This window comes from Micromonospora sp. NPDC049903, assembly GCF_044460945.1.
GTDB lineage: Bacteria > Actinomycetota > Actinomycetes > Mycobacteriales > Micromonosporaceae > Micromonospora.
Window position 1 is genome coordinate 217350 of sequence record NZ_JBITKL010000002.1, and the last position, 57347, is coordinate 274696.

At 72.5% G+C, this 57347-nt stretch carries 54 protein-coding genes and 1 pseudogene (2 of these 55 cut by a window edge); 17 read left to right on the forward strand and 38 right to left on the reverse strand.

Going from position 1 to position 57347, the window contains the following annotated elements; genetic code table 11:
- The 3 genes from ACIBO1_RS05785 to ACIBO1_RS05795 all read right to left on the reverse strand — a co-directional run.
- Positions 1-573: the start of an LPXTG cell wall anchor domain-containing protein gene (locus ACIBO1_RS05785; RefSeq protein ID WP_396741799.1), read on the reverse strand. The gene continues 702 nt to the left of window position 1, outside the view; the window shows 573 of its 1275 coding nt (coding positions 1-573); the start codon lies at positions 571-573; its stop codon lies off the left edge, out of view.
- A gap of 226 nt (positions 574-799) precedes the next feature.
- Entirely contained in the window at positions 800-1051 is a 252-nt protein-coding gene (locus ACIBO1_RS05790; RefSeq protein ID WP_396741801.1) for a hypothetical protein, read from the reverse strand.
- The gene (locus ACIBO1_RS05795) at positions 1048-1341 is read right to left on the reverse strand and encodes a DivIVA domain-containing protein (protein ID WP_396741803.1); all 294 of its coding nucleotides are present in this window, start codon (positions 1339-1341) and stop codon (positions 1048-1050) included. Before ACIBO1_RS05795 ends, ACIBO1_RS05790 begins: the two co-directional genes overlap by 4 nt.
- 307 nt (positions 1342-1648) lie before the next feature.
- Here ACIBO1_RS05795 and ACIBO1_RS05800 point away from each other — a divergent pair, with 307 nt between their 5' ends.
- The 3 genes from ACIBO1_RS05800 to ACIBO1_RS05810 all read left to right on the forward strand — a co-directional run bounded on the left by ACIBO1_RS05800 (position 1649) and on the right by ACIBO1_RS05810 (position 4614).
- Positions 1649-1879 (forward strand): winged helix-turn-helix domain-containing protein, encoded by a 231-nt coding sequence (locus ACIBO1_RS05800; protein WP_396741805.1) that lies wholly within the window; start codon positions 1649-1651, stop codon positions 1877-1879.
- A gap of 739 nt (positions 1880-2618) precedes the next feature.
- Complete coding sequence (locus tag ACIBO1_RS05805) at positions 2619-3953, forward strand: TrkH family potassium uptake protein (RefSeq protein WP_396741807.1); 1335 nt, start codon at positions 2619-2621, stop codon at positions 3951-3953.
- The gene (locus ACIBO1_RS05810) at positions 3943-4614 is read left to right on the forward strand and encodes a potassium channel family protein (protein ID WP_396741809.1); all 672 of its coding nucleotides are present in this window, start codon (positions 3943-3945) and stop codon (positions 4612-4614) included. Before ACIBO1_RS05805 ends, ACIBO1_RS05810 begins: the two co-directional genes overlap by 11 nt.
- A gap of 2 nt (positions 4615-4616) precedes the next feature.
- Here the strand turns inward: ACIBO1_RS05810 and ACIBO1_RS05815 are convergent, their stop codons facing one another.
- The 7 genes from ACIBO1_RS05815 to ACIBO1_RS05845 form a co-directional block, all read right to left on the reverse strand.
- Positions 4617-6317 carry a protein kinase gene (locus ACIBO1_RS05815; protein ID WP_396741812.1) on the reverse strand — a complete coding sequence of 567 codons (1701 nt, stop codon included), beginning with the start codon at positions 6315-6317 and terminating at the stop codon, positions 4617-4619.
- A 70-nt stretch (positions 6318-6387) separates the two neighbouring features.
- A complete protein-coding gene (locus ACIBO1_RS05820; RefSeq protein ID WP_350692982.1) occupies positions 6388-7941 on the reverse strand; it encodes a fused MFS/spermidine synthase in 1554 nt (517 codons plus the stop codon).
- Between the two features lie 36 nt (positions 7942-7977).
- A complete protein-coding gene (locus tag ACIBO1_RS05825) occupies positions 7978-8994 on the reverse strand; it encodes a coiled-coil domain-containing protein (RefSeq protein ID WP_396741814.1) in 1017 nt (338 codons plus the stop codon).
- A gap of 239 nt (positions 8995-9233) precedes the next feature.
- A complete protein-coding gene (locus tag ACIBO1_RS05830) occupies positions 9234-10043 on the reverse strand; it encodes an inositol monophosphatase family protein (RefSeq protein WP_396741816.1) in 810 nt (269 codons plus the stop codon).
- Positions 10036-10488: a response regulator gene (locus ACIBO1_RS05835; protein WP_396741818.1), complete on the reverse strand. Its 453-nt coding sequence runs from the start codon at positions 10486-10488 to the stop codon at positions 10036-10038. The genes ACIBO1_RS05830 and ACIBO1_RS05835 overlap by 8 nt, the downstream gene beginning before the upstream one ends.
- Positions 10485-12284, reverse strand: coding sequence for an ATP-binding protein (locus tag ACIBO1_RS05840; RefSeq protein WP_396741820.1), 1800 nt, complete (start codon positions 12282-12284; stop codon positions 10485-10487). Before ACIBO1_RS05840 ends, ACIBO1_RS05835 begins: the two co-directional genes overlap by 4 nt.
- Positions 12281-13531 (reverse strand): PP2C family protein-serine/threonine phosphatase, encoded by a 1251-nt coding sequence (locus ACIBO1_RS05845; protein WP_396741822.1) that lies wholly within the window; start codon positions 13529-13531, stop codon positions 12281-12283. Before ACIBO1_RS05845 ends, ACIBO1_RS05840 begins: the two co-directional genes overlap by 4 nt.
- Positions 13532-13689: 158 nt before the next feature.
- Between ACIBO1_RS05845 and ACIBO1_RS05850 the strand changes: the two genes are divergently transcribed.
- On the forward strand, positions 13690-16068 hold the full coding sequence (locus tag ACIBO1_RS05850) for a M28 family peptidase (protein ID WP_396741824.1): 2379 nt from the start codon (positions 13690-13692) through the stop codon (positions 16066-16068).
- 67 nt (positions 16069-16135) lie between these two features.
- Here the strand turns inward: ACIBO1_RS05850 and ACIBO1_RS05855 are convergent, their stop codons facing one another.
- From ACIBO1_RS05855 to ACIBO1_RS05865, 3 genes are all read right to left on the reverse strand, one after another.
- Complete coding sequence (locus ACIBO1_RS05855; RefSeq protein ID WP_013736060.1) at positions 16136-16390, reverse strand: Smr/MutS family protein; 255 nt, start codon at positions 16388-16390, stop codon at positions 16136-16138.
- Positions 16391-16512: 122 nt separating this feature from the next.
- A complete protein-coding gene (locus ACIBO1_RS05860; protein WP_350692992.1) occupies positions 16513-16881 on the reverse strand; it encodes a tetratricopeptide repeat protein in 369 nt (122 codons plus the stop codon).
- A gap of 195 nt (positions 16882-17076) precedes the next feature.
- Positions 17077-17829 carry an ROK family protein gene (locus ACIBO1_RS05865; protein WP_350692994.1) on the reverse strand — a complete coding sequence of 251 codons (753 nt, stop codon included), beginning with the start codon at positions 17827-17829 and terminating at the stop codon, positions 17077-17079.
- 79 nt (positions 17830-17908) lie between these two features.
- Here ACIBO1_RS05865 and ACIBO1_RS05870 point away from each other — a divergent pair, with 79 nt between their 5' ends.
- The 4 genes from ACIBO1_RS05870 (at position 17909) to ACIBO1_RS05885 (ending at position 21490) form a co-directional block, all read left to right on the forward strand.
- Positions 17909-19546, forward strand: coding sequence for an ABC-F family ATP-binding cassette domain-containing protein (locus tag ACIBO1_RS05870; RefSeq protein ID WP_396741827.1), 1638 nt, complete (start codon positions 17909-17911; stop codon positions 19544-19546).
- A 38-nt stretch (positions 19547-19584) separates the two neighbouring features.
- On the forward strand, positions 19585-19896 hold the full coding sequence (locus ACIBO1_RS05875) for a hypothetical protein (protein WP_396741829.1): 312 nt from the start codon (positions 19585-19587) through the stop codon (positions 19894-19896).
- 110 nt (positions 19897-20006) lie between these two features.
- On the forward strand, positions 20007-20732 hold the full coding sequence (locus ACIBO1_RS05880) for a methyltransferase domain-containing protein (RefSeq protein ID WP_396741831.1): 726 nt from the start codon (positions 20007-20009) through the stop codon (positions 20730-20732).
- Between the two features lie 221 nt (positions 20733-20953).
- Positions 20954-21490 (forward strand): phospholipase, encoded by a 537-nt coding sequence (locus ACIBO1_RS05885; protein WP_350693000.1) that lies wholly within the window; start codon positions 20954-20956, stop codon positions 21488-21490.
- A 41-nt stretch (positions 21491-21531) separates the two neighbouring features.
- Here the strand turns inward: ACIBO1_RS05885 and ACIBO1_RS05890 are convergent, their stop codons facing one another.
- Complete coding sequence (locus ACIBO1_RS05890) at positions 21532-24363, reverse strand: ATP-binding protein (protein WP_396741833.1); 2832 nt, start codon at positions 24361-24363, stop codon at positions 21532-21534.
- A gap of 202 nt (positions 24364-24565) precedes the next feature.
- Complete coding sequence (locus ACIBO1_RS05895; RefSeq protein WP_396741835.1) at positions 24566-24784, reverse strand: zinc ribbon domain-containing protein; 219 nt, start codon at positions 24782-24784, stop codon at positions 24566-24568.
- Between the two features lie 423 nt (positions 24785-25207).
- On the opposite strand from ACIBO1_RS05895, the pseudogene ACIBO1_RS05900 reads away from it, so the two are divergent.
- Both ACIBO1_RS05900 and ACIBO1_RS05905 read left to right on the forward strand, forming a co-directional pair.
- Positions 25208-26499, forward strand: a pseudogene (locus ACIBO1_RS05900) (lytic transglycosylase domain-containing protein).
- 72 nt (positions 26500-26571) lie between these two features.
- A complete protein-coding gene (locus ACIBO1_RS05905; RefSeq protein WP_396742451.1) occupies positions 26572-27588 on the forward strand; it encodes a GNAT family N-acetyltransferase in 1017 nt (338 codons plus the stop codon).
- A gap of 89 nt (positions 27589-27677) precedes the next feature.
- On the opposite strand, the gene hemB is transcribed toward ACIBO1_RS05905, so the two are convergent.
- The 8 genes from hemB to ACIBO1_RS05945 form a co-directional block, all read right to left on the reverse strand.
- The gene (hemB, locus tag ACIBO1_RS05910; protein WP_350693007.1) at positions 27678-28661 is read right to left on the reverse strand and encodes a porphobilinogen synthase; all 984 of its coding nucleotides are present in this window, start codon (positions 28659-28661) and stop codon (positions 27678-27680) included.
- 17 nt (positions 28662-28678) lie between these two features.
- On the reverse strand, positions 28679-30259 hold the full coding sequence (locus ACIBO1_RS05915) for a uroporphyrinogen-III synthase (RefSeq protein ID WP_396741837.1): 1581 nt from the start codon (positions 30257-30259) through the stop codon (positions 28679-28681).
- Positions 30256-31245, reverse strand: coding sequence for a hydroxymethylbilane synthase (hemC, locus tag ACIBO1_RS05920; RefSeq protein WP_396741839.1), 990 nt, complete (start codon positions 31243-31245; stop codon positions 30256-30258). Before hemC ends, ACIBO1_RS05915 begins: the two co-directional genes overlap by 4 nt.
- Positions 31242-32567 carry a glutamyl-tRNA reductase gene (locus tag ACIBO1_RS05925; RefSeq protein WP_350693013.1) on the reverse strand — a complete coding sequence of 442 codons (1326 nt, stop codon included), beginning with the start codon at positions 32565-32567 and terminating at the stop codon, positions 31242-31244. Before ACIBO1_RS05925 ends, hemC begins: the two co-directional genes overlap by 4 nt.
- Positions 32564-33334 (reverse strand): redox-sensing transcriptional repressor Rex, encoded by a 771-nt coding sequence (locus ACIBO1_RS05930; protein WP_350693015.1) that lies wholly within the window; start codon positions 33332-33334, stop codon positions 32564-32566. Before ACIBO1_RS05930 ends, ACIBO1_RS05925 begins: the two co-directional genes overlap by 4 nt.
- A gap of 332 nt (positions 33335-33666) precedes the next feature.
- A complete protein-coding gene (locus ACIBO1_RS05935; RefSeq protein ID WP_396741842.1) occupies positions 33667-34344 on the reverse strand; it encodes an HAD family hydrolase in 678 nt (225 codons plus the stop codon).
- Between the two features lie 21 nt (positions 34345-34365).
- Complete coding sequence (locus ACIBO1_RS05940) at positions 34366-34617, reverse strand: glutaredoxin family protein (RefSeq protein ID WP_131051867.1); 252 nt, start codon at positions 34615-34617, stop codon at positions 34366-34368.
- Complete coding sequence (locus tag ACIBO1_RS05945; RefSeq protein ID WP_396741844.1) at positions 34610-36268, reverse strand: AMP-binding protein; 1659 nt, start codon at positions 36266-36268, stop codon at positions 34610-34612. Before ACIBO1_RS05945 ends, ACIBO1_RS05940 begins: the two co-directional genes overlap by 8 nt.
- A gap of 637 nt (positions 36269-36905) precedes the next feature.
- Between ACIBO1_RS05945 and ACIBO1_RS05950 the strand changes: the two genes are divergently transcribed.
- From ACIBO1_RS05950 to ACIBO1_RS05960, 3 genes are all read left to right on the forward strand, one after another.
- The gene (locus ACIBO1_RS05950) at positions 36906-37850 is read left to right on the forward strand and encodes an ECF subfamily RNA polymerase sigma factor, BldN family (protein ID WP_396741846.1); all 945 of its coding nucleotides are present in this window, start codon (positions 36906-36908) and stop codon (positions 37848-37850) included.
- Positions 37851-38062: 212 nt separating this feature from the next.
- Positions 38063-38920 carry a DUF5667 domain-containing protein gene (locus ACIBO1_RS05955; protein ID WP_396741848.1) on the forward strand — a complete coding sequence of 286 codons (858 nt, stop codon included), beginning with the start codon at positions 38063-38065 and terminating at the stop codon, positions 38918-38920.
- Positions 38921-39024: 104 nt separating this feature from the next.
- The gene (locus ACIBO1_RS05960; protein WP_396741850.1) at positions 39025-39933 is read left to right on the forward strand and encodes an HAD family hydrolase; all 909 of its coding nucleotides are present in this window, start codon (positions 39025-39027) and stop codon (positions 39931-39933) included.
- A 79-nt stretch (positions 39934-40012) separates the two neighbouring features.
- Here the strand turns inward: ACIBO1_RS05960 and ACIBO1_RS05965 are convergent, their stop codons facing one another.
- From ACIBO1_RS05965 to ACIBO1_RS06015, 11 genes are all read right to left on the reverse strand, one after another.
- Positions 40013-40870, reverse strand: a complete 858-nt coding sequence (locus ACIBO1_RS05965; RefSeq protein WP_350693190.1) for a lysophospholipid acyltransferase family protein — start codon at positions 40868-40870, stop codon at positions 40013-40015.
- A 119-nt stretch (positions 40871-40989) separates the two neighbouring features.
- Positions 40990-42063: an NAD-dependent epimerase/dehydratase family protein gene (locus ACIBO1_RS05970; protein ID WP_396741852.1), complete on the reverse strand. Its 1074-nt coding sequence runs from the start codon at positions 42061-42063 to the stop codon at positions 40990-40992.
- Positions 42064-42181: 118 nt separating this feature from the next.
- Positions 42182-42283 (reverse strand): 30S ribosomal protein bS22, encoded by a 102-nt coding sequence (locus ACIBO1_RS05975; RefSeq protein WP_007465623.1) that lies wholly within the window; start codon positions 42281-42283, stop codon positions 42182-42184.
- A gap of 225 nt (positions 42284-42508) precedes the next feature.
- On the reverse strand, positions 42509-42718 hold the full coding sequence (locus ACIBO1_RS05980; RefSeq protein WP_091079691.1) for a helix-turn-helix domain-containing protein: 210 nt from the start codon (positions 42716-42718) through the stop codon (positions 42509-42511).
- Positions 42719-42942: 224 nt separating this feature from the next.
- Positions 42943-44127, reverse strand: coding sequence for an ABC transporter permease (locus tag ACIBO1_RS05985; RefSeq protein WP_396741854.1), 1185 nt, complete (start codon positions 44125-44127; stop codon positions 42943-42945).
- Positions 44124-44897 carry an ABC transporter ATP-binding protein gene (locus ACIBO1_RS05990; RefSeq protein ID WP_396741856.1) on the reverse strand — a complete coding sequence of 258 codons (774 nt, stop codon included), beginning with the start codon at positions 44895-44897 and terminating at the stop codon, positions 44124-44126. The genes ACIBO1_RS05985 and ACIBO1_RS05990 overlap by 4 nt, the downstream gene beginning before the upstream one ends.
- Positions 44894-46279 carry an efflux RND transporter periplasmic adaptor subunit gene (locus tag ACIBO1_RS05995; RefSeq protein ID WP_396741858.1) on the reverse strand — a complete coding sequence of 462 codons (1386 nt, stop codon included), beginning with the start codon at positions 46277-46279 and terminating at the stop codon, positions 44894-44896. Before ACIBO1_RS05995 ends, ACIBO1_RS05990 begins: the two co-directional genes overlap by 4 nt.
- Before the next feature lie 50 nt (positions 46280-46329).
- On the reverse strand, positions 46330-47709 hold the full coding sequence (locus tag ACIBO1_RS06000) for a hypothetical protein (protein ID WP_396741860.1): 1380 nt from the start codon (positions 47707-47709) through the stop codon (positions 46330-46332).
- A 306-nt stretch (positions 47710-48015) separates the two neighbouring features.
- Entirely contained in the window at positions 48016-48603 is a 588-nt protein-coding gene (locus ACIBO1_RS06005; RefSeq protein ID WP_396741862.1) for a TetR/AcrR family transcriptional regulator, read from the reverse strand.
- Complete coding sequence (locus ACIBO1_RS06010) at positions 48596-49396, reverse strand: alpha/beta fold hydrolase (RefSeq protein WP_396741864.1); 801 nt, start codon at positions 49394-49396, stop codon at positions 48596-48598. The genes ACIBO1_RS06005 and ACIBO1_RS06010 overlap by 8 nt, the downstream gene beginning before the upstream one ends.
- A gap of 141 nt (positions 49397-49537) precedes the next feature.
- Complete coding sequence (locus ACIBO1_RS06015; RefSeq protein ID WP_396741866.1) at positions 49538-50458, reverse strand: proline dehydrogenase family protein; 921 nt, start codon at positions 50456-50458, stop codon at positions 49538-49540.
- A 267-nt stretch (positions 50459-50725) separates the two neighbouring features.
- Here ACIBO1_RS06015 and ACIBO1_RS06020 point away from each other — a divergent pair, with 267 nt between their 5' ends.
- Genes ACIBO1_RS06020 through ACIBO1_RS06030 form a run of 3 tightly spaced genes read left to right on the forward strand, consistent with a single transcriptional unit; the run spans position 50726 to position 52767 of the window.
- A complete protein-coding gene (locus tag ACIBO1_RS06020; protein ID WP_396741868.1) occupies positions 50726-51022 on the forward strand; it encodes a hypothetical protein in 297 nt (98 codons plus the stop codon).
- A 2-nt stretch (positions 51023-51024) separates the two neighbouring features.
- Positions 51025-52191, forward strand: a complete 1167-nt coding sequence (locus tag ACIBO1_RS06025) for a glutathionylspermidine synthase family protein (protein WP_396741870.1) — start codon at positions 51025-51027, stop codon at positions 52189-52191.
- Between the two features lie 18 nt (positions 52192-52209).
- Positions 52210-52767 (forward strand): CGNR zinc finger domain-containing protein, encoded by a 558-nt coding sequence (locus ACIBO1_RS06030; protein WP_350693045.1) that lies wholly within the window; start codon positions 52210-52212, stop codon positions 52765-52767.
- A gap of 117 nt (positions 52768-52884) precedes the next feature.
- Here ACIBO1_RS06030 and ACIBO1_RS06035 read toward each other — a convergent pair whose 3' ends face one another.
- Both ACIBO1_RS06035 and ACIBO1_RS06040 read right to left on the reverse strand, forming a co-directional pair.
- Entirely contained in the window at positions 52885-53694 is an 810-nt protein-coding gene (locus ACIBO1_RS06035) for a sugar phosphate isomerase/epimerase family protein (RefSeq protein ID WP_396741872.1), read from the reverse strand.
- A gap of 98 nt (positions 53695-53792) precedes the next feature.
- Entirely contained in the window at positions 53793-54737 is a 945-nt protein-coding gene (locus tag ACIBO1_RS06040) for a Ppx/GppA phosphatase family protein (protein ID WP_396741874.1), read from the reverse strand.
- 73 nt (positions 54738-54810) lie between these two features.
- Here ACIBO1_RS06040 and ACIBO1_RS06045 point away from each other — a divergent pair, with 73 nt between their 5' ends.
- The gene (locus ACIBO1_RS06045; RefSeq protein WP_396741876.1) at positions 54811-55620 is read left to right on the forward strand and encodes a hypothetical protein; all 810 of its coding nucleotides are present in this window, start codon (positions 54811-54813) and stop codon (positions 55618-55620) included.
- Between the two features lie 22 nt (positions 55621-55642).
- Here the strand turns inward: ACIBO1_RS06045 and ACIBO1_RS06050 are convergent, their stop codons facing one another.
- Together ACIBO1_RS06050 and ACIBO1_RS06055 are read right to left on the reverse strand one after the other, a co-directional pair.
- Positions 55643-56326, reverse strand: coding sequence for a response regulator (locus ACIBO1_RS06050; RefSeq protein ID WP_396741878.1), 684 nt, complete (start codon positions 56324-56326; stop codon positions 55643-55645).
- 60 nt (positions 56327-56386) lie between these two features.
- On the reverse strand, positions 56387-57347 hold the 3' portion of the coding sequence (locus ACIBO1_RS06055) for an ATP-binding protein (RefSeq protein ID WP_396741880.1). Its footprint extends 329 nt past the window's final position; the window shows 961 of its 1290 coding nt (coding positions 330-1290); its start codon lies off the right edge, out of view; it ends in the stop codon at positions 56387-56389.

The window sequence follows — 57347 nt, forward strand, 5'->3', positions numbered from 1 at the left end:
CGTCGCCACACAGGTGATGCCCGTGACCACGTCGTCGGAGACGGTGATCCCCGTGATCGGGTCGGTGGTGCCCGTGCTCTGGTTCGTCACCGTGTACGTGTAGGTGACCACGTCACCGACCTGCAACCCGCTGGCCGGCTTGCCGGTCTTGGTCAGCCCCAGGCTCGGGTGCACCTCGGGGTTCGACGCGGCGCAGGTGTGGGTGAGGGTGAAGAACCTCTCGTCACCCGTGACCACCGCCGTCGCCCCGGTCAGCGTCCAGCCGGCCGGCAGCCGGATCCACGCCTTGCTGGTGCCCTGGTTGTTGACCAGCGCACTGTTGGGGTCGGTGGGAATCGTCCGGGTGACGGTGCCGCTGGGCGTGCTCCAGGTGCCGGTGACCGACACGAACGCGTCAGCCGGCGGGTTGCTGCCCGGCAGGTTGAAAACCCAGACGTCCTCGTTCGGGTACGGCCCGCCGCCCAGGTTCGGGTCGCAGTTCTGGGTGAAGTGCGCCGCCGTCGTCGGAACGTTCCCCGGGTTGATGCTGATGACCGTGTCGGCCGCAGCGGGCGCGGCACCGATCAACGACAAGGCGCCGGCCAGCAGCGCGCCCGCGGTCAGACGCGCCCAGGAGCCGGCCCCGTCTGGAAGGTGCAGAAATGCTCATCTCATCCCCGTGTGGTGAAAGCCAACTGACGCCGGGAGCAACGATCACCGGGAAAGAGTCGTGATGTCGGTAGGTGACATTTACCTCTAAAAGGTGTATTGACTGTATTTCGGGCGCAGGTCGCGGCGGTGCCGTTCCTCAGGGGCGGGGTCACGACCTGGGCGGCAGGCAGGGCCCGTCGTGATCGGCCAGGCGCGAGCACCGGACACCACCGTCGAGTGGTTGATCGCAGAACACCCAGTGCCGGATGAACTGGGTGTCCTCCTCGGAGACCGTCGCACCGACCGCCTCGACGTTCGGAAAGAAGCTCAACGCCCGGGTGACCGTCCGGGCGAACCGCTTCGCCGCAGCCAGGTCCCTGACCCGCACCGGCAGGTGCACCACGAACCGCTGCGCACTCACCGCCGCACCCCCGGCGCGAACCGCGCCTGCCAACTCCGCAGCGCCCGCTTGATCCGTACGTTCTCCTCGGCCACCATCGCCAGATCCCGGCGCGCCACGGCCAACTCGGCCGCGACACGACTCAGGAAGGCATGCACCTCGGCCGGATCACAACCCCGGCGTACGGAACGAAAGCGCTGGTCACGGACCTGCCCGGCGGTCAGTGGCCGGCGCGAGTCCGACCGGTGCCACCCGCCGCCGGGTGACGGCACCGCCGCCTTGGGACGGAACAGTCTGAGTACCGCACGCATGGGCCGTCTCCTCCTCGTCGACACAGCACCCGTCCGGAGGGTGAAGCTGGAGACGGCCCGGTCGCCGGACGGAGACGCCGACCGGGCCGCCGGCTCCGCGATCGCAGCCCTGATCGGCGGTACGACCCCGGAGCCCACCTGAGGTCCGACCCGGAGGCTTGCCGAACCAACCGGAGCCGGACGACAGCAACCTACACCAGTATCTAGAAGTAGTCGAGCGGCGCATGGCGGGGACGTGACAGCTTGTTGCAGTTACTTGTGTAGGTGCGGCAGGATCGGAGACGCCGAACCAACCGGAGTCCTCGCCATGCCCACAGCACCAGCGCCCTACAAAGTGATCGCCAACGACTTCACCGCAAAGATCAAGAGCGGCGAGTTGAAGCCTGGCGACAAGCTGCCCTCGACCAGCCAGATCGCCGACATGTACAAGGTCAGCGTGAACACCGCCTACCGTGCGATGTCGCTTCTGCACGATCGGGATCTCATCATCGGCCAGCCCGGCCGAGGCACTTTCGTCGCCGGAGAACCCGAGCGGTAAGGAGGCCTCCTACCGAGGGCCGGCCCGATCGACGACACAGCAACTTCATTGTTATTGCTGTCTCAGGTGGCGACGAGGCAGCAGTATCAATGAAGTTGCGCGGATCTTGAAGCCTCGCGAGCACATCGCCCGCCCGACACATCCGCCCACCCGGCAACGGCCGCCCACTCCGCGACCCGCCCGGCAGTCCGGCCACCATCCCGCAGACCTTCCCGCAGTCCGGCCACTGCCCCCCGGACCTTCCCGCAGTCCGGCCACTACCCCGCCGACCCTCCCCGCAGTCCGGCCACTGCCCCGGACCTTCCCGCAGTCCGGCCACTACCCCGCCGACCCTCCCCGCAGTCCGGCCACTGCCCCGGACCTTCCCGCAGTCCGGCCACTGCCCCTAACCTTCCCGCAGTCCGCCCTGGCGCCCTCCCCGCAGTCCTCCCGCAGCCCCTCCACCATCCCGCGATCATGGAGTTGTGGTCGTCACGAAACGGATATACATCCGCGATTCCACCGCCACAACTCCATGATCGGCGCGACGGGCGACGGGCGACGGGCGACGGGCGACGGGCGACGGGCGACGGGCGACGGGCGACGGGCGACGGACAGCGGACAGCGGACAGCGGACAGCGGACAGCGGACAGCGGCATGCTGCCGCACGTTGACCGGTGGTTGGTGCGCCTGAGTGTCGGCGCTCGCTCGGGATCTCGATTCCCGCACCGGGGACCAGACGGAATCAGAAGATTGTCTGGTGCGCCGGTTCCTTCGTCACCCCGTACGGCTGGTGCCGGTCGGATTCCTGGTGACGATCCTGCTCAGCACCGGTCTGCTGATGCTGGAGCCGATGACCATCCAGCACCAGCATCCTCCGTTTCCGGTCGCCCTGTTCACCGCCACCTCGGCGGTCTCGGTCACCGGGCTGGCCATCACCGACACGCCGAACTACTGGTCCGAGACCGGGCTGGTGGTGATCACGGTGCTGACCCAGATCGGCGGCATCGGCATCCTGACGCTGGCCGCACTGGTCATCCTGACCGTGTCCCGGCGGCTCGGTCTGCACAACCGGATGCTGGTGCAGGCCGAGACCTTGGAGTACGGGCTCGGTGACGTACGCCGGCTGTTGATGCACATCGCCGCCACGGTGCTGGCGTGCGAGGCGGTGATGACGGTGCTGGTCGCCGCCCGGCTCTGGCTCGGTTACGAGTACCCCCTCGGGCGGGCGCTCTGGTCGGCGTCCTTCCACTCCATCCAGGCGTTCAACAACTCCGGCTTCTCGCTCTACTCCGACGGGCTGCTGGCCTTCGCCCGGGACCCCTGGGTGACCCTGCCGCTGGCCCTCGGCTCGATCGTCGGCGGGATGGGCTTCCCGGCGTTGTTCGAGGCGGTCCGCGAGTGGCGGCGGCCGGTGCGCTGGGCGGTGGCCACCAAGTTGACCATCTGGGGCAGCGTCGTGCTGGTGACCCTCGGTTTCGTGATGCTGCTGGCCAGCGAGTGGTCCAACCCGTGGACCATCGGGCAGTACGACATGCCGGGCAAGGTGAACGCCGCGTTCACCCAGATCACCCTCTCCCGGACCGGCGGCTTCGAGGTGATGCCGATCGACCGGTTGCGGGAGGAGAGCTACCCGCTGCTGACCGCGTTGATGTTCATCGGCGGCGGCAGCGCCAGCACCGCCGGTGGCATCAAGGTGTCCACGTTCTTCCTGCTCGCCTTCATCATGTGGGCGGAGATCCGGGGCGAGCCGGACGTCACGGTCGGGCACCGGCGGATCGCCACGTCGAGCCAGCGGCAGGCGTTGACCGTCACCCTGCTCAGCGTCGCGATGGTGGCCGCCGGCACCTTCGTGTTGATCCTGCTCACCGACGGGGTGCCGCTCACCAACGCGCTGTTCGAGATCACCTCGGCGTTCAGCACCACCGGGCTCACGGTCGGGTTGGCGTCGTCGCTGCACGACGGGGGCGTGTTCCTGCTGACCGTCCTGATGTACATCGGCCGGGTGGGTCCGCTCACCCTCGGCTCGGCCATCGCCCTGAACACCCGCCGCCGGCTCTACCGCTATCCAGAGGAGCAACCCATTGTCGGCTAAGAGATCCGACGACGAGACCATCGCCGTGATCGGGCTGGGCCGTTTCGGCTGTCACCTGGCCGAGTCGCTCAGCGCCCTCGGGCACGACGTGCTGGCCATCGACCGCAACGCCCAGCAGGTGCAGAAGTGGTCGGCCCAGCTCGACGAGGTGGCCCAGGCCGACTCCACCGACGAGGACGCGCTGCGCCAGCTCGGTGTCGCCGACCTGCAACGCGTGGTGGTGGCCATCGGCGCATCGGTACAGGCCAGCGTGTTGACCGTGCTGGCCCTGGTCGAGCTCGGCGTACCGCAGATCTGGGCGCGGGCCACCTCCGCGCAGCACGCGAAGATCCTGTCCTCGGTCGGCGCGCAGCACGTGATCTTCCCCGAGGCGGAGACCGGCGAGCGGCTGGCCCACCTGATCGTCAGCCGGATGCTCGACTTCCTGGAGTTCGACGACGCGTTCGCCATCGCCAAGCTGCGCGTACCCGAGTCGCTGGTGGGGCAGGCGGTCAGCGAGGTACGGCTGCTGGACCGCTACGGCGTACGGGTGATCGGGATCAGGCCGCCCGGCGAGAGCCGCTTCCGCTATGTCAACGACGGGCTGGACCTGGTCCGGGGCAGCACGCTCATCGTCGAGGGGACCATCGAGCACGTACAGCGCTTCTCCCTGGTCACCTGAGGTCAGTTCTTGCCCTTGCCGGGCTTGCCCTTCTTCGGCTTGTCCTTGCCGGGCTGCTGGTCCTTGCCGGACTTGCCCTTGCCCGGCTTGTCCTTGTCGGACTTGTCCTTGTCGGACTTGTCCTTGCCGGGCTTGGTCTTCGTCCCGGCCGGCTTCTTGTCCTGACCGCTCTTGGCCTTGGTGCCACCGGAGCCGCCCGAACCCTTCGACGTCGTCGTGGTGGCCTTCACCGGCTTACCGGTGGCCGGTGTGCTGCCGGCGACCCCGGAGACCTGCACCCCGCACCGCGCGTCGCCGACCCGGAACTCCAGCGGCAGCGGGTTCGGCCCGGTGTACCGGCCGGTCAGAGTCATCTTCTCGGTGGCGCCCGGTGCCAGCGCCGGCTTCTCCGGCGCCGGCTGCACGGCGACCGACCGCCCCTGCTGACGCGCCTGCGCCGGGCTCGCCTTGGTCACCGTCTGCTTCCCGGGGAAGGTGAAGCTCATCGTCCAGTCGCGCAGCTCCCGCTCACCGGAGTTGGTCAGGCTCAGCTCGGCGGTGAACTCGGTGCCCGAGTCCGTCCGCAACGCATAGCTGACCTGGCAGGGGATCGTCTGCTCGGTGCCCATCCGGGCCTGGGTGGGCTGGTCGATGCCGCCGCTGGCCGGGCTGCGCGCGGTCAGCGTCCAGACCATCGCCGTCACGCCGATCAACGCGGTGGCGGCCACCGCCGCCTCGATCCGGCGGCGGCGGGTCGCGGCACGGCGGGTACGCAGGCCGGCGAAGGGCAGCGCGCCGGTCGCCGCCGACCAGGGCAGGATCGTGGTGCCGACGCTGGCCAGCAGCATCGGCGCGGCGGGCCGCTCGTCACCGGCCCGCGCGGTCACCTTGCCGACCGCCTCGGCGAGGCGCCGGGCCAGCTCGGCGGTACGCGGCCGGTCCTCCGGGCGCTTCGCCAGGCAGCGGTGCACGAGTTCGGCGACACCGTCGGGCAGCTCCGGCACGTCCGGCATCGGCGCGGGATCGCGGTACAGGTGCGCCCGCAGCATCTGCGTGGTGGTGTTCGCCTCCCAGGGCAGCCGCCCGGTGAGCATCCGGTAGAGCAGCAGCCCGACCGCGTACACGTCGGTGGCGGGGCTGACCTGGCCGTTGTCGAGCCGTTCCGGGGCGAGGTAGGCGGGCGTGCCGAGCAGCGTGCCGTCCGGCCCCTTCTCGCTCTCGCCGACCAGCGCCGAGATGCCGAAGTCGACGACCTTGACGCCGGTCGGGGTCAGCATCACGTTGCCGGGCGTGACGTCGCGGTGCACCACACCCCGGGCGTGCGCGGTGGCCAGCGCGGAGGCCACCTCCGCCGCCACCGTCACCGCCTCCCGCCAGGGCAGCCGGGCGTCCCGGCGCAGCCGCGCGGTCAGCGGAGCGCCGTCGATGAGCTCCATCACCACGTACGGCACGGTCAGCCCGACCTGCTCGGACTCCCCGTAGTCGTACACGTTGGTGATGTTGGGGTGGCAGAGCCGGGCGGCGGCCTGCGCCTCGATCCGGATCCGGTGCCGGAAGGCCCGGTCGCTGGCCAGCCGGGACGCGAGGACCTTGACCGCCACCTGGCGGCCCAGCACCTCGTCGTAGCCGCGCCAGACCACCGACATACCGCCCGTGCCGACCTGCTCGATCAGCCGGTACCGCTCACCGAGCAGTTGCGTGCCCCTGCGTTGGCCACCACCCATGGTCGGCGTTGTTGCCCGACGCGAACCCGCCTACACCTTTCTGGTCGGATTCGGTCACGATCTCACCCGATCAGGCGGTCGCGAGCAATTGGTCCACCGGCGCGTAGTCATCGGTCAACACCAGTGCGTCGCCGACGAAGTCGGTCAGGTCGCCGCCGGAGAGCAGGCTGACCGCCTCGTTGCGGTCGTCCAGGCGGGCCCGCACGGCGGCCAACGGCAGCGGCGCGTCCGAGGCGACGATGAGGAAGTTCGCGCCCCGCTCCCCCGCCAGCGCCTCCGGAGGGGCGATCAGCGCCACGTGCCGGAACTCGGCGGCGACGGTGGCGACCTCGCTCCGGATGAAGCGCAGCGGCGGATAGTCGATCACGTTCTGCACGTACACCCCGCCGGGCCGGGTGACCCGCCGCACCTCGGCGGCCATCTCCCGGGTCGCCAGGTGCCACGGCACCACCAGATGCCCGAACGCGTCGCCGACCACGAAGTCCCGCGTGTCGGTGCCCTGCGCGGCCACCAGCATCCGGGCGTCGCCCACCTCGGCCCGCAGGTCCGGTCCCTGGCGTACGCCGAGGTGGCGCTCCCCCAGCTCGACCAGCCCGCCGTCGATCTCGAAGACCAGGTTGTCGGTGCCGGGCCGGGTGGCGGTCAGGTAGCGCGGCACGGTGAACCCGCCACCGCCGAGGTGCAACGCGTCGAGCCGCTGCCCCTCCGGCGCCAGCACGTCCGCCACCGCCCCGATCCACCGGGTGTACGCGTACTCCAGGTGGGTCGGGTCGGCGAGGTCGACGTACGAGTGCTGGGCCGAGTTCAGCAGCAGCGTCCGCCCGGTGGACCGGCCGGGATCGGCCTCCACCCGGGCGCAGTGGTACGCCGTCTCCACGTCGCACGGATCCGGTGCCACCACGGTCAGCCCCACGCCGACCAGACCCAGCACCGCCAACGCGGCCTTGGTCCGGGCCGGACCGGGCAGGCTCGCCCGGTCCTGCCGGTGCAGGTACACCCCGAGCGCGATGCCGGTGATGCCGAGCGAGGCGGCCAGCCCGAACAGGATGACCGTGCTGGGCAGCGCGGCGACCAGCACGAAGCCGGTGACCAGGGTGGCCGTCACGGCGCCCAGCGTGCCGATGCCGGAGAGCCGACCGACCACCTGCCCGGTCCGGCGCAGGTCGGCGAGCTGAAGCTTGATCACCAGCGGGCTGACCGAGGAGAGCAACATCGCGGGCGCGAACACGGCGACCACCACGAGCAGCAGGATCGCGCTCTCCGCGCCGCCCCGCAGCACCTCACCGGCGTACCGCACCGCCGGCAGGGTGATCGCGGTGGCGATGCCGGAGAGCACCAGCGCGGGCGCCAGCAGCGTACGCGGGTTGCGCCGGTCGGCCAGCCAGCCGCCCGCCCACGCCCCGTACGCGATCGCGGCCAGCGCGATGCCGATGACCGAGCTGGTGACCTGGAGGGTGACCCCCACGTACGGCCCGACCAGGCGCAGCGCGGCGGTCTCCAGGACCAGGACGGCTCCGCTGGAGTAGAAGACCAGGAACGCGGCGAGCCCGTTGGGCAGTGCCCGGGGTGCCTCCGGTTCGGAGGGCACGGCGGGCACCGCCACCTCAGGCGATGGAGAGTTCATCGTGGCGATGGTACGCAGCAGGAGACGGGCAACGGGTCAGTACATCGAGGTGTGAACATGGTTCGTGTGGTCCGCCGCCGGACTGCCGCTGCCGCCGTACGCCCGCCAGCCGGTCCCCGGGTGCCAGATCTGTCGATACCAGATCACGTAGAGGATGCCGAGCCGGTCCGCGTTGCGGACGTGCCAGGCGGCCAGGCTGTCCCCGTACGACTTGTCGCCGCCGGTGGCCGTGCGGTCCTCGAAGCCGTTCGTGGCGGCCGAGAAGTCGCAGGCCCGGCCCTTCGGGTGCTCGCCCGAGCCGCCGCTGCGGTAGCAGGAGACGTGCCGCTTGTAACCGGCGGCCTTGGTCTGGTTGAGCATGTGCAGCGTGCGCGCGGTGATGCAGCCGGAGGTGGTCGGGTCGTTCACCGAGCACGACTCACCGGGCCAGGAGCCGTCGGAGTTGCGCGGCGCCGGTCGCGCCGAGCTGGAGTTGCCGCCGCTGAACCCGCCGCTGCCGCCGGAGCTGACCGCGGCCAGGGCCGTCTCGGCCTCCTTCTTCTTCTTCGCCATCACGGCGAGCTGCTTGCGCTGCTCGCGCACCTCGGCGTTGATCGCGAGCTTGGCCTGCCGGGCCTCCTCGCGGGCCTCGGTCAGCTCGCGCACCCGACGACCGTCCCGCTGGGCCATCATGTCGAGGCTGGCGGCCCGCTGCACGAAGGCCTCCGGGGTGCCGCTGTCCAGCAGCGCGGCCGCCGCGCTCAGCCGACCGACCCGGTAGGACTGCGCGGCCACCTCGCCGACCAGGTCGGTCAGCTCGCCCAGCCGGCCCTCCACGTCGGCCAACTGCGTGGCCATCTGCTTCTGCCGCTTCTCCGAGCCCTCAAGTTTCCGCTTGGCCTCGATGTGTGCCTTGGCGGTCGACTCTAGGGCGTCCCGCAGCTTCTTGCTGCCCCCCTCGTTGGGCTCGGCGTACGCCGGCACGGCACCGAGGCCGAACAGCAGCGCCACTGCGGCGAGCAGGGCGATCAGGGGCCGGAGAACCCGCCGCCCGATGGGCATGGACCTGCGCACGAAAGCATCCTTTCGTCGGCCGCCGGCCTCCGGGGAGGCGCTGCGCGGCGGCGGCCGCCGCCGGCGCCGGTCGGCGGCCTGCTGGCGAAGACCGCCGGTCAGGATACCGGACCGGACCCGCAGAACCACGCCCCCGAACCCCACACGGCCCGCACCGTCGACACACCGACACCACGACCTCACGCAGCGCATTCGCATTCACGTCGGTCATGCCGTACGCGGGACGGTGGATCTGGCGGTCAGGGCGCCAAAAGCGTGTTGTGCACCTCGGTCCAGACCTTGTCGCTGGCGGCCACCAGCAGACCCGGCTCGGTGTCGGCCGGGTGGTAGTCGGTGCCGTCGAGGCGACGGGCCACCCCACCGGCGGCCCGCACCAGCAGCGTGCCGGGGCCGTGGTCCCAGGGCAGGGTGCGCCAGAACAGCACGAACTGCTGCCGCCCGGTGAGCACGTCGAGATACTCGCGCCCGGCGCAGTGCTGGCCCGGCAGCAACTCGCCGATCCGGGAGCCACCGGCCACGACCGTACGCTGGGACGACGCCGGCAGGAACTTGGTCATCGCGGCCCCCCGCAGCTCGCCGACCGGTGGCGCGTCGGCGGGCAGACGCACCACCGCGCCGTCCAGGTACGCGCCCGCGCCCTCCCGGGCCGTGGCCAGCGTCCCGGCGATCGGGTCGAGGATCCACGCCGCCCTCGGTTGGCCTTCGCTGAGCAGGGAGACCATCAACGCGAACGGGGACTTGCCGGCCGCGAAGTTGGCGGTGCCGTCGATCGGGTCGACCAGCCACACCTCACCCGCGGAACTCAGGTGGCGCAGCAGGCCCGGGTCGTCGGCCACCGCCTCCTCGCCGACCACCACCGACCCGGGGCGCAGCCGACGCAGCCCGGCGCTGATCATCTCCTCGGAGCGGCGGTCGGCGACGGTGACCAGCTCACCGGGGGCCTTCTCGGTCACGTCGGCGTCGTCGAGGTGCCGGAACAGCGGCAGCACCGCCCGGTCCGCGGTCTCCCGCAGCAACCCGGCGACGTCGTCGACCAACGTGTCAGCCACGCGGCGGCAGCTTCACCACGCTGACGAAGAACTCGTCGATCTGCCGGACCACCGCGATGAACCGTTCGAAGTCCACCGGCTTGGTCACGTACGCGTTGGCGTGCAGTTGGTAGCTGCGCAGTATGTCCTCGTCGGCCTGCGAGGTGGTGAGCACCACGACCGGGATCCGGCAGAGCTGCTCGTCCTTCTTGATCTCCTCCAGCACGTCCCGGCCGTCCCGACGCGGCAGGTTCAGGTCGAGCAGGATCAGGTCCGGCATCGGCGCGTCCGCGTACTCGCCCTCGCGGCGCAGGTAGGCCAGCGCCTCGGCACCGTCGGAGACCACGCTCAGCCGATTGCGCAGCTTGTGCTCCTCGAACGCCTCCCGGGTCATCAGCACGTCACCCGGGTCGTCCTCGACCAGCAGCACCTCGATCGGGCTGTTGCCGTCAGCCGGCGCGGTCATCTCACCGCCTCCTTCATGCCACCAGTTCCGTTGCCCGATGCCCCACCTGGGGCCTGCGGTCCGTCGTCGTCGGTCGACCCGCCGGTGCGCTGAGCGACACCGGACGAGGGCCGCCCCGCACCCACCTCTTCGCCGACCGTACCGCCGTCACCTGGGGTTTCCGAACCCGATCCGGCTGCGGCACCGCGCGACGACGCCGCGTCGGCGGCCGATTCGTCCGCGCCGGCGGCGTGCCTGGCGCGCTCGATGTCAGCGGGCAGCGCCGGCAGGGTGAAGCGGATCGCGGTGCCCTCGGGCACGTCGGTGTCCACCCAGACCCGGCCACCGTGGTACTCGACGATCTTCTTGACGATCGCCAGTCCGATGCCGGTGCCCGGGTACGCGTCCTTGGCGTGCAGCCGCTGGAAGATCACGAAGATCTTCTCGGCGAACTCCGGCTCGATCCCGATGCCGTTGTCCTGGCAGGTGATCTCCCACTCGTCGTCGACCAGCCGGGCCGAGACGTGCACCTTCGGTGTGACGTCCGGGCGGCGGAACTTCACCGAGTTGCTGACCAGGTTCACCAGCAGGTTGGTGAGCAGCGGCTCCTCGCCCCGGATCACCGGCAGGTCGCCCCAGGTCAACTCCGCGTCGGCGTACTGGCGGGCCGGTTCGGTCTGCGCGGACACCTCGCCCATCAGGCGGTTCAGGTCCACCTCGGTGAACCCGGCGGTGATCCGCCCGATCCGGGAGAACGCCAGCAGGTCGTTGATCAGTCGCTGCATCCGCTGCGCGCCGTCCACCGCGAAGGCGATGTACTGGTCGGCCCGCTCGTCGAGCCGGCCGGCGTACCGCCGCTGGAGCAGTTGGCAGAAGCTGGCCACCTTGCGCAGCGGCTCCTGCAGGTCGTGCGAGGCGACGTAGGCGAACTGCTCCAGGTCACGGTTGGACCGGGTCAGCTCCTCCGCCTGCTTCTGCAACTGGGTGTTGACCCACTCGATCCGCTCCCGCGCCTCGCGTACCTCGGCCAGGTCCGCGGCGATCTTCTGGCGCATCGCGTCCACGTCCTCGCCGAGACGCTGGAACTCCGGCGGGCCGGCACCGGAGATCCGGTGCGAGTAGTCGCCGGTCGCCACCTGGCGGACCTGCCCGGCCAACGCGGTCAGCGGGCGCAGCACCATCCGGTCCAGCGAGAGCAGCAGCGCGATACCGGCCAGCGCGACCACCAGCGCGGCGACGATGAGCAGGACGACGAGCATGTTGCCGGTCCGCTCGACGTCCCGGACAGTCGCCTCCCGGGCGGTGAAGATCTCGTCCTGCAACGCGGCGACCGAGGTGCGTAGCTGGTCGAACCGCTGGCGGCTCTCGTCGGTCAACAGGGCCTGCCCGGCCGCCGTGCCGCTGCTGTTCGTCGTGTCGATCACCGGCTGGGCGACCGTGCGCCGCCACTCCTGCGCCTGCTGCTCGACCACCGTGAGGTCCGCGACGATCTCCGGGTACTTGCCGGACAGCTCCCGGATCTCCTGCGCCGTCGCCCGTTCCCGGGCCAACCCCTGCTCGTACGGGGCCAGGTCCTCCAGGTCTCCGGTCACCGCGTACCCGCGTACCCCGGTCTCCTGGTCAAGCAGCGCGTTGAGCATCTCCTGGCCCTGCACCCGCAGCGGCCCGACCTGCAACAGCAGCACGTCGGTGTACTCGCGGTTCTTGGTGGCCACGACGGCCTCCGCCCCCGCCACGCTGAGCAGGATCGCGCCGACCACACCGAGCATCACCAGCACCCGGCGACGCAGCGTCCACGTACTCGCCGCCAGGTTCATCGGCCACCGCCCCGGGAGACCAGCAGCATCGCCACGTCGTCGGCGAACGGGCCACCGTTGAGCTGCTCGGCCCGGCCCACCAGCCAGGCCGGCACGTCGGACAGCGGCAGTCGGCGGCTGTCCGGCTCGGCGAGCAGGCGGGTGAGGCCGGGCACGTCGAGGCGTTCGTCACCATCGCCCACCCGGCCCTCGATCAGACCGTCGGTGTACATCAACAGGGACCAGTCATCGGTGTCGAACTCCAGGTCGAAGGCGACCGGCCGGCGCGGCCGTACGCCGAGCAACAGACCACCCGGTGCCGGCACGGGAACCACCCGCCCACCGGTGAGCAACACCGGCGGCGGATGACCGGCCAGGCGTACCGTCGCCCGGTTGGCCGCCAGGTCGAGGCGGACCGCCGCGACCGTGGCGAAGATCTCCTGGAGACGGCGCTCGCTCATCAGCACCTGCTCCAGCGCGGGCAGCACCTCGTCGTCGGACACTCCGGCGAGGACCAACGCGCGCCAGGCCACCCGCAGCTCGACGCCGAGCGCCGCCTCGTCCACCCCGTGTCCGCAGACGTCCCCGACGATCAGGTCGACCCGGTCCGGGCGGGTCTGCACCACGTCGTAGAAGTCCCCGCCGATCAGGGCGGCGTGCCGGCCGGGGCGGTAGAACGTGTGCACCGCGATCTGGTCGGTCGACATCAGCGGCTGGGGCAGCAGGCCACGCTCCAGACGCGCCGACTCGGCCTGACGCAGCTCCACCTCGCGCAGCCGGCGGGCGTTCTCGTCGGCCCGCTTGCGCTCCACCGCGTACCGCAGCGCCCGGGTCAGCAGCACCCCGTCCACCTGGCCCTTGACCAGGTAGTCCTGTGCTCCCTCGGCGACCGCCACGATGCCCAGGTGCTCGTCCGAGCGGCCGGTGAGTACGCACACCGCCGCGCTGCCGGACATCTCCAGCACCTGCCGCAGCCCGTCCAGCCCCTGCGCGTCGGGCAGCCCGAGGTCGAGCAGGACGCAGTCGACCCCGGCGACGCGGTTGCGGGCCTCGCGCAGGCTCGTCGCGACCAGCAGGTCGATTCCCGAGTTCGTCTCGGCGAGCAGCTCGCCCACGAGGAACGCGTCGGCCTCGTCGTCCTCGACCAGCAGCACCCGGAGTCGCTCGCCGGGCGGCAGGTTGGGATTGCCCCCGAGACCGCCCTGCGGATACGGCCACGACACGACGGAGGGACCGGTCATACCGGTCCCCCGGTGCGGCCGGGTCACCGCCGCCACGGGCGGGAGGTCGTTGGCGATGTCGGGCTCCTTCCGAGTGCCCTGCTGATCCTGTATTAGACAACGTTCGCACACAACACGAGGGGGCGGCCCGGCCCGGCATGGAGGATGATGTCCACCCCAGGACCCCCCCTTCGAGGAGCCACCCCGTGGGCGCACCCCCCAGCCCCGCCGCCGACCGTGCCCTCTCCCGACCGGCCCGGCGGCCCCTCGCCGCGCTCGCGGCACTCGTCGCGCTGGTCGCCGTCGGCACCACCGCGCTGCTCGACATCCGGCCCCCGGCACCCCGTCCGACGGACGCGGCGACGGACACGTTCAGCGCCGGACGGGCGTACGCGCACGTGCAGCAGGTGGCGAGTCGGCCGCACGTGGCGGGCAGCCCGGCCAACGACGAGGTCCGCGCCCACCTGGAGACGGTGCTGCGCGGTCTCGGTCTGCAGACCGAGGTGCAGGACACGGTCGCCGAGGAGGCCGGTCAGCTCAGCGGAGCGGCGGGCGGGGCCACCCTGGCCCGGGTCCGCAACGTGGTGGCCCGGCTGCCCGGCACCGCCTCCACCGGCACGGTGTTCCTGGTCGCCCACTACGACGCGGTGCAGACCGGCCCGGGCGGCAACGACGACGGCGCCGGTGTCGGCACTATCCTGGAGGTGGCCCGCGCCCTGACCGACGGTCCCGCCCCACGCAACGACATCGTGTTCGTGCTCACCGACGCCGAGGAGGCGTGCCTCTGCGGGGCGTCGGCCTTCGCCACCGAGCACCCGCTCGCGACCGGCAAGGGCGTGGTGCTCAACCTGGAGGCGCGCGGACGAACCGGGCCGGTGATCATGTTCGAGACGTCGCCCCGGAACGCCGCGCTGGTCGACGTCTTCGGTCGGGCCGCACCGCATCCGGTGGGCACCTCGTTCGCCGTGGAGGTCTATCGGGCGCTGCCCAACGACACCGACTTCACCGCCTTCCTCGACGCCGATTTCGTCGGGCTGAACTCGGCGTACCTCGACGGCGGGGCGATCTATCACACCCCGCTGGACACCCCGGAGTCGATGGACCGGGCCAGCCTCCAGCACCACGGCGACAACACGCTGGGACTCGCCCGCGAGTTCGGCACGATCGACCTCGGTGACCTGCGCGCCGGTCACGACGCCACCTACTTCCCGGTGCCGGGCGGGCTGGTCCGCTACCCCGGCACGCTGGTGCTGCCGCTGGCACTGCTGGCGCTGGTGGCCGTCGTCGCCCTCGGCTGGCTGGCCCACCGCCGGGGCCGGGTCACCACCGGTCGGCTGGCCGCCGGCTTCGCGCTGGGGCTGGTACCGATCGTGGTCGCGCCGGTCGGCGCACAACTGCTCTGGGTGGCGATCACCGCCCTGCGGCCCGGGTACGCCGAACTGCTCGACCCGTACCGGCCGACCCTCTATCGACTCGCCGTGCTGGCGCTCGCCGCCGCCGTCCTGTTCACCTGGTACGCGCTCACCCGTCGCCGGGTCGGCCCCGCCGCGCTGGCCGTCGGCGGCCTCGGCTGGCTGGCGCTGCTCGGCGTACTCCTCGCCGTGCTGGTGCCCGGCGGGGCGTACCTGGCGACGCTGCCCGCGCTGGCCGGCGCGCTCGCCGGCCTGGTCGCGGTCGCCACCCGCCGGGACGGCCCGGTGCCGGTGGTCGCGGTCACCCTCGGCGCGGCGGTGGCGGTGATCGTGCTGCTGCCGACCGTGGTGCTGCTCTTCCCGGCGCTCGGCATGGGCATGGGCGGCGTGGCCGCCCTCTTCGCCGTGCTGCTCGGCCTGGCCGCCCTGCCGGTCGTGGACCTGCTGCATCCGGAGGCCGGCGGACAGCGCGGCATGGTGGCGCTGCGGGCCCGCCGGCTCGGCGCCCTGCCGGCCGGTGCCGCCGCGCTGGCCACCGTGGTCCTCGCCAGCACCGGTTTCGCCGTCGACCGGTTCGACGCCGCGCACCCGGTGCCCACCCACCTGATGTACGCCCTGGACGCCGACACCGCGACGGCCCGCTGGCTCAGTCACGAGTCGACCCCGCAACCCTGGACCGGTGAGTACGTGGACGGGCCGGTCCGGATCGCCGACGAGTTCCCCGGCATCGGCGCCGAGGAACTGCTCGCCGGCCCGGCGGAGGCGGCGGCCCTGCCCGCGCCCCGGCTGGAGGTGCTCGCCGACACCGGCACCGCCGACGAGCGCACCCTGCGGCTACGACTCACCCCGCAACGCCCGGTACGCCTGACCACCCTGCACGTGGACACGTCCACCGCGACGGTCCGCAGCGCTGCGGTGGCGGGGCGGCCGGTGCCGGTCGAGGTGCGCGACGGCCGGTGGGGATTCGGGGTGGTCTTCCACGCCCCACCGCCGGAGGGCATCGAGATCACGCTGACCGTCGCGCCGAAGGCCCCGCAGGTCGCGTTCCGCGCGATGGACGCCAGCGACGGTCTCGACGCGGTACCCGGCTTCCGGCCCCGCCCGCCGGACGTCGGCGTCGCCGGCTCACACAGCTCCGAGATGCTCGCCGTGGCCCGCACCTATCCGCTGTGAGCGGCGCCGGGCCGGGCCGTCACTGGTCCGGCCCGTCGCGGGGTTGGCCGTTGCGGGGTCGGCCGCCCTACTTCCAGCGGAAGTGCACGAAGAGGCGGCCGAAGTTCTTGGAGTCCTTCTCGACCCGGTGGTAGAGCTGCTTGACGTCCTTCTGGTCGAGGAAGCGAAGCACCCGCTTCTTGAGCTGGCCGGAGCCCTTGCCCGGGATGATCTCGACCAGGGTGGCCTTCTTGGCCACCGCCTCGTCCATGATCCCGCGCAGCGCCCGGTCGATGTCGTGGCCCTTGTTGAAGATGTCGTGCAGGTCCAGCTTCAGCTTCATGCCCCGTCCACCGTCCGGTCGGCTCCCATACGGCCATCGTAGGCAGGTCCCCGGCAGGGCCCGGAGACGACGAGAGGGCGGCCCGTGGGCCGCCCTCTCGTCGTCGTGTCGCGTACGCCGCCTCAGCGGCCGCCGCCGACCCGGGTCTCGACCCGCCGCAGCGCGGTCGTGTAGTCGTCGTTGGCGGAGTGCATGGCCGCCGCGATGCGCAGGTGCCGCAGCGCGTCGGTGTAGCGGTTCAGCCGCTCCAGCGTCCGACCCAGCACGTGGTGGGCGTAGTGGTCGCTGGGGTTGCGGTCGATCAACTCCTGCAACTGCTCCTCGGCCCGCCGGAGCTGGGCCGACTGGAAGTACGCCCGGGCCAGCAACTGGCGGACGGCGGAGTTGTCGGGCTCGGCCTCGACGATCGGTTCGAGCAGTCGGGCCGCTCCGCTCGGGTCGCCCGACTCGAAGAACAGGGTCGCCCGCCGGTACTCAGCCAGAAGATCCATCTCGGCCCACCCCCTAGTTCGCACCACTGCCCTGACGCTCGCACAACACCGGCGGGCGCGCGAGTGTTCCCGGACGCTGGCGGGCGGAGCCGGGTGTTCCCGGACGCTTGCGGGCGGAGCCGGGTGTTAGCAGGGGACCCCTGCTCTACCGCTGGCGTTAGCAGGGGACCCCTCCTTGCACTCACATCCTTGCACTCACACGGCAGCCAGATCCCAGGCGCGCACGCCGCCGACGATGCCGGCGCTGTTGGGCACCACCACCACGTCGTCGCCCATCCGGGCGAGCTGCTCGGGACGGATCAACCGGGAGTTGCCGCCGCCCAGATAGAGCCGGTCCCAGCGGAACACCGGACGCAGCCCCTCCACCACCTGCCGGATCCGGCGGGACCAGAACGCGTCGCCCAACCGGCGGCGTTCCGGCTCGCCCACGTACGTGTCGTAGGTGGTGCCCCAGCGCACCGGGGCGTGCGACAGCTCCAGGTGCGGGGCGAGCACGCCACCGTCGAAGAGGGCGCTGCCCAGCCCGGTGCCGAGGGTCAGCACCAGCTCGCAGCCGGTGCCCGCGACCACCCCGGCACCGTGCACCTCGGCGTCGTTGAGCACCAGCGTGGGCAGCCCGAACGCGGCGGCAAGGGCGCTGCGGGCGTCGTACCCGGACCACTGGGCGTGCAGCGCCGGATCGACCCGGCTACGCGGGCCGGAGCGGGTCACGTAGTGCGGGGTGGCGACCACCACGCCGTGTCGGATCATGCCCGGCATGCCGACCGTCACCCGGTCGGCGGTCGGAAGCCGGTCGCCGAGTTCCCGCAGGGTCCGCACGAACAGCTCCGGCGGCAGCGGGTACGGGGTGGGCACCCGCATCGGTTGGGCCCGCATGGTGCCGGCGGCGTCGAGCACGGACGCCTTGATCCCGCCACCGCCGCAGTCGATCGCCAGAGTGGTCTGCACGACCGTGAGTCTGCCTCGTGTGTCGCTCCTCAGCATGGCTGGCCACGCCAACCACGCCGGCGGGTAGGCTCGGCTGCTTGTGAGCGCCACGCTGATCGCCAAGGACCTGGCCGCCGGGCACGGGGAACGGACGCTGTTCACCGGGCTGGACCTGGTGGTCGCTCCCGGGGACGTGATCGGCCTGGTCGGGCCGAACGGGGCCGGCAAGTCGACGTTGCTGCGTACCCTCGCCGGGCTGTTGCCGGTGGAGGCCGGCAGCGTCGCGGTGAGTCCCCCCGGCGCGAGCGTCGGGCACCTGCCGCAGGAGCCGGATCGGCGTCCCGGCGAGACGATCCGGGCGTTCCTGGCCCGGCGGACCGGGGTGGCCCGGGCACAGGCCGCCCTCGACGCGGCCACCGAGGCGCTGACCACCGGCGCGCCGGGCGCGGACGACGCGTACGCCACCGCGTTGGAGAGCTGGCTCGGCCTGGGCGGGGCCGACCTGGACGAGCGGGCCGAGGAGGTCGCCGCGGGGCTGGGGCTCGCCGTCGGTCTGGACCACGAGATGACCGGGCTCTCCGGTGGCCAGGCGGCCCGTGCCGGGCTCGCGTCGCTGCTGCTCAGCCGGTACGACGTCTTCCTGCTCGACGAGCCCACCAACGACCTGGACCTGGCCGGGTTGGAGCGGCTGGAGCAGTTCGTCACCGGGTTGCGGGCCGGCACGGTGCTGATCAGCCACGACCGGGAGTTCCTGACCCGGACGGTGACCCGGGTGCTGGAGCTGGACCTGCACCAGCAGCAGGTCAACCACTTCGGTGGCGGCTACGCGGCGTACCTGGAGGAGCGGGAGGTGGCGCGCCGCCAGGCACGCGCCGAGTTCGAGGAGTACGCCGACACCAGGTCGTCGTTGGAGGCGCGGGCGCGCACGCAGCGATCCTGGATGGAGAAGGGGGTCCGCAACGCCCGACGCAAGGCCAGCGACAACGACAAGATCGGCCGCAAGTTCCGCTCCGAGGCGAGCGAGAAGCAGGCCGCGAAGGCCCGGCAGACCGAGCGGCTGATCGAGCGGCTGGACGTGGTCGAGGAGCCACGCAAGGAGTGGGAGCTGCGAATGGAGATCGCCGCCGCGCCCCGTGCCGGCGCCGTCGTGGCCACCCTCCGCGACGCGGTGGTACGCCGTGGCGACTTCACTCTCGGCCCGGTGAACCTCCAGATCGCGCTCGCGGACCGGGTGGCGATCACCGGGGCGAACGGCTCCGGTAAGTCGACGCTGCTCGCCGCCCTGTTGGGCCGGCTGCCACTGGACACCGGTCAGGCCGCTCTGGGCCCGGGTGTAGTGGTCGGTGAGGTGGACCAGGCACGCGGGTCGTTCCTCGGAGACGCGCCGCTGCTGGACGCCTTCCGGGTCGCCGTACCGGACCTGTCGCCGGCCGACGCGCGGACGCTGCTGGCCAAGTTCGGCCTGCGCGCCCAGCACGTGCTGCGCCCGGCAGCGACGCTCTCGCCGGGCGAGCGGACCCGGGCCGCGCTGGCGCTGTTGCAGGGGCGCGGGGTCAACCTGCTGGTGCTCGACGAGCCGACCAACCACCTGGACCTCCCGGCGATCGAACAGTTGGAGTCGGCGCTGGCCGGCTACCCGGGCACGTTGCTGCTGGTGACGCACGACCGGCGGATGTTGGACGCGGTACGCGTGGACCGCCGCCTGCGGGTCGACGCCGGGCGGATCGCCGAGTCCTGATCCCGGCCTCCGGCCCCCGCCGGAGTGACAATCACTGCATGCTCAGGTGGGAGTACGCGCTGTTGGTGCGGCGTCGCCAGGCGGCGAGCACCGACGCCGGCTGGGAGATCGTCTTCATCTGGTACGGCCCCGACGGTTCCATGACCGACGTCACGCCGTACGGCGACACCGCGCTGGCCCATCTCAACCGGGCCGGCGACCAGGGCTGGGAACTGGTCTCGATGAGTGAGGACCCGTCCCTGGCCGGCCACGCCGAGTTGCACCGCTACCACCTCAAGCGCCCCAAGGTGCCCGCGCCCCGACAGCGGATCAGCGCTGCCGGCCGCCCCCGACGCACCGCCCCCGGCTGACCGACCTCCCTGCGGCAGTCCGGCCGACGGCCCACCCGAGCGCCACTCGCTGGGATAAGTTGCGCATAACGGGCAGCGATCGGGGTATCGCGCCGGCCGGAGGTGGGCGAATGGTCGCGTTGGCACACACCCCGCCCTCGGCCGAACGGCTGCGGGCGGTCGACGGGTTCCTCGCGGAAACATGGGCGGACCAGGCCCGCCACGACGAGAGGCTGCGGTCGCTCGCCGTCGAGGTCCGCTTCGACCGGGGCGTCGCCCACCTGACCGGCGAGGTCGACGAACCGGCCCAACTCCGCCTGGTACGCGAGCAGGTCGGCCGGCTCGCCGGGGTCTTCGGCGTCTGGTGCCGGGTACGCGTCGGCGGACGCGACCCGGTGGTGGTGGACCTCGGCTGCGGCGGCACCAAGCAGTGGTCGGGCAACCTCGGGCTGGACATCTATCCAGCGCCCGGGGTGGACGCGGTGGCCGACCTCTCCGGCTCGCTGCCGCTGGCCGACGACTCGGTGGACGTCCTGTTCGCGGTGCACATCCTGGAGCACCTGATCGACTTCCTGCCGCTGCTCGACGAGTGCCACCGGGTACTGCGCCCCGGCGGCGTCCTGCACGTCATGAGCCCCTGGTGGGGGCATGTGAACGCGGTCGCCGACCCGACCCACGTCCGACTGCTCGACGTGCAGACCATCAAGGGGGTCTGCGCGATGCGTCCACCGGGCACCCCACGCTGGCACCCACTGCACGCCGGCACGGACGGCGCGTCGATCTTCGCCGACCTCACTCCGCTGGGCGTCGACGACGACGGCCCCTCCCCCGCCCACATGGCCCGTTTCTTCGACTGACCACCCGCCGGCCCACCCGGCACTGAGCTGCGAATCAGGCCGACCGGCCGCGAATACCCCGGACGTCACCGACGTCCGGGGTATTCGTCTGTTTCAGCACCGGTCACCAATATTTCTCAATGGTTACACCCGAACGCCGCGAGGTTGATCGAGACTGGTCGAACTCCGGGTACTCGCCGGTAACCATTGCCCCACCGCACACCCCCGCGGAGGTATCCCCCGTGCTCAGACGTCTCACCACTGTCCTCGCCTCCGGCGCGGTCGCGCTGGCCGCCACGCTCGCCGTGGCGTCCCCGGCGACCGCAGCCGTCACCCCCGCCCAGAAGCTGTCCGTGCTGTCGAGCTGGACCCAGACCAGCGCCAGCAGCTACAACGCCTGGAACTCGGCCCGGCAGAACCGCACACCGTGGGCCGGCTACAACTTCGACTGGTCCACCGACTTCTGCTCGTCCAGCCCGGACAACCCGCTCGGGTTCCGCTTCTCCCTCTCCTGCCACCGCCACGACTTCGGCTACCGCAACTACAAGGCGGTCGGCCAGTTCAGCGCCAACAAGTCCCGTCTGGACAGCGCCTTCTACGAGGATCTCAAGCGGGTCTGCGCCACGTACAACGCAGTCGTCCGTCCGGCCTGCCTCAGCCTGGCCTGGACCTACTACCAGGCGGTGAGTGTCTTCGGCTCGGCCGCTGCCGTCCAGCAGTCCGACATCGACCGGGCCGCCCGGATGAAGGCCGACGCGGAACGCCTCGCCCGCGCCTGATCTCCCGGCCGAGGGGTCCGCGGCCGACGCGGACCCCTCGGTCAGGCGTGTTCGGTGTGCCGGTCGGTGGCGGCGGTCGACTGGCGTGGTGTCGCCCGGCCCGCCCGCGCCGCGAACCGGGCCGAGTCGGCGGCCAGGTCGGGATGCTCGACGCCGAGCGCCAACGCCACGGCCTCGTCCAGGCCCAGCTCCGCACCTTCCCCGTACGCCTCGTCGAACGCGGCGTCGCCCAACGTCCGACGCAGCACCACCTGCCGTTCGTTCCAGTAGCCGTCGTAGATGCCGGTGGTCGACCGCAGCCCCGCCCGGGTCGCCTGCGCCGCACCGAACAACCGGGCTGCGGTCAGTGGTTCGTCCCCGGCGAGGCAACGCACCGCGATCGCGTTGAGCGTGTCGCAGGCCCGGCCGTGGAAACCGTGGTTCATCCGGGACCGCAACGCCGCCAGCAGGTGCTCGTGCGCGGCCACCAGATCACCCCGGGCCAACGCCACCATGCCGAGCAGCATGTCCACCGAACGCCGCCCACGGTCGACCGGGCGGGCCGCCTCCACCGGTCGTGCCGCCGCGAGCAGGTCGGCCGCCTCGTCCAGAGCGCCCCGCCGCCAGAGCAGCTCGGCCAGCCGGAACACCGCGAACAGCGCCTCGGACTCCACCCCCTGCTCACGCGCCCAGTCGATGACCTCCCGGCAGATCCGTTCGGCCTCGGCGAACTGTCCCATGTCCACCAGCGGCGCCGCCCGGCCGGCGAGCACCCGGGCCAGCAGGCCGGCGTCCCCCGCCTGCCGGGCCGCCGCCTCGGCCCGCTGCGAGTAGCGCAGCTCCTCGGCGTACTCGCCGTCGCCACCGGCGTGCAGCGAATGCATGTGGTACGCCGCCGCCAGCTCGGCCTCGGGGATCGCCTCCCCGGTCTCGGCGATCCGGCCGTAGAGCCGGAACAGCCACAGCCGCCCCTCCCGGGCCAGGCCGCGTTCCCGCCACCACTGGTCCAGGCCACCGGCCAGCCGCAGGCCGGCCCGGGCACTGCCGCCGGTGGCACACCAGCGCAGGGCGGCGCGCAGCTCACCGGCGAGCGGATCCAACGCGTACAGCGACAGCGTCACCGGTTGGCCGTCCGGGCCCAGATGTGCCCGTTCCAGCGCGTGCGCCGACCAGTCCACATGCCGGTTGCGCGCGTCCTGCTCCTCACCGGCCTCGGCGAGTCGACGGGCCGCGTACGCCCTTATAGGGTCGAGCATCCGGTACGTGCAGCCGCCGGCCTGCGGCTCGGCCAGCACCATGGACTTGTCCACGAGCACCGAGAGCGGGTCGAGCGGGTCGTCGTCGAGCAGCCACTCCACGGTCGGCAGGTCGACCGGGCCGGCGAACACCGCCAGCCAGCGCAGCAGCCGCGCGGCCCTCGGCCCGAGCGTGCGGTACGACCAGGTGACCGTCGCCTGCATGGTCAGGTGACGTTCGATCGCCGACCGCGCCACCGCCCGCGTCGCCGGGGACTGCGGACTCGCCCCGGTCGCCGCCGCCACCAGGTCCACGGTGTCCCGCTGGTTGCCGGCGTTGCCGTGGTCGGTCGGTGGTGGCTCCGGATCGTCCCGACCGGCGTCCAGCGTGCCCAGCACGTCGTCGAGGCGTTCGGCGAGCTGCCCGACGGAGAGCACCCGCAGCCGCGCCGCGGCCAGCTCGATCGCCAACGGCAGCCCGTCCAGCCGGCGTACCACCCGGCGTAGGTCCGCCGACTCGACCGCGTCCGGGCGTCGCCCGCCCCGGGCGGCGGCGGTCCGGTCCAGCAGCAACGCGACCGCGTCGCTCTCGGTGCCGTCCGGTGACGGGTCGACCGAGAGCGGCGGGATACGCCACACCACCTCGCCCGGCAACGCCAGCGGCTCCCGGGTGGTCGCCAGCACCTTCACCCCGCTGCCGCCGGAGAGCAGCCGGGACACCGCCTCGGCGCAGGCGGTCGGCTGCACGTCGCAGGTGTCGAGGACGATCAGCATCCGGCGACCGGCCGCGTACTCGACCAGGGTGTCCACCATGGGACGGCCCGGTTCGGGACGCAGCCCGAGCACCGCGGCGATCGCGAACGCCACCAGACCCGGATCGGTCACCGAGGCGATGTCGACGAACCAGACCCCGTCGGGGTACTCGTCGACCAGGTCGATGGAGAGTTCCACGGCCAACCGGGTCTTGCCGCCGCCACCGGCACCCAGCACGGTGACCAACCGGTGCCCGGCCACCAGTTCCCGCAACTCGATCCGTTCGGCCTGCCGGCCGACGAACGAGGTGACCGGGATCGGCAGGTTGTGCGCCACCGCGTCGGCCGTACGCGGACGCGGGAACTGCCGCTCCAGGCCCGGTGCGACGAGCTGGAAGAGACGTTCCCGGTCGTCGAAACCCCGCAACCGGTGCAGCCCGAGGTCGATCAGGGACGCCCCGAACGGCAGCGGGTCGGCGTGCCGCGCGGTCGCGGCGGAGCAGAGCACCTGCCCGCCGTGCGCGGCAGCGGCGACCCGGGCGGCCCGGTGCACCTCCGGGCTCGCGTACTCGCCGTCACGTGGCTCGGCCCAACCGGTGTGCAGGCCCATCCGCACCCGGGGCGCGGCCTCCGGGGTCGGCCACTCGTGCTCGCCGAGCGCGCGCTGCGCGGTCAGGCAGGCGGTCAGCGCGGCACCGGCGTCCCCGAAGGCCAGGAAGAACGAGTCCCCCTCGGTCAGCAGCTCGGCGCCCTCGGTCGCGGCGATCGTCCGACGCAGCAGACGGCGGTGTTCCCGCAGCACCGGGCGATACCCGGAGCCGAGCATCTGCGCCAGTCGCGTGGAGCCCTCGATGTCGGTGAAGACGAACGTCACCCAGCCACTCGGGAGGTGGATCCGTGGCGGCATGCGTGGAACCTCCCCCCTGGCCTCGGCTTCATACTTCCCGAAACCAGATCATCACGCATCGTGAGAACGGTCGGCCGAGACTCCGCCCCAAGGTGCCATCGCACCCGGCGTCCGGGCAAGACCGACATCAACCGTCCCACCACGTACGACGGCCCTCCGGCCGGTCCGACCACGTCCGACCGGCCACCGTCGCCGGCGGCGTTCAACAGCCGCAACCGCCACCACAGCAGCCGCCACCGGAGGGTGCGGGCGGACCACTGGAGGCACCGGCACCCCGTCCCGTGAACGCGACCGTCGACAACAACTTCACCGTGTCGGAGTGCCCCTTCGGGCAGGATGCGGGCTCGCCCGCCTGGGCCATCGGCCGGTTGACCTCGAAGGTGTCACCACAGGCGCGGCAGCGGAACTCGTACCGGGGCATGGCATCAGGGTACGACCGGACCTGACGCTCGCGGCGACATGGGTGATACTCGACGGGTGGCAGACGGCGAAGAGCGTACGACCCTTCGACCCCTGCGACCGGCCACGCCGGGCGCCCAAACCGGCGCCACTACGGACAGACCGGTCAGCGCGATCCCCCGGCCGCGCCGACCCTGGTTGAGATCCGGCGAACCGGCCGGCGGGTCGCCCACCACCGGGGCCGACACGGCTGCCAGTGCGCCGACGATCAGGGCGGCCACACCCGCGCCCGAGCTGCCCGCCAAGCCTGCGCCCGGACTGTCTGCCGAGCCCGGCCCGAAGCCCGAGTCCACGGCCGACGTCACCACCAAGGCCGATGCGACCGCCACGTCCGGCCTCAGCGCCAAGGCCGATGCGACCTCCGCGTCCGGCGTCAGCGCCAAGGCTGGAGCAGCCGCCCCGGCCGACACCGAGCGATCGGCCAAGCCCAGCGACGGGCCCACCGCCGAGCCCGACGCGACCACCAAGACCGGCGACCAGCAGGCGAGCACGACCACGACCGACGGCGAGCAGCCCGCCGAGACCGGCGGCAAGGCAGCCGACAAGGCCGACACCACCGCCAAGACCGAGGCCGCCAGCAAGACCGAGCGCGAGACCACCACCAAGACCGACGACGCCACCAAGACCGACGGCGACGCGGCAACCGGCACCGCCACCAAGACCGACGGGGAGGCGGCGGGCGCGACCGGCACCGCCACCAAGACCGACGGGGAGGCGGCGGGCGGGACGGGTGACCGGCCGCGGCGAGCCCGGCGACGCCGGGTGCGCTTCGCGCATGCCGTACGCGTGCCGGGTCCACGCGCCGCCGCCCGCGCGACCCGGGACTGGTCGCGGCGGCCCGGCGGGCGACTGACCCTGCCCGGGGTGTTCCTGCTCGCGCTGGTCATCGCGACCGCGACGGCCGGTGCGCTGCTGGTGCCGGCGACCGTCGGCGCGCCGCGTCCGGTCGCGGCCGACGCGACCGCCGGGCCGGAGGCGACCGACGGCACGCTGCCGCTGACCGAGGCTCCACCGATCGGCGCGGTGCCGCCGACCACCGAGACGCTGCCGCCGGGAGCTACGCCGTTCCCGGGCACGACGGGGGGTACCGCGCCAGTGGCGGGACGCCCCTCCGACGCCCTCGCCGGTTGGGCCCGCGAGGTCGGCGCCAAGACCGGCATCGACCCGATCGCTGTCCAGGCGTACGGCTACGCCGAGCTGGTGCTCGCCGAGACCAACCGGGCCTGCGGCCTGAGCTGGACCACGCTGGCCGCGATCGGCTTCGTCGAATCTCGGCACGGGCAGGCCAACAACGCGCGGCTCGGGCCGGACGGCAGGGCCACTCCGGAGATCATCGGACTGCCGCTGGACGGGCAGGGCGGTCGGATGCGGATCGCCGACACCGACCGGGGCGAGCTGGACCGGGACACCACCTACGACCGGGCGGTCGGGCCGATGCAGTTCATCCCGACGACCTGGCAGGAGAACGGCGCGGACGCGGACGGCGACGGGGTCAAGGACCCGCACAACATCCACGACGCCGCGCTGGCCGCCGGAATGTACCTGTGCAAGGGGGGCCGCAACCTCACCGTTCCGGGTGACTGGTGGAACGCCATTCTGTCGTACAACAACGTCGGTCGGTACGCCCAGGCCGTCTTCGAAACGGCCAACCGGTACGGACAGGCGAGTCGCACGTGAAGTGATCGTCCCCGCACATTGGAGGACTGGACACTTCCCCCCGGCAGCGGTTAACGGCAAGCTAGACGCGTGATGGTGCGCGAGTGGGACCCCAGGACCGCGTCGTCCGCCGAGATCGCGTCGCTGTTGGACACGCTGAACGCGGTCCTGGCGGTCGATCTTCCGCAGGATCCGCCATGGCGGGAGAGTTCCGTGCGGGAGTACCTCACCGAGGTGATGCCCGGCGAACGACGGATCGCCTGGGTGGCCCAGGCCGAGCAGGCCGCCGACGGGACGCCCGGGGCGATCCTGGGTCAGGTGCACGTGCTGCTGCTCGGCAGCATCGGCGTGCTGGAGGTGCTGGTGCACCCCGACCACCGGCGTCAGGGCCTCGGCCGTGATCTCGTCCTACGCGCCTCCCGCCGGGTCTACCAGGAGGGCTTCGAGTCGATCGGCGTCGAGGTGGTGGGTGACACCCCGGCCGTTGCCTTCTACGAGTCGCTGGGCTTCAGCCGGGAGTACGTCGAGACCCGCAGCGTGCTCGACCTCGCCGGGGTCGACTGGACCGAGCTGGCCGAGATGTCGACCGGTGTCGGCGCCGGTTACCACGTGCAGTTCCACCCGGGCGGCCCACCGGACGAGCTGATCGAGGCGTACGCGCGGGCCAAGGCCGAGATCCGGGACGTGGAGGACGGCGAGCTACGACCCAGCTCGTACGACCCGCAGCGGCTACGCGACAGTCTCGACTGCCTGCACCGGCGGGGGATGAAGCCGTACATCGTGCTCGCCCTGCACGAGAAGACCGGCGAGGTGGCCGGCCTGACCGAGGTGGTCGTGCCGGCACAGCACCCGACCCGTGCGGATCAGTACGACACGATCGTGGTGCAGGATCACCGCGGCTACGGCATCGACCGCGCGATCAAGGCCCGCATGCTGCTGGAGTTGCGCTCGGCCGAGCCGCAGCTGACCCAGGTCCAGACGTGGAACGCCCAGGCCAACGAGGCCATGCTCAAGGTCAACGCGGAGCTGGGCTACCGGCCCGACCGGGAGTGGTGCGAATACAGCGTCGACGTGGCCGAGTTGGTGCACCGCCTCGACGCCGCCCGCTGAGGCTCGGGGCGCGCCGCCGGGCCGCGGTCGGTCAGTAGGACCAGGATCGGGGGTCCGGGGGCGGCGGATCGTGGCGGACGGGGTGGAGATCAGTAGCGGTCGCGAAGCAGGCCGGCGGCCTCCACGGCCCAGTAGGTGAGGATGATCTGCGCGCCGGCGCGGCGGATCGAGGTGAGCGTCTCCAGCATCACCTTCTCGCGGTCGATCCAGCCGTTGGCGGCGGCGGCCTCGACAGTGGCGTACTCGCCGGAGACCTGGTAGGCAGCGACCGGAACGTCGACCGCGGCCCGGACCGCGGCGACCACGTCGAGGTAGGGCAGGGCCGGCTTGACCATCACGATGTCGGCGCCCTCGGCCACGTCCAGCTCGACCTCGCGCAGGGACTCGCGCAGGTTCGCCGGGTCCTGCTGGTACGTCCGGCGGTCGCCGTCGAGCGCCGACTCGACCGCGTCACGGAACGGACCGTAGAACGCCGAGGCGTACTTGGCGGTGTAGGCCAGCACGGCGACGTCGGCGTGACCGGCCGCGTCGAGCGCCCGGCGTACCACTCCGACCTGGCCGTCCATCATCCCGGACGGGCCGACCATGCCGACCCCGGCGTCGGCCTGGGCCACCGCCATCTCGGCGTACGCGGCCAGCGTGGCGTCGTTGTCCACCGAACCGTCCGGCCGGAGCAGGCCGCAGTGCCCGTGCGAGGTGAACTCGTCCAGGCAGAGGTCACTCATCACGACGGTGGAGTCACCCACCTCGGAGACCACGTCCCGGATGGCGACGTTGAGGATGCCGTTCGGGTCGAGGCCACCGGAGCCGCGCTCGTCGCGCGACGCCGGCACCCCGAACAGCATGATGCCGCCGACGCCGGCGCGGACCGCCTCGACGGCCGCTTTGCGCAGCGAGTCGCGGGAGTGCTGGAGCACGCCGGGCAGCGAGGAGATCGCCCGGGGCTCGGTCAGCCCCTCCTTGACGAACATCGGCACGATCAGTTCGGCCGGGTCGAGACGGGTCTCGGAGACCAGCCGCCGCACGGCTGCGGTACGCCGCAGCCGGCGGGGGCGGTTCTCGGGGTACGGCACGGTGCCCTCCCTGACGACTACCGGAACCTGAGCGCGGTCGGCCCCTGGACCTTCGAGCCACGGCGCTGCTTCGCCGGCATCGCGGCGAGCTTCTCCCGCAGCTCGACGGCGTAGCCGGCGAGCGCCTCCACCAGGTCCGGCACGGAGGCGTGCGGCGGCTGGACGTCGACCCGCAGGCCGAACTCCGTCGCGGTCTCCGCGGTCTTGGGCCCGATGACGGCTACCACGGTACGCGCGTGCGGCTTGCCGGCGATGCCGACCAGGTTCCGGACCGTGGACGACGAGGTGAACAGCACCGCGTCGAACCCGCCCGACTTGATCGCGTCACGGATCTCGGCGGGCGGCGGGGCCGCCCGGACCGTCCGGTACGCGGTCACGTCGTCGACCTCCCAGCCGCGCTCGGTGAGCCCGGCGGCGAGCGTCTCGGTGGCGATGTCGGCGCGCGGCAGCAGCACCCGGCCCACCGGGTCGAGCACCTCGTCGTGCGGCGAGAACTCGGCCAGCAGCCCCTCGGACGACTGCTCCCCGGAGGGGATCAGCTCCGGCTGGATGCCGAAGGCGCGGACCGCGTCGGCGGTGGCCTCGCCGATACAGGCGATCTTGACGCCACCGAAGTGCCGGGCGTCCAGGCCGTGCTCGGCGAACTTCTCCCAGACCGCGCGCACCGCGTTGACCGAGGTGAAGATCACCCAGGCGTACCGGCCGTCGACCAGGCCCTTGACCGCCCGCTCCATCTGGGCCGGGGTACGCGGCGGCTCCACCGCGATCGTCGGCACCTCGCACGGGATTGCCCCGTACGCGCGCAGCCGGGCGCTCATCGCGCCGGCCTGCTCCTTGGTGCGGGGCACCAGCACCTTCCAGCCGTACAGCGGGCGGTTCTCCCACCAGCTCAGCTTGTCGCGCTGGCCCACGCCCTCGCCGACGGTCAGCACGACCCGGCCGGTGAAGCCGAGTGCCGCCGCGACGAAGGAGTCCACGGTCGACGTGGTGGTGTACTGCGTCTCCCCGGTGCCGTCACCGGTCACCCCGACGTCGGTGGTGCCGTCGACCCCGGCGGCGAGCAGCCCGTCGCGAATCGCGGCCAGGTCACCGGCGTCCACCGCGAGCGCCAGCGAGCCGCGCTGCACCGCTCCGGCCAGCGCCTCGAAGTCCAGCGTGCCGACGTCCTCGACGTCGGCGGCGGTGCGTACGCCGGGCAGCGGCACGCCCGCGTACGCGGCGACGCCCTCGGCCTGACCGACGCCGGGCACCACCTCGAAGTGCGCGGCGGTACGTGCCACCGCCTGCACCTCCTTGACCACCGAGTCGTGGCCGAACGGGTCGCCGGCCACCAGGTGCACCGCGTTCTGCCCGGAGCGGGCAGCCGAGATCAGGACCTTCGCCACGTCGCCCGGCGCGCCCTCGGCCGGGGTGAACTGGGCGTCTTCCCTGGCCTCGGCCCGGACGACGTCGAGCAACGACTCGGGGACTCCCCGGTCGTACACGACCTGGTCGGCGTCGACCAGGGCGTCGTGCGCCCGGCGGGTCAGCAGGCCCGGGTCGCCGGGACCGGCCCCGACGAATGCGATCCGGCCTACGGGCTTACGGGTGCGGGTCATTCTGTGCTCCCAAATTGCTGGGTCCCCGGGCCGTCGTGTCCTTGCGGGCCGAGGATCGAGTCGGCGCCGAGGTCGAGGAGTTCGGCGGCGAGTGCCTTGCCGATCTCCGCCGCATCGGCGGGCGTTCCGGTGCGGGACAGCCGGATGTCACGGGTGCCGTCCGGGCTGATCACCGCCCCGCGCAGGTAAATCTCGTCACCGGCGTCGCCTTCGGCGAGTTCGGCGTAGGCGGCGACCGGAGCGGAGCATCCGGCCTCCAGGGTGGCCAGCATCGCCCGCTCCGCGGTGACCGCGGCGCGCGACGGTGCGTCGTCGAGCGTGGCGAGCAGTTCGACCAGATCCGTGTCGTCGGCCCGGCACTCCACCGCCAGCGCACCCTGGGCGGGCGCGGGCAGCATCAGCATCGGGTCGAGCGTCTCGGTGATGACGTCGGCCCGACCGATGCGGGCCAACCCCGCCCGGGCCAGGACGACGGCGTCCAAGTCAGCCTCCGGGCCGAGCACCCGGGCCAGCCGGGTGTCGACGTTGCCCCGGATGGGGGTGACCGACAGTTGCAGGCCCAGCGCGTGCAGCTGGGCGATCCGGCGCAGCGCGCCGGTACCGATGTTCGCCCCGGGGGCGAGCTCGGCCAACGTCTTGCCGTCCCGGGCGACGAGCGCGTCACGCGGGTCCTGCCGCGGCGGCACCGCGGCGATGTGCAGCCCGGGCGCGGTGGCGGTGGGCAGGTCCTTGTACGAGTGGACGGCGAAGTCGATCGTGCCGGCGACCAGCGCGTCCCGCAGCGCGGAAACGAACACGCCGACCCCGAGTCGGTGCACCGGCGCGCTGGACCGGTCGCCGGCGGTGACCACCTCGACCAGTTCGACGGGGCGTCCGGTGCGGGCGGTCAGGGCGTCGGCGACGTGCCCGGACTGGGCCATCGCCAACTTGCTGCCCCGGGTGCCGAGACGCAGTGGCGCGGCAGAGCTGAGCTGGCGCTCGCTCATTGCTCACCTCCGGGTGGGGTGATGTCGGGGACGGTGTCCACCGGCGAGGTCTGCGGGACCTGGAGGTCGAACAGCTCGCGCAGCAGGGCGGCGTACTGGTCGCCGCCGGGTTCGGCGGCGAGCTGCCGGACTCGTACCGTCGGCTGGTGCAGCAGCCGCTGGACCACCCGGTGCACGGTGCGGGCCACCTCGGCACGCTGGTCGTCGGTGAGGTCGGGGCGGCGCTGCGCGAGTCGGCGCAGCTCGGCGGTGACCACGTCGTCGGCCCGACCGCGCAGGGCGGCCACGGTCGGTGCCACGTCGGCACCGCGCAGCCAGGTGAGGAAGGACTCGACCTCGGCGGCCACGATCCGTTCGACGGCGGCGGCGTCGGCGGCGACCGGCCCGTCGGCGAGCAGTGCCGCCATCCGGTCGATGTCGATCACCTCGACGCCGGGCAGCTCGGCCACACCGGGCCCGACGTCGCGGGGTACGGCCAGGTCCAGCAGGACCAACGGGCCGCGCTCCGGCTCGCGGGCGGCCACCGCCTCGGCGACGACCGGACGGGTGAGGACCGGCTCGGTGGACGCGGTGGCGGCCACTACGATGTCCACCGTGGACAGCGTGTCGGCCAGCTCGGTCATCTCCCGCGCGGCGGCACCGTACGACTCGGCCAGCCGGACAGCCCGGTCGGTGCTGCGGTTGGTCACGGTCACCGGCCCGGCACCGAGGCGGGACAGCGTCGCCACGCCCAGCGAGCCCATCGCCCCCGCACCGACCACCAACGCGGGACGACCGACGAGGTCGTTGCCGAGATGACCGGCGGCCAGCCCCAGCGCGGCGGTGACCACGCTCTGTCCGGCCCGGTCGATGCCGGTCTCGGAGTGGGCCCGCTTGCCCACCCGCAGCGCCTGCTGCATCAGCTCGTGCAGCAGCCGGCCGGCGGCGTCGGTCTCGCCGGCCCAGTGGTAGGCGTCCCGGAGCTGCCCGAGGATCTGCGCCTCGCCGATGACCATGGAGTCCAGCCCGGCGGCGACCCGGAAGACGTGCTCGACCGCGGCGGAGTCGAAGTGCACGTAGAGGTTGTTGGCCAGCGCGGTGGGCGGGCAGCCGGCCTGCTCGGCGAGGACGGCGCAGATGTCACCGAGGCCGCCGTGGAAGCCGGAGACGGCCGCGTACACCTCCACCCGGTTGCAGGTGGAGACGAGGACGACCTCGCTGACATACGGCTGCGCCATCAGCCGGTCCAGGGTGGCGCCCAGATCGGCCGGCGGCACCGCGAGCCGTTCCAGGGTGGCGACCGGCGCGGTGCGGTAGGAGGCGCCGACGACGATGAGTTTCACGTGCCGATCGCCTCCTGGCTCTCGGTGACCGCGAACCCGCCCGGCAGGGCGGTGAGAGCGGACCCACCGGCGGCGGGGAGCGCGGTCAGTGCTGCCTTGCGGTGCTCGTGGAACGACAGGATCTGCAGTTCGATGGCGAGGTCGACCTTGCGGACGTCGACCCCCTCCGGAACCGAGAGTACGCACGGCGCGAAGTTCAGGATGCTCGTCACGCCGACGGCGACCAACTGGTCGGCGACCCGCTGGGCGGCGGGGGCGGGGGTGGCGATGACGCCGATGGCGACGGCCTCGGCGGCGGCGACCTCGGGCAACTCGTCGATGTGCCGCACGACGAGCCCGTTGATCTCCTCGCCGATGCGGCGGGGGTCGGCGTCGAAGAGGGCGGCGATCCGGAACCCACGACCGGCGAACCCGTCGTAACCGGCCAGCGCGTGACCGAGGTTACCGACGCCGACCAGGGCGACCGCCCGACGCTGGGTGAGCCCGAGGACGTACTCGATCTGCTCGACCAGCAGCGCCACGTCGTAGCCGACGCCCCGGGTGCCGTACGAGCCGAGGTGGGACAGGTCCTTGCGGAGTTTCGCGGAGTTCACCCCGGCGGCGTTGGCCAGGCCCTCGCTGGAAATCGTCTCGTGGCCGGTTTCGGCGAGGTTGTGCAGGGCACGGAGGTACTCGGGGAGCCGGGCGACCGTCGCCTCGGGCAGGTCCGGGAGCGCCGGTACGGCACCGGCGCGGCCGGGCGCGCCTGGGTGACGATGCTGACTCATGAGACTCCGTGCGGTGCGATCCTCGACCAACTCCACCGGCCGGTCGTTTCGGGACTCCCGCTGGCGACCGAAATTGCCGGCTGTGCTAGCAGGGCGCGTCGGAATTACAGAGTAGGCGCTTGTGAAGACGTGCACAAATCGCGATCTTGTCGGCACGCGCCGCGCCCCCACCAGCCCCTCCGTCCCGCAAGATCGACCGGAGACCCCTTCACCACGACTACCGGCGCGATTATTGCTCAATCCCGACTTCTCTGACCAATCACACACGCCAATCATTGATCAAATGCGGAGATCGGAAGACCGCGACCACGCACGGTGACACCCGTTTCCGCTCAGCTGGGCGATTCCACCGTCGGGACATCGGCCAGCGCGGTGGCGAGCGTCACGGCCTCCACCAGGGTGTCGGCGACCGGGTGGCCGGAGACCTCCAGCCGGGACCGGTCGGTGAAACCGCCGCTGTAGAGGACGGCCCGCCCACCGACGGCGTACGCCGCGTCGGCGTCGTCGATCGAGTCGCCGATCACCACCACCGACCGGCCGTCCACGCCGATCTCGGCCAGGTGGCGGGCCAGTGACTCCGCCTTGCGGTCGCCGCCGACCCGGTCCCGCCATCCGTCGACCCGGACGAACCGGCCGGCCAGCCCGTACGTCCGGACCGCCGGGACCAGCTCGTCGTGGAACCACATGGACAACAGCGACTGGCTGCCCGGCCAGGCGGCCATCGCGTCTACCGCGTCGTGGGCCAGCTCACAGCCGGTCAACCCCAGCCGGTACGCGTCGTGGAAAATCTTGTCGAGGCGGCCGAAGTCCTGCGCGTCCACGGCCCGGCCGAGTACGTCCGCGTAGTAGTCGGCGATCGGCCGACGAAACCGCACCCGGTGCTCCGCCACCGTCACCGACGGCCCGCCCGCACTGCTGAAGGCGGCGTTGGTGCAGGCCACCACCAGATCGAGATCGTTGAGCAGGGTGCCGTTCCAGTCCCACACCAGATGGGTGCGCGCAGGGGTCATCACCGCACCCTACCGGCGGCCTCAGAGCTGCGGAGTGGTCAGATCCTTCAGCAGCCGCTGCTCCTCGACGCGCCAGTAGCCGTGCTCCTTGCCGTCGAGCAGCACCACCGGCAGCCGGTCGCCGTACTCGCGTTCCATCTCGGCGTCGCCGCTCACGTCCTGCTCGATCCACCGGTCGCCGGTGACCGCGACGACCCGGTCGAGGGCCGCCTTGGCGTCCTCGCAGAGGTGGCAGCCGGGTCGGGTGATCAGGGTCAGGCGGGGCTCACGCATCGGTCTCCTCCGTCGTGCCGGTGGGTCGGAGCAGGGTCTTGCGTACCTTCCCGATCACCGAGCGCGGCAGCAGCTCGACGAACTCGACGTCGGTCGGGCACTTGAATCTGGCCAGATTACGCGCGCAGTGCGCGATCAGCTCGGCACCGGTCGCCCGATGCCCCGCCGCCGGCACCACGTACGCCCGGACAGTCTCCCCGGTCCGGGGGTGCGGCACCCCCACTACCGCCGACTCCGCCACCGCCGGATGGGCGCAGAGCACCGACTCGACCTCGTGCGGATACACGTTGAAGCCGTTGACCAGGATCAGCTCGCCGAGCCGGTCGACCAGGAAGAGATCACCGTCGGCGTCCGCGTACGCGACGTCGCCGGTGGCCCACCAGCCGTCCGGGTCGGGCCCACCCGTGCCGTGCGGCCAGTACCCGGAGAAGAGATTGGCCCCGCGCACCACGATCTGACCGGGATCGGTGCCGGCCACCGGGTCGGACAGGTCCCACTCCTCCGCGTCGTCGTCGGGAGCGGGCAGGCCGTCGCGCCACAGCTCGGTCCCGTCCGCCCCGACCAGCCGCAGCTCGACGCCGGGCAGCGGGCGGCCGATCGAGCCCGGCTTCGGCTCCCCACCGACCAGGGTCGAGGTCAGCACCGGTGCGGTCTCGGTCAGGCCGTAGCCGATCTGCACCGGCCGACCGGTGGCCTCGGTGAAGCGGGCCGCGTCCGCCGGATCGAGCGGCGCCGCGCCGCAGACCACGACCCGCACCGCGGCCATCGACCCGGCCAGCACGTCGGCGTCCGCCCGTGCCCAGGACTGGACCATCGACGGTACGCCGATCAGCACGGTCGCCCGGTGTCGGGCGATCTCGGCCAGCGCCGCGTCGGCACCCGGGTCGTCGACGAGTACGCCGGTCGCCCCGTGGTGCAGCACCGCACCCAGTCCGGCGTTCAGCCCGTACGCGTGGAACAGCGGCAACGCCAGCAGCACCACGTCGTCCGGCCCGACCACCGGCGGTGCGATCCGGCCGACCTGCTCGTGGTTGGCGGCCAGGGCACCGTGCGAGAGCATCGCGCCCTTCGGCTGCCCCTCGGTGCCCGAGGTGTAGAGCAGTACCGCCAGGTCGTCGGCGGCCCGCACCGGGAAGGTCGGCGTACCGCCGTCGGCGACGGGTGGTGTGGTGTGCACGGCGCGCAGTGCGGGCAACTCGACGTCGGCCACCAGGTCCCGGACGCGCTCGGTGCCGATCAGCACCGACGCGGCCGAGTCGGCCAACACCTGTCGCAGCTCGCGGGCCGTCAGCGCGGGGTTGACCGGCACCGCGGTCAGTCCGGCCCGCAGCGCACCGAGCAGACCGACCACGAAGTCCGGTGAGTTGGGCAGTGCCACGGCGACCCGCGCCGGTCGGCCGTCCGCGCCGGGGACAACCTGGGCCAGCGCCCGGGCCACTCCGGTCACCGTGCCGTCCAGTTCGGACCAGGTGATCGTCCGGTCGGAGAAGTACAGCGCCGGCTGGTCCGGACTGCTCCGGGCCGCCCGGGTCAGGTGCTCGGCCAGATTCGGCCCGGTGCCGTCGGCCGCCTGCGGGCGGCCGGCAGTGCCTGCGTCCTCGTCGGGGGCGGGCCGCGACCCCGGCCCCACGGCTGCGTCTCGGTCCTGCACGGTCGCTGAGTCTGGCACAGCGGGAGCCGCCCGGCCATGGCCCTGCGGACGACGATCGACGCCGATCCGAGGGCACCGACACCTCGGCCCCGCCGATCGATCCCGGTGCGGTCCCGGCCGGACCACGTCGCGCCGACCACCGAGGACGCATCCCGGTCCCGTGCACGGAACTCCGGCGGGGTCACCGTCGGTGTGCGACAGCCCCGACGCGTCCCCGCCGTCGCCGGCCGCGTCGCGTGCTGCCGGAGGCGCACAGGCCACCGGTCACACCGTCCCACCACGACGCTGAACTGGGAATACACCCTGGAACAACCCGTCGGCGAGTTGTCAACAACCCCCGACGGACAACCGGTCCGCCAGGGGTGCGACCCGCCGAGAAATACTTTGGCCCTGTGTAACGGACTTGCCACGCGCGGGTGACGTTGGCCCTATCATCACTCGGGTCGGCTCACCCCATTTTGCCGTGAGTCGACACCCCTCAGCCCGAGGAGGCCCCCGTGCCCGTGAGCGCATTGGACCAGCACCTCAAGGGGAACTGCCGCCCGCCGGCACACCCCGGAGCCGCCCTGCCCGCCGGAGGCCCGATCGATCGACCGGGCACCGTCGGCGCGACGGCCGGTGCAACGGAGGTGGCCCGATGACCGCCTTCGGCTTCGCATCCCGCCCGGTCGGCCTGCCCGGCCCGCTGGCACGTACGCCGGTCAACGAGCGCGGCAACGCTCGCGGCCAGCAGGACACCACGGGCAACCTGCCCGCACGCGGCGAAGGCGTCGCCAACCGGGTGGGCAGCAGACCACATCAGAACGAACCGCCGCACCGACCACCGACGCCCGGCGGGAACGCGAAACCCTCCGGTGGTCGGGTCGCCTCACCGAGCCGACCGACCATGCCGGCCCAGGCCCGCCGCAGCGGGGACGCCCCGGTGACCGAGGTGTCCACCTCGGAGACGGCGGTGCTGCCGGCGGTCTCGTCGGCGAACACCTCCACCGGGTTCCCGAGCCGCCCCGACCCCTCCGACCCGGCCACCGAGGTCTGGACCCTGGTCGAACGCGCCCAGGCCGGTGAGTCCGAGGCGTTCGGGCTGATCTACGACCGGTACGTCGACACCGTCTTCCGCTTCGTCTACTTCCGGGTCGGCAACCGGCAGCTCGCCGAGGACCTCACCTCGGACACGTTCCTGCGGGCGCTCAAGCGGATCGGCAGTTTCACCTGGCAGGGCCGGGATCTCGGCGCCTGGCTGGTGACGATCGCCCGTAACCTGGTCGCCGACCACTTCAAGTCCGGCCGGTACCGGCTGGAGGTCACCACCGGCGACGTGCTCGACGCGGACCGGGAGGACCGTGGCCCGGAGGGCAGCCCGGAGGCGGCGGTGGTGGAGCACATCACGAACGTCGCCTTGTTGACAGCCGTCAAGCGGCTCAACCCGGAGCAGCAGGAGTGCATCGTGCTGCGGTTCCTCCAAGGGTTCTCGGTGGCCGAGACCGCCCGGGCGATGGGCAAGAACGAGGGCGCGATCAAGGCGTTGCAGTACCGCGCGGTGCGGGCGCTGGCGCGACTTCTCCCAGACGGTTTCCAGCCGTAGCCGATCACTTTGCGTGATTTCGCCGCCGGCCGGCCCGTAACCCGGCCCCGGCACGGCGCGTTTCTCCGGGTGCGACCGATGACCGGCCGGAAACCTCCGAGGTGGACCGGCGGCGGTGCCGACGAGGGCTTCCGCACCCGGTGTCATGCGGTGGTCGGTCGCTGGTGGTGAACGCGGCCGACCGGCCGCGACCAGCGAGAGGAGGTGCCGCGGTGGACAACGCCCTCTTCTCCCGTCGGCGCACCGAGCGCTTCGCGCAGCTTCTCGACGAAGCCAACGGTGGCCTACGTCATCACGTCCGGTCCCGCGCCGACGATCAGCTCGCACCGCTCGTCGCGCTCGGCCGACAACTCGGCGCCAACCCGCCGAACACCGAGGTCGACCCGGAGTTCCGGACCGGCCTGCGGGCGATGCTGCTGGCCACCGCCGACCGGGAGGGCATCGGGACCACCGTCGCCGCGCCGGTCGAGAAGGCCGCCACCGGTCGCGGATCGCTGCTACCGGCCGTCACCGCCCGCCGGGCCCGCGCCCGGGGCGCGATCCTGGTCGGCATCGCGGCCGGCGCGATCGCCGTCTCCGGCATCTCCGCCGCCAGCGAGAACGCGGTACCCGGTGACGCGCTGTACGGCATGAAGCGCAGCACCGAGCGGGCCCAGTTGGCGCTCGCCAGCTCCGAGATCAGCCGTGGGCAGCTCTTCCTCGACTTCGCCCGGACCCGGCTGGCCGAGGCGTCCTCGCTCAACGGCAACCGGGCCGGCTACCGCGCCGTGCTGGACGACATGGACGCGGACATCCGCCAAGGCGTACGCCAGCTCACCGGCGCCGCCGTCCGGCGCGCGGACCCGACCGCGCTGAACACTGTCGACGCCTTCCTCACCGGGCAGCGCCGCACACTCGACGCGCTGGCCGAACGGGGCTCCCGTGCCGACCAGGAGCGGACCGCCAAGTCACTGGAGCTGCTGGACCTGGTCGCCGAGCGCACCGAGGCGCTGCGTACCGCCATCGCCTGCGGCCAGTCGGCCGGCACCGCCAGCGACGACCTCGGCCCCACCCCCGGCGTCTGCGCCTGACCCGGCGGGCGCACGTCGCCCCCCGCGTCCGGCGGCGGGAACCGCTGCTCCGGATACCCTCGCTGCGGGCAGCAGGGCAGGGTGAGCGACGTGAGGGGGAGCAGGTGGCGCGCAGCCGGAAGGTGACCGTCAGCACCGACGTGCACGGGCACACCACCGGTTGGGCGCAGACCGAGCCCGCTCCCCCGGCCGCGCCCGATCCCCACGCCGCGGCCTTTTTCGACGTGGACAACACGATGATGCAGGGCGCCTCGATCTACTGGTTCGCCCGTGGGCTCGCCGCCCGCAACTACTTCACCACCGGCGATCTGGCCCGGTTCGCCTGGCAGCAGTTGCGGTTCCGGCTGCTCGCCCGTGAGCAGGCCGGCGACATGTCCCAGGCCAAGGAGGCCGCGCTCGCCTTCGTCGAGGGTTGGCGGGTCCAGGACGTCGAACGGCTGGCCGAGGAGATCTTCGACGAGCTGATGGCCCCGAGGATCTGGGCCGGGACCCGCCGGTTGGCGCAGGGCCACCTGGACGCCGGTGAGCGGGTGTGGCTGGTCAGCGCCGCCCCGGTGGAGATCGGCCGGGTGATCGCCACCCGGCTCGGGTTGACCGGCGCGATCGGTACGGTCGCCGAGATCGTCGACGGGGCGTACACCGGTCGGCTGGTCGGCGACCTGATGCACGGCCCGCTCAAGGCCGAGGCGGTCACCCAGCTCGCCACGGTGGAGGGTCTCGACCTGAGCCGGTGCGCCGCCTACAGCGACTCCGCCAACGACCTGCCGATGCTGTCGCTGGTGGGGCGCGCGGTGGCGGTCAACCCGGACGGCACGTTGCTGCGCCAGGCCCGGCAGCGCGGCTGGGAGGTACGCGACTTCCGCACCGGCCGGCGAGCGGTCAAGATCGCTCTCCCGTCCACCGCGGCGGCGGGACTGGTGGCCGGAGCGGTCACCGCCGGAGTCGCCTTGCAGCGCCGCCGCCGCGCGGCCGACACCGCCTCCGGACGCACCCGACGCGACGCCGAGCCGTAGACGAGGTAGCCGCGTGGACCGGATGGACGCCACGCCGTCGGGTCATGGACCCGGGCCGACGCCACCGGGCCGGGGACGGCTACGGGCCGAACGGGTCGGGACGGCGTTCGAGCAGTTGGTGCACGGTCTGCTGGATGGTCTCCCGGACCTGGTCGGCGAGGTTGAACACGACCAGCGGGTCGTCCGCCGAGTCGACCAGGTGGGCCGTCGGGATCGGCGGGCAGAACTCGATCAGCCACTTGCTCGGCAGCGGCACCATGCCCAGCGGCCCGAGCCAGGGGAAGGTCGGCGTCACCGGGAAATACGGAAGCTTGAGAAGTCGGGCGAGCGGCTTGAGGTCGGCGAGCATCGGATAGATCTCCTCGCCGCCGACGATGGCCACCGGGATGATCGGGGTGCCGGTGCGCAGTGCCGCCGACACGAAACCGCCCCGCCCGAAGCGTTGCAGCTTGTAGCGGTCCGCGTACAGCTTGCCGATGCCCTTGAAGCCCTCCGGGAAGACACCCACCAGCTCGCCGCCGCGCAGTAGTCGTTCGGCGTCCGGGTTGCAGGCCACCGTGCCACCGGTCTTGCGGGCGATCTCGGAGACCACCGGCATCCGGAAGACCAGGTCGGCCCCGAGCAGGCGGAGATACCGGTTGGCCGGGTGCTCGTGGTGCAGCGCCGTGGAGAGGATCAACGCGTCCAGCGCCACGGTGCCGGAATGGTTGCCGACCACCAGCCCCGCCCCGTCGGCGGGTACGTTCTCCAGACCGGTGACCTCGGTCCGGAACCAGTCGCGATAGAGGCGACGCAGCAGCGGATGGAAGACCGCCTCGGTCAGCTCCGGGTCGAAGCCGAACTCGTCCACCTCGTAGTCGCCGGCCAGCCGCCGACGCAGGAACGCGAGCCCGCCCGCGACCCGTCGGTCCCAGACGTCACCGGTCCGGTCCGGCACCGCGGGCTCGGCGGGACGGTGCCCGTTGCGCCGCGCGGGGTCGAGATCCGCCGACACCGGGGGCGGTACGGCGTACCGGTCGTCCAGGTGCGCCTCGTCGCGCTGCTCCTCCGGCCCGGTCACGAGCGCTCCCGTACGGCGGCCCGGGCCTGGCGGATGCTGTCGAGCACCATCTGCTCGGCGGCGGCCAACTGCTCCCGGGTCACCACCGCCCGGCCGTGGTGGGCGTCGATGAAGTCGTCGAAGGCGGCGGCGGTCGAGCGGGGGGTGAACCCGTACTCGCGCTCCAGGCGGGAGGTGTCCACCACCCGGCCGTGCACGAAGAGGTCGACCTGGTCGAGCCCGTACCGCCCGAAGCCCATCGTCCGGGCCAGCGCGATGGCACCGGCGACACCGGGCTCCAGCACCGGCACCGAGATCCGACCGGCCCGCCGGATCGCCTGCGACAGCGACAGCACACCGCGGCCGGCGACGTTGTAGGTGCCCGGATGGTCCTCGACGACCGACCGGTGCACCACCTCCAGGGCGTCGTCGAAGTGCAGGAACTGCAACCGGGCGTCGCGGCCGAAGATGGTCGGCACCACCGGCTGGGAGAAGTACCTGGTCAGCGTGGTGTCGGCCGTCGAGCCGATGAAGGGGGCGAAGCGCAGCACCGTGGCGGTGACGTCGGAGCGTCGGCGACGGAAACCGCGCACGTACCCCTCGATGTCGAGGATGTCGCGGCCGAAACCGCCGCGCGGCACCTCGCGGGGTTCGGTCTCCTCGGTGAAGACGGCCGGGTCCCGGAACGACGCGCCGTACGCGGCGGTGGACGACCGGACGACGATCTTGCGCAGGTGCGGCGCCCGCTGACAGGCGGCGAGGAGCTGCATGGTGCCGATGACGTTCTGTTCCTTCATCGCCGCGCGACCGCCGTGCTGCGAATCCGGGGCGCTGACCAGGGCCAGGTGCACCACGGTGTCGACGTCGAGGTCGGCGAGCAGGCCACCGATCGACCCGGCGTCCACCCGGACCCGTTCCACCTGCGCCAGCAGCTCGGCCACTTCGGGGCCGGGCTCGGCCAGGTCGACGCCGATGACCCGGGCGATCCGGGGATCGGCGGCGAGTCGGGCGGCGACGTGCGCGCCGAGATAACGACTGACCCCGGTCACGACGACAACCCCCGGAGGGCTCGATGAGCCACCGGGGGTCATGTCTCGCACCTACCCCGGCCGCCGGGACCGAGCCGGGACAGCCACGGCCTGATCACCTGAGCCTCCGAGGGTCGACAGTTGGCAAGCGACGAATGCCGGGCCACGGCCCGGCACACGGTCACTTGCCGAGACGGCGACGCTGGACGCGGGTCTTGCGCAGCAGCTTGCGGTGCTTCTTCTTAGCCATACGCTTGCGGCGCTTCTTGACCACCGAGCCCATACGAAAGCCTTTCGATGCAATGTGCGGCGCGACCGGTAAGACACCACGAATCCGTGGCGTCGGCGACCGCTTGCGGACAACGGACCGGACCGGCGGAGTGGGCGGCAGAGCGCACCAGCGGTCACGATCGCCAGTCCAGCGTAGCGGGGATGCGTCAGCAGGACCAACGCGCCCCCGGTCGATGCCCGTTCACCGGGCCCGCCGCGACCGGGTTTGGCTCGCGGGTCAGGCGGTCTCCTGGAAGGCGCCACGGAGATATTCGTGCACCGCGTGCTCGGGCACCCGGAACGACCTGCCGACGCGTACGGCGGTCAGCTCACCGCTGTGCACGAGACGGTAGACCGTCATCTTGGAGACCCGCATGACCGTTGCCACCTCGGCGACGGTCAGGAACTTGACATCCGAGAGTCGACCATCGGATTGCGACCCGGCCATGGCTCACCGACCCATCCCATGCCCGGCGCGTGCCGCCACACGGGTCCTCCCGCGCGGCCGGCGACGCGCGTGTTACCAGTACGGTAGCGGGACGGCTGTGACCGGCGCGATCCCTTCCTGCAACTGATCATGCTTCGATCGGGGCGCCGGGGCGAAAAACCCCTGGTCGAGTGGATGCGAGCCAATCCGGCAACCGATCATCCTCGGCCACCTGACGGGAACCGTCACTCGGCGCGCAGCGCCACCACCGGGTCGAGTCGACCGGCCCGCTGCGCGGGCAGCACCCCGAAGACGATCCCGACCGCGGCCGAGACGCCGAAGGCCAGCGCCAGCGACCACCAGGTCACCGCCGCCGGGATCGGCGACACCGCGGCCACCAGCAGCGCGCCGCCGACCCCGAGGGCCATCCCGGTGATACCGCCGACCGAGGTCAGCAGCACCGCCTCCAGCAGGAACTGCACACCGATGTCGCGTGGACGGGCCCCGACCGCCTTGCGCAGCCCGATCTCCCGGGTCCGCTCGCGTACCGAGACGAGCATGATGTTGGAGACGCCGACGCCGCCGACCAGCAGCGAGATCCCGGCGATCGCAGCGAGTACGCCGGTCAGGATGCCGAGGATGTCGCCCAGCACGCCGAGGATCTGCTCCTGGGTGACCGCGCTGAACTCGGTGCCCGGATGCCGGCCGTTCAACTCGGCCACGATCCGCTCGCCCAGTTCGTCGATGCGCTCCCGGTCCGGTGCCTTGACCGCGATCGCGTCGACCCGCTGGGTGCCGTACAACCGTTGGGCCGCCGTCACCGGGATGTGCACCTCGTCGTCCCGGTCGACGCCGAGGCTCTGCCCCAGCGGGGTGAAGACGCCGATCACCCGGAACCGTACGCCGGCCACGTTGACCTGCTGGCCGACCGCCTCCCGGTCCGGGAACAGCGCCCGGGCCACCGAGTCGCCGAGCACCGCGACGCGGCGACCGGTGTCCACGTCGGAGCGGGTCAGGTAGCGGCCCCGACCCAGCTCCCGGGCGAAGACCTCCGGGGTGGTCTCCAGCACCCCCTGCACGGTGGTGAAGTCCTGCCGGGTGCCGGCCCGTACGGTGGCACCGGAGGCGACCGTCACGGCCACCCGACTCGGATCCCCGACCACCCGGCCGACCGCGTCCACGTCCTTGAGGGTCAGCGGGGAGACCGCCGGGGCGGACCCGACGTCGAGCCGCCCCGGCACGACCAGCAGCAGGTTGGAGCCGAGCCCCTCGACCTGCTGTTCCACCGTCTGCTTGGTACCGGTGCCGATCGCCACCAGCAGCACCACCGAGGCGACCCCGATGATCACCCCGAGCATGGTCAGCGCGCTGCGCATCCGGTTCGCGCGCAGCGCGTCCCAGGCCACCCGCCACGCCTCGGCCAGCCTCACGCGTGTCCCCCGTCGCCGCCCTGGTCGGCCGCGCCGCCGGACGGGCCGGTCAGGCCACCGCCGACCTGCTCCGGCGTACCGGCCGCGCTGTCCGCGACCATCACCCCGTCGCGCATGGTGATCCGGCGGCGGGCCCGGGCCGCCACCTCCGCGTCGTGGGTGACCATCACCAGCGCCACGCCGGACTCCGCGTTGAGCTGTTCCAGCAGTTCCAGGACGGCCGCGCCGGTGGTGCTGTCCAGGTTGCCGGTCGGCTCGTCGGCGAGCAGCACCGTCGGGTCGGTGACCAGCGCCCGCGCGATCGCCACCCGCTGTTGTTCGCCGCCGGAGAGCTGGTTGGGCCGGTGGTCCAACCGGTGACCGAGCCCGACCCGCCCGAGCATCGCGGCGGCCCGGGTACGGCGTTCGCGGGCCCCCACCCCCCGGTAGACCAGGGGCAACGCCACGTTGTCCACCGCCGAGGTACGCGCCAACAGGTGGAACGCCTGGAAGACGAAGCCGATGGTCTCGTTGCGCAACCGCGCCAACTCGGGCGGGGACAGCGCGCCGACCTGCCGCCCGCCGATCGCGAGCCGCCCACCGGTCGGCCGGTCGAGTCCGCCGAGCAGGTGCATCAGGGTGGACTTGCCCGAGCCGGACGGCCCGATCAGCGCCACGTAGTCACCGGCCGCCACAGTCAGCGTGACCCCGCGCAGGGCGGGTACCGAGATCCCGTCGAGCTGGTACGTCCGGGAGACGTCGACCGCCTCGATCGCCGGAGCCCGGCTCACCCGACCTCCTGGCCGTCCCGGACCTGGTCGGTGCCGCGCACCACGATCCGGTCGCCGGGCTGCACCCCGTCGACGATCTGCACCAGGTCCTGGCCCTGCACGCCGACGGTGACCGCCGCCTGACCGGCCCGACCGTCGCGGATCAACCAGACCGTGTCCCGCCCGTCGACGGAGAAGACCGCCGAGGCGGGTACGGTCACCGCGTCCGCCGCCTCCCGGACCCGCAGCCGCAGCACCGCGTTCATGCCGGGGCGCGGCGCCGGTGCCGGTTCCGCCTCGCCGAACCGCCCCGCGCCCAGCGCGAGCCGGACGCGATAGCTGACCCCGCCCCGGGCCGAGGTGCTGGGCAGCACGTCGATCGACTTCACAGTGGCGTCGTACACCGCACCGGTCACCGCGTCCAGCTCCACCGTGCCGGTCAGCCCGGTCCGGACCAGCAGCACGTCGGTCTCGTCGACCTCGGCCAGCAGACCCAGCTCACCGGTGTCCACCACGGTCAACACCGGAGTGCCGGCGGTGACCCGGCCACCGACCGGGACGGCGGTGTCCACGCCGGGCGGGGGTCCCGCCGGGGCGGCACCGAGCGCGGCCGGGTCCAGCCCGGGCGGCAGCCCACCCGATTCGAGCAGACCGGCGAGCGCACCGGAGGGATCGCCTCCGGCAGCCACGCCGCCCGGCTGCACGACTCCGGCGATCGGCGCGCGCAACGTCAACGCGTCGACGGTCGCCTTGGCCAGGTCGTACGCCTGCTGGGCCTGGAGGCGCTGGGCGGTGGCGAGCGCGCCGACGGCGGAGTTCAGGTTGCGGACGCCGCGCTGCACCTCGCGTACCGCCTGGTCGGCGGTGCGGGCGGCGGAGTCGTACCGCTTCTGCGCGGCCTTGACCTGGGCCAGCAGTGCCTTGCGCAGCTCCGGGTCGCTGATCTTGCGGGCGGCGGCGCGGGCCGCCTCGTGTGCCTCGTCGGCGGCGCGGTCGGTGCCGCGCAGGCTGCCGGCGAGGTCGCCGCCACCACCGCCGGGCCCGGCCCGTTTGGCGGCGTTGAGCGCGGCGCGCGCCTGCCGGAGACGCTCCCGCGCGGCGGGCGACTCGACCACGGCGAGCACCTGGCCGCGCCGGACGCGCTCGCCCGGCTCGACGCGGAGGCTGGCCAGGGTGCCGTCGGCCGGGGCGGTCAGGGTCGCCGCCGCGCGGGCGGTGACGGTGGCCGGGGCGTCGATCTCCTCGGCCACCGGGGCGAGCGTGGCCGAGGCGAGCGAGATCGCCGGCGGGTCACCGCCGCAGGAGGCGGCGCCGGTGAGGGTCAGGACGGCGACGGCGGTCAGGGCGGTGAGCAGGCGGGGCCGCGTGACTGCGGGCAGCCGCGGCGAGTCGGTGCGGCGCACCCGCCCATGCTACGAGTCGCCCTCGCCGGAGCTGCGCAGCGCCGCCGTGGTCAGCGCACCGTGGCGCGGATGTACGCGACGCACTCCTTGTGCAGGGTGTTCCACTCCTCGTCGAAGATCTCCTCGCTGACCTGTGCCGGCACGCGCAGGTCGTGCAGCACGGCCTTGACGAAGGCGCGCACCCGTTCCTCGCCGAACCGGTCGACGAAGTAGCGGACCGCCAGGAACGCGGCACCGTAGCTGCCGTTCACCTGCTCCTGCGGGGTGTCGGCGTCCGGGATCAGGGACTCCAGCTTCCCGTCCCAGTCGCCCTCGACCAGTTGGCGGACCGAGTCCAGCCCCTCGTACCGGCCGACCGGCTGGCCGTCGACGCCCGCCTGCTCGGCCAGCCCCTCGCTCAGCCACCACGTCGACTCGTCCGCGTAGTCCTTCTCCGGCAGCGAGGCGGCGTGGGCCAGCTCGTGCCGCAGCAACTCGTCCAGGTAGGGGCCGTACTCGAAGCTCTCCGGGCCGAGCACGATCTCGTAGTGGCCGCCGCCGACGTTGATCGCGTACCCGGCGCCCCACTCCGGCTGCTCACCGCCGTACCAGCGTTTCCACTCCTTCGGCCCGGCGTAGAAGATCCGGTAGCGGTCGGGCGGATTGCCCGTCACCACGTACCCGTCGGCCACCGTCGCCGCCGCCTCGGCCCGCCGCAGCAGGCCCGGCAGCCGCGTGCGGTACGCCGGCGTGGTGGCCACGACCGTACGCTCGCCCACCGCCACCACCAGCTCGCTGACCTCCCAGGGCAGGCTGCCGGGCTGCCCGTTGGACCGGCCGTTCACCGGGAACGACGACTTCGACTTGGAGAACGCGAGCAGGCGGGGCTCCGCGCCGTCGCGCCACCGGGTCTCGATCACCACCGGGCTGGTCGTGCACTCCGGCAGCACGAAGCAGTACCGGAACTCGACCGGCAACCGCCACTCGCCCGCCCGCCCGGCCGAGGTGGGCAGCCCGCCCGGGCGCGCCTCCCAGCGGGTGACCTTGAGCGCGGTCAGCGCGGCGTACCGGCGGCGCAGGTCCTTCTGCGCGGCGGGTGCGGCGATCGCCAGGAAGCCGGCCCGGTCGCGACCGAGCAGCGCCGCCGACTGCTTCTCCAACTGTGCCGTGATCCGCTCGGCGACCTGCCGGGCGGCGATCGTGGTCGGGTTCTCGGTCGGCGAGGCGGCGGTGGCGGGCTTCCCGAGGTCGGTGTCCGGCAGCCCGCCGGCCAGCAGCACCACCGGCACGCCACAGGCCAGCACCAGCACGACCGCGACCAGCCCCGTCCACAGTGGCCAGCGGCGGCGAGGGCTCCGGCCCGGCACGGGCGGCACGAACCCCGACGGCCCCGGCCAGACCGGCGTCAGCTGCGCCGGCGTCACGTCACCCGGCGCTGGCGTCAGCTGCACCGGTGTCGTCGGCGCCGTCTCGGGCGGCCTCGTGTCGGCCGGCGTCGTCTGCGCCGGTGTCGCGTCGACCGGCGCTACGTGGAGCGGCACTGTGTCGGCCGGCGCGGTCTCAAGCGGCGTCGTCACGGCCGGCGACGTCTGCGCCGGACTTGTGTCGGCCGCCCCGGTCGCAGGCGGTGTCGTGTCGGCCGGCGTCGGATGGTCGCCGGCTGTGGTTCCCCCGTCGGTCACCGGCGCAGAGTACGGGTCGACCTGCCCGCGCGGAAGTGGCGCATCGTGCCGCGTCGGCCGACGGACGGGCGACCGTCAGCCGGGGGCGGTCCCGGCGGATCCGGGCCAACTCCGGTAGGCGACGCCGAGGGCGGTCACCATCTGGTCGAACGAGCGGTCGACCTCGCGCGGCAGGCCGAAGTCGCCGGCCGCCTCCAGCGACACGAAACCGTGCACGGCGGCGCGGAACATCCGGACCCCGTCCACCGCCGCCTCGCCCTCGATCCCGTACCCGCGCAGGATGGCGTAGACCACCTCCACCGCGCGTCGGCCGGCGACCGCGTGCGCAGGGTCGTCCGGGTCCGGCACCCGCTGCGTCGCCGGGTAGCGGCCGGGATGGCGGCGGGCGTACGACCGGTAGGCGGCGGCGACGGCGCGCAACGCGTCCTCGCCACTGCGACCGGCGGCGGCCGTGGTCATCTCGTCGGCGATCTCGGCGGTGGCCAGCGCGGAGAGCTGCTGCGCGAGGGCATCGGCGCCCTTGACGTGCTTGTAGAGGCTGGGCAGCGCGACGCCGAGCCGGCCGGCCAGCGCGGCGAGGGTGAGCTTGTGGTAGCCGACCTCGTCGGCCAGCCGGGCCGCCTCGCGGACCACCACCTGGGGGTTGAGCCCGGCCCTAGGCACGGTCGATCACCGCGAGGAACTCGGTCAGCTCACCGGCCATCGCCTCGGGCCGGTCGGCGTGCGGGTAGTGCCCGGCCTCGCTGATCATGCGTGCCTCGGCGACCGGGAAGAGTCGTCGGGCGGCACGCGCCTCGGCGGCCGGGTCGGGGAAGTCCGGGTCCTTCGTGCCCATCAGCACCAGCACCGGCTGCCGCACCCGGGGCGCGACGGCGGTCCAGTGCGGCTCGACCGGGACGATCAGGCCGCGTACCGCCGCCATCCGGCCGGGCCGGCGCAGCGCGGCCACCATCGCCTTGCGGTACGCCGCGTCGTCGGCGGGCCGGTGGACCGGGAAGAGAGTCCGGTGGAACAGCCCGAACAGGCGGGCACTGCGCAGCACCGCACCGAGGGCCAGCCGCATGAACGGGTTGAGTTTGCGCTGCTCGACGAACGCGCCGACCAGCACGATGCCCTCGACCAGGTCCGGTGCCTCGGTCGCGGCGAAGACGACGGCCGCCCCGCTGGACGAGTTGCCGACCAGCGTGGCCGGGCCACCGCCGATGTCCCGGACCACCGCCAGCAGGTCGGCGCCGACCTCCGCCGGGGCGTACGACGGCCAGCCGACGCTGGAGTCCCCATGCCCCCGGACGTCGACCGACGCCACCCGGTAGCCCGCCGACACCAGCAGCGGGACCAGGTGGCGGCAGGAGTGGCGGTTCTCCCCCATGCCGTGCGACAGGACGACCAGCGGCCCCTGCCCGTGCACCTCGTAGGCGACGCGTCCACCGTCACGCTCGATAAAGCTAACAGTCATAGCTAGAAAGCTAACCCCATTAGCTGAATCCGTCAAGACGACGGCCCCGGATCGTCGGTCGACGGTCCGGGGCCGATGGACGGTTGCCTGCCGGGTGGCCGGGCTGACTCCGGGTGGCCGGGCTGACTCCGGGTGGCCGGGTTACTTCCGGGAGGCCACGGCGCGGGCGAAGAAGGCAAGGTTCGCGGGGCGCTCGGCGAGCCGGCGCATCAGGTAGCCGTACCAGTCGTCGCCGTAGGGCACGTAGGTGCGGACCGTGTAGCCCTCGCCGACCAGGCGGGCCTGCTCCTCCGGCCGGATGCCGTAGAGCATCTGGAACTCGAAGCCGCCTGGCCCCCGGTCGAACCAGCGCGCCCGGTCCTCGCCGATGGCGATCAGACGCGGGTCATGGGTGGCCAGCATTGGGTAGCCGTCACCGGACATCAGGATGTTCATGCACCGGACGTACGACTTGTCCACCTCGCGGGACGACTGGTACGCCACCGATTCCGGCTCCTTGTAGGCGCCCTTGCACAGCCGGACCCGCGATCCGGCCGAGGCCAGCTCACGGCAGTCCGACTCGGTCCGCCGCAGGTACGCCTGGAGCACCGCCCCGGTCGACGGGAAGTCCTTGCGCAGGTTGGCCAGGACGTCCAGCGTCGAGTCGGTGGTGGTGTGATCCTCCATGTCCAGGGTGACGGTGGTGCCGGCGTCGGCGGCGGCGGTGCAGATCGCGCGTGCGTTGTCGTACGCGAGGTGCTCGTCGAAGGTCTGGCCGAGCGCGGACAGTTTGACGCTCACCTCGGCGGCCGGGGTGAGGCCCGCCTCGGCGAGACTCCGCAGCAGGGCGAGGTACTCGTCCCGGGTGGCGTTGGCCTGCTCGGGGGTGACGGTGTCCTCACCGAGGTTGTCGAGGGTGACCGCGAGACCGTCGCCGACGAGTGCGCGGGTCACGCGCAGCGCGTCGTCGGTCCCGGCGCCGGCGACGAACCGGCGCACGACGTCCCGGGAGAACGGAGCCGTCGCGACGAGCCGCTCGACCCGGGTTGACCGGGAGGCGGCGAGGATGACGGAACGGAGCATGAGCCGAGCGTAACGCCCGAGCCACCCCCCAGCGCGCCCCGCCCGAGGTGAAGGAAGGGCCCCTTATTAACACTCAGGAGTGAGAGGGGAACCCTTCTATACCTGAGGCGTTAACAGGGGGCCCTTCCTTACACCCAACCCACACACCCAGCCCGCACACCCAGCCCGCACACCCAGCCCGCACACCCAGCCCACACACCCAGCCCGCGCACACGATCCGCGCACCCGGACCCCGGGCGACGGGCGTGGCGTGCATCGGTTACAACGATGAACGTGGAAAACCGCCCCCGCCGCCGGCTCCGGTCGGCCTCCGTGCAGCTCGGCGCACTCACCGCCCTCGCGCTCGCCCTCTCCGGCTGCAACATGTCCTCCTCCGACGACGACGATGACGACTGCGCCATGGGCCCGTCCGGAGGCGGTGAGACAGTCGCCCTGGCCCTGCACACCCCGACACCGTCGGCCGCCACGGCCAGGACCACGACGCAGGGCGCCCCGGAGCCGGTCGCCGCGTCCGTACCCGATCGTGGCGGCTTCGGCACCCATCTCGCCTCCTGCGGCGGCTGAGCGTGCGCCGGGAGCAGGTCACCCCGCGACCCGACTGGGACGCGACCATCCGCGCGCAGGGGCTGGTGTACGTCGACACCGAGCTGCCCGACGGCGGAGTGATGTCGTACTGGGACGAGACCGCCGCGTACGCCTTCGAGCTGGACGAGGTGCTACGGCTGGAGGAGGCCACCGAGGAACTGCACCGGATGTCGGTCGCCGCCGCCGAACACGTGGTGGCCCGCAACCGGTACGCCGAGTTCGGCATCCCGCAGTGGGCGGTCGAGGCGGTGGCCCGGTCGCTGCGGGAGACGCCGCCGACCCTCTACGGCCGGTTCGACCTCTGGTACGACGGCAGTTGGCCGCCGAAGCTGCTGGAGTACAACGCGGACACCCCGACCGCGCTGGTCGAGGCGAGCATCATCCAGTGGTACTGGCTGGAGCACACCCGCCCGGAGCTGGACCAGTGGAACAGCCTGCACGAGCGGCTGGTGGGCGCCTGGTCGAAGATCGGCGCTGGTCTGCACGACCGCCGGGTGCACGTGGTCTGGTCGAACGAGGAGGAGAGCGGCGAGGACCACATGACCGCCGGCTACCTGGCCGAGACGGCCCGCCAGGCCGGGCTGGACGTGGAGCTGCTGCCGATCCAGGAGATCGGCTGGGACGGCCGTCGGTTCGTCGACACCGCCGGGCAGCCGGTCACCACCTGTTTCAAGCTCTATCCGTGGGAGTGGATGCTGGCCGAGCCGTACGGGCCGCTGGCGCTGGACCCGGGCACGCCGACCACCTGGATCGAGCCGGCCTGGAAGCTGCTGCTGTCCAACAAGGCGCTGCTGGCCGTGCTCTGGGAGCTGTACCCGGGGCACGAGCTGCTGCTGCCGGCGTACCTGGACTCGCCGCGCGGCATGACCGAGTACGTCGCCAAGCCGCTGCTCGGCCGGGAGGGCGCAGCCGTACGGATCGTCACGGAAAGTGAGGAGATCACCAATCCGGGCGATTACGGCAGTGAGGGATTCTGCTATCAGGAGTTCCGCGCACTGCCCGAATTCAACGGAAGTCACCTGGTCCTGGGCGCGTGGGTGGTGGACGGCGAATCGGCCGGGGCGGGGCTACGGGAGAGCGCCAGTCTGATCACCGATGGTTACGCCAGGTTTCTCCCGCACTACATCGACGCGCCACGTCCGGGGTGAGTCGTCTACCGTTGGAGTGTGAACTTCGACGCGTACGCCCGGACCGGAGTTGACCTCGTCAACGCCCGCCTGGACGACCTCGACGACCTGCGGGCCATCTTCTGCGACGACCACGAGTGGATGCGCGACGAGGTCGCGGAGCGGGATCTGGCCACCTTCCGGCGCGCACAGAAGCGGTTGCGGGACGTCTTCGAGTACGGCACCACCGGACGGGACGGCGAGGCGGTCGCCGAGCTGAACTCGCTGCTGGAGGTCCACCCGGTGCAGCCGCGCATCTCGGGGCACGACTCCAGCGACTGGCACATGCACGCGACCGGCCGGGGTGCCTCGGTCAGCTCGGAGTACCTGGCCGGCGCGGTCTGGGGGCTGTCGGTCTGGCTCTGCGAGTACGGCAGCGCCCGGTTCGGGGTCTGCGCCGACGACCGCTGCGGCAACGTCTACCTGGACACCTCGTCGAACTGCTGCCGCCGGTTCTGCTCGGAACGCTGCGCCACCCGCTCGCACGTGGCCGCCCACCGCGCCCGCAAGCGGGCCGCCGTGCCGGCCCAGAGCGACCCGCTGACGTCGGTCTCCTGACCGACCCTGCGGCCGACCGGCCGAGGCCAGACCGCTGCGCCAGCCGACCGGCCGAAGTCAGGCCGCCGCACCAGGCGACCGGCCGAGGTCAGGCCGCCGCGCCGGACGCGGCCGAGGTCAGGCCGCCTCGACCGGGGACGGCGTGTTCAGGTGCTGGCGGGCGAAGGCCAGCGCCTCCCGCAGGTCCGCCTCGCGCACCTGACGACTCTTCGCGCCCCGGGTGGTCACCTCGACCGCCACCGAGCCGGTGAAGCCCCGCCCGGCCAGCGAGCGCAGCAGCTCGGCGCAGGGCTGCGTGCCGCGCCCGGGCACCAGGTGTTCGTCGCGTCCCTCACCGGTGCCGTCACCGAGGTGCACGTGCGCCAACCCGGCGCCCATCCGGTCGGCCATCTCCAGCGCGTCTGTGTGCGAGGCGGCGCAGTGCGACAGGTCGAGCGTGTACGACCGGTAGCCCGTCTCGGTCGGGTCCCAGCCCGGCGCGTACGGCACGAACTGTCGCCCGGCCATCCGCACCGGGTACATGTTCTCCACCGCGAAGCGCAGCCCGCCGAACTCGTCGGCCACCGTGTCCAGCCCTTCGGCGAAGGTGCGAGCGTAGTCCCGCTGCCAGGTGAACGGTGGGTGCACCACCACGGTCGGCGCGTGGAGCGTCTCGGCCAGTACCGCCGCCCGCCGCAGCCGCTCCCACGGGTCGGTGCTCCACACCCGCTGGGTCACCAGGAGACAGGGGGCGTGCACGCTGAGGACCGGTACGCCGTAGTGGTCGGCCAGCCCGCGCAACGCGCCGGCGTCCTGGCTGACGGCGTCGGTCCAGACCATCACCTCGATCCCGTCGTAGCCGAGCTCCGCGGCGAGCTGGAACGCCGCCGCGGTCCGCTCAGGGAAGACCGAGGAAGTGGACAGGAGCACCGGGACGCGGGAAGTCACACCACCGAGGGTAGCCGCCGGCCAATACACCAATCAGACGATAATCCGTGAATCGGATTCTACGGACACCTGGTCTCACATCGGGTCGCAGTCCGGTCTCAGACCGGGGCGAGCCGATCCAGCCGGTCCAGGATCACACCTTCCCGCAGCGCCCAGGGGCAGATGTCCAGCGAGTCGACCCCGAGCCGGCGCATGACCGCCTCGGCCACCACGGCACCGGCCAGGAGCTGGTGCGACCGGCCCGCGCTCACCCCCTCCAACTCGACGAGCTGGGCCGGTGGGATGTGCCGGATGAAGCCGAGCACCTGCCGCAGCCCGGACCGGGTCAGCCGACGCTTCGCCCAGAGCCCGGCGCCGCTGGGCGCGGCACCGGCGAGCCGGGCCAGGGTGCGGAACGTCTTGGAGGTGGCCACCGAACGGTCCCAGCCCACCCCGGTCATCCGCTCGGCCACCGGCTCCAGCAGACCGTCGACGTACTCGCGCAGCTCGTCCACGGTCTCCGGCGCGGGCGGGCGGTCACTGCACGGGTCCACGCCGAGCCGGTCCCGGGTCAGCCGGCCGGCACCCAGCGGCAGCGATACCGCCAGATCCGGGTCCTCGTCGATACCGGCCGCGATCTCCAGGGAGCCGCCGCCGATGTCCAACACCAGCAGCCGACCGGCGGACCAGCCGAACCACCGCCGCACCGCGAGGAACGTCATCCGCGCCTCGTCCGCGCCGGGCAGGACCTCCAGGCGTACGCCGGTGGCGTCCCGGACCCGGGCCAGCACCTCGGCGGCGTTGGTGGCCTCACGTACCGCCGAGGTGGCGAAGGCGAGCAACTCGTCCACGCCCAGCGCGGCGGCCGAGGCGCGGGCCGTCCCGACGGCCTCGACCAGGGCGTCCGCACCCGTGTCCCGGAGCGCGCCGTCCGGGCCGATCTGCTCGGCGAGCCGCAGCACCGCCTTCTCCGAGTGCGCCGGCCACGGGTGCGCCCCGCGATGGGCGTCCACCACCAGCAGATGCACCGTGTTCGAACCGACATCGAGGACACCCAGTCGCATGGGGAAACACTAGGGGAGATCGGATCGCGTCACTCACCGGCCATCCCCGTACACCACGCGTACGCTGGGCCGAGTGACTGGGCAGATCGAACTCCGCGTGCTGGTGGACGACCCGACGGACCCCCGCAGCCGTGAGGTCCCGCTGGACTTCCCTCGGGAGTGGATCGAGTTCGTCGACCCGGCCGACGAGCGGCACCTGATCCGGGCCGACCTCACCTGGCTGCTGTCCCGGTGGACCTGTGTCTTCGGCCAGGGCTGCCACGGCATCATCGCCGGCCGCTCCGCCGACGGCTGCTGCTCGCACGGCGCGTTCTTCACCGACACCGACGACGAGAAGCGGGTACGCGGCGCGGTGAAGCGGCTGACCCCGCAGACCTGGCAGCACTACCGACGCGGCACCAAGAACTGGACCGAGAACGACACCGTGGACGGCAAGAACCCGGCGCGGCGTACCGCCACCCAGGGGCCGGACGCGCCGTGCGTCTTCCTCAACGACGCCGACTTCCCCGGCGGCGGCGGATGCGCGCTGCACGCCCAGGCGCTGCGCGACGGGGTGCACCCGCTGGAGTACAAGCCGGACGTCTGCTGGCAGTTGCCGGTCCGCCGGGACCAGGAGTGGGTGAAGCGGCCGGACAACACCAAGGTGCTGGTCTCCACGCTGGCCGAGTTCGACCGGCGGGGCTGGGGCGCGGGCGGGCACGACCTCGACTGGTGGTGCACGTCCTCCACCGACGCCCACGTCGGCAGCGAGCCGATGTACCTCTCCTACGGGCCGGAGCTGACCGCCCTGGTCGGCGCCGCCGCGTACGCCCGGTTGGCCGAGCTGTGCGCGGCGCGGATCCGGCAGGGCCTGGTCGCACCGCACCCGGCCGACCCGGCCTGACGGCCGGTCGCCGGCCGGCGGATCACGGCTCGAACTTGTAGCCCAGACCGCGCACCGTCACGATGTGGCGCGGGGTGGACGGCTCCGGCTCGATCTTGGAGCGCAGGCGCTTCACGTGTACGTCGAGCGTCTTGGTGTCGCCCACGTAGTCGGCACCCCAGACGCGGTCGATCAACTGTCCCCGGGTGAGCACCCGGCCGGCGTTGCGCAGCAGCAGTTCGAGCAGCTCGAACTCCTTGAGCGGCAACTGCACCGCGCCGCCGTCGACGGTCACCACGTGCCGTTCGATGTCCATCCGGACCGGGCCGGCGGCCAGCGTCGGCAGGCCCGACTCGGTCGTCTCGGGGGTCTGTCGGCGCAGCACCGCCCGGATCCGGGCGACCAGCTCACGGGGCGAGTACGGCTTGGTGACGTAGTCGTCGGCACCGATCTCCAGGCCGACCACCTTGTCGATCTCGCTGTCCCGCGCGGTGACCATGATGATCGGCACGTGCGACCGCTGCCGGAGCTGCCGGCAGACCTCGGTCCCGGACATCTCCGGCAGCATCAGGTCGAGCAGGACGATGTCGGCACCGGTCCGGTCGAACTCGGTCAGCGCCGACGTGCCCGTGGCGGCCACGGAGACCTCGAACCCCTCCTTGCGGAGCATGTACGACAGGGCGTCGGAGAAGGACTCCTCGTCCTCGACCACCAGTACGCGGCTCAACGGTGTTTCCTTTCGATCCGGGTCGGGCCGGGCGGGGAGCCCGGCCTGATCCATGTGTGGTCAGACCTGCCGGAGGTCGGCCGGACCGGCCTCGATCCCAGCAACCGGCAGTGACGCCAGCAGATCGTCCGGCGGTCGGGCCGGCAGCCGGAGGGTGAACGTCGACCCACCACCAAGAGTGCTCGTCACGTCCACCCGGCCGCCATGGTTGCTCGCGATGTGTTTGACGATGGCCAGCCCCAGGCCGGTGCCGCCGGTGGAGCGGGACCGGGCCTGGTCGGCCCGGTAGAACCGCTCGAAGATCCGGTCCACGTCGGTGGGCGCGATCCCGATGCCCTGGTCCGTCACGGCGATCTCCACGTGGTCGTCGGTGGCCCGCGTGGTGATCCGTACCGTGGTGTCCTCGCCCGAGTAGTTCACGGCGTTCTCCACCAGGTTCGCCACCGCCGTGGCCAGTTGGCTGTCGCTGCCGTACACGGTCAGTCCCCGGCCGGAGTCGGCCGTCACCTGGATCCGGCGGGCGGCGGCCGTGGTCCGGGTCCGGTCCACCACCTCGGAGATGACCCAGTCGAGCGCGACCGGCTCCGGCGCCGGCTGCGGCTCGGCGCCCTGGAGCCGGGTCAGCTCCAGCAGTTCCTGCACCAGCCGCCCCAACCGGGTCGACTCGTGCTGGATCCGCTCGGCGAACCGCCGGGCTGCCACCATGTCCTCGGAGAGGTCCGGCCGGTCCCCGCCGGCCGGTTCGGTGGCGTCGAGCAGCGCCTCGGCGAGCAGTTGCAGCGCGCCGATCGGGGTCTTCAGCTCGTGGCTGACGTTGGCCACGAAGTCGCGTCGCACCCGGGCCAGCCGGTGCGACTCGGTCACGTCGGCCGCCTCCACGGCGATGTAGCCGCCGCCCAGGCCCATCGCCCGCAGGTGCACGCCGAGCGGGTTGTCCCCGACGTTGTCGCGGCCCCGGGGCAGGTCCAGCTCGATCTCGCGGCGGACGCCGGTGCGGCGTACCTGCCCGGCCAGCGTACGG

Excerpts from the sequence above, each read along its gene's own strand:
- ACIBO1_RS05795 (WP_396741803.1), bottom strand. The coding sequence starts at position 1,341 with ATGCGTGCGGTACTCAGACTGTTCCGTCCCAAGGCGGCGGTGCCGTCA.
- ACIBO1_RS05800 (WP_396741805.1), top strand. The coding sequence starts at position 1,649 with ATGCCCACAGCACCAGCGCCCTACAAAGTGATCGCCAACGACTTCACC.
- ACIBO1_RS05815 (WP_396741812.1), bottom strand. The coding sequence starts at position 6,317 with ATGGGTGGTGGCCAACGCAGGGGCACGCAACTGCTCGGTGAGCGGTAC.
- ACIBO1_RS05820 (WP_350692982.1), bottom strand. The coding sequence starts at position 7,941 with ATGAACTCTCCATCGCCTGAGGTGGCGGTGCCCGCCGTGCCCTCCGAA.
- ACIBO1_RS05835 (WP_396741818.1), bottom strand. The coding sequence starts at position 10,488 with ATGACCGCGCCGGCTGACGGCAACAGCCCGATCGAGGTGCTGCTGGTC.
- ACIBO1_RS05840 (WP_396741820.1), bottom strand. The coding sequence starts at position 12,284 with ATGAACCTGGCGGCGAGTACGTGGACGCTGCGTCGCCGGGTGCTGGTG.
- ACIBO1_RS05855 (WP_013736060.1), bottom strand. The coding sequence starts at position 16,390 with ATGAAGCTGAAGCTGGACCTGCACGACATCTTCAACAAGGGCCACGAC.
- ACIBO1_RS05860 (WP_350692992.1), bottom strand. The coding sequence starts at position 16,881 with ATGGATCTTCTGGCTGAGTACCGGCGGGCGACCCTGTTCTTCGAGTCG.
- ACIBO1_RS05875 (WP_396741829.1), top strand. The coding sequence starts at position 19,585 with ATGCTCAGGTGGGAGTACGCGCTGTTGGTGCGGCGTCGCCAGGCGGCG.
- ACIBO1_RS05880 (WP_396741831.1), top strand. The coding sequence starts at position 20,007 with ATGGTCGCGTTGGCACACACCCCGCCCTCGGCCGAACGGCTGCGGGCG.
- ACIBO1_RS05890 (WP_396741833.1), bottom strand. The coding sequence starts at position 24,363 with ATGCCGCCACGGATCCACCTCCCGAGTGGCTGGGTGACGTTCGTCTTC.
- ACIBO1_RS05895 (WP_396741835.1), bottom strand. The coding sequence starts at position 24,784 with ATGCCCCGGTACGAGTTCCGCTGCCGCGCCTGTGGTGACACCTTCGAG.
- ACIBO1_RS05905 (WP_396742451.1), top strand. The coding sequence starts at position 26,572 with ATGGTGCGCGAGTGGGACCCCAGGACCGCGTCGTCCGCCGAGATCGCG.
- ACIBO1_RS05915 (WP_396741837.1), bottom strand. The coding sequence starts at position 30,259 with ATGACCCGCACCCGTAAGCCCGTAGGCCGGATCGCATTCGTCGGGGCC.
- hemC (WP_396741839.1), bottom strand. The coding sequence starts at position 31,245 with ATGAGCGAGCGCCAGCTCAGCTCTGCCGCGCCACTGCGTCTCGGCACC.
- ACIBO1_RS05930 (WP_350693015.1), bottom strand. The coding sequence starts at position 33,334 with ATGAGTCAGCATCGTCACCCAGGCGCGCCCGGCCGCGCCGGTGCCGTA.
- ACIBO1_RS05935 (WP_396741842.1), bottom strand. The coding sequence starts at position 34,344 with ATGACCCCTGCGCGCACCCATCTGGTGTGGGACTGGAACGGCACCCTG.
- ACIBO1_RS05940 (WP_131051867.1), bottom strand. The coding sequence starts at position 34,617 with ATGCGTGAGCCCCGCCTGACCCTGATCACCCGACCCGGCTGCCACCTC.
- ACIBO1_RS05950 (WP_396741846.1), top strand. The coding sequence starts at position 36,906 with ATGACCGCCTTCGGCTTCGCATCCCGCCCGGTCGGCCTGCCCGGCCCG.
- ACIBO1_RS05970 (WP_396741852.1), bottom strand. The coding sequence starts at position 42,063 with ATGACCCCCGGTGGCTCATCGAGCCCTCCGGGGGTTGTCGTCGTGACC.
- ACIBO1_RS05975 (WP_007465623.1), bottom strand. The coding sequence starts at position 42,283 with ATGGGCTCGGTGGTCAAGAAGCGCCGCAAGCGTATGGCTAAGAAGAAG.
- ACIBO1_RS05980 (WP_091079691.1), bottom strand. The coding sequence starts at position 42,718 with ATGGCCGGGTCGCAATCCGATGGTCGACTCTCGGATGTCAAGTTCCTG.
- ACIBO1_RS06010 (WP_396741864.1), bottom strand. The coding sequence starts at position 49,396 with ATGACTGTTAGCTTTATCGAGCGTGACGGTGGACGCGTCGCCTACGAG.
- ACIBO1_RS06015 (WP_396741866.1), bottom strand. The coding sequence starts at position 50,458 with ATGCTCCGTTCCGTCATCCTCGCCGCCTCCCGGTCAACCCGGGTCGAG.
- ACIBO1_RS06020 (WP_396741868.1), top strand. The coding sequence starts at position 50,726 with ATGAACGTGGAAAACCGCCCCCGCCGCCGGCTCCGGTCGGCCTCCGTG.
- ACIBO1_RS06040 (WP_396741874.1), bottom strand. The coding sequence starts at position 54,737 with ATGCGACTGGGTGTCCTCGATGTCGGTTCGAACACGGTGCATCTGCTG.